This is a genomic window from Mesorhizobium sp. M1396, assembly GCF_040317725.1.
Classification (GTDB): Bacteria; Pseudomonadota; Alphaproteobacteria; order Rhizobiales; family Rhizobiaceae; genus Mesorhizobium.
This window is the reverse complement of record NZ_JAMYLA010000043.1, coordinates 1-56230: the sequence shown is the minus strand read 5'-3', so window position 1 is coordinate 56230 and position 56230 is coordinate 1. Positions and strand designations below refer to the sequence as shown.

Annotated in this window: 55 protein-coding genes (1 of these 55 cut by a window edge); 22 read left to right on the top strand and 33 right to left on the bottom strand. The window is 63.7% G+C overall.

Annotated elements, in window-relative coordinates:
* From NKH02_RS24785 to hutI, 6 genes are all read right to left on the bottom strand, one after another.
* Positions 1-6418, bottom strand: the 5' portion of a protein-coding gene (locus NKH02_RS24785; RefSeq protein ID WP_352882253.1) for a glycoside hydrolase family 94 protein. Its footprint begins 2186 nt before the window's first position; 6418 of the gene's 8604 nt are visible here — the first part of the coding sequence; it begins with the start codon at positions 6416-6418; its stop codon lies beyond the left edge, outside the window.
* A 267-nt stretch (positions 6419-6685) separates the two neighbouring features.
* On the bottom strand, positions 6686-7273 hold the full coding sequence (locus NKH02_RS24780; RefSeq protein WP_352882263.1) for a HutD/Ves family protein: 588 nt from the start codon (positions 7271-7273) through the stop codon (positions 6686-6688).
* Between the two features lie 12 nt (positions 7274-7285).
* Positions 7286-8956 (bottom strand): urocanate hydratase, encoded by a 1671-nt coding sequence (gene hutU / locus NKH02_RS24775; protein WP_352882251.1) that lies wholly within the window; start codon positions 8954-8956, stop codon positions 7286-7288.
* Positions 8957-8982: 26 nt separating this feature from the next.
* Complete coding sequence (gene hutG / locus NKH02_RS24770; protein WP_352882249.1) at positions 8983-9801, bottom strand: N-formylglutamate deformylase; 819 nt, start codon at positions 9799-9801, stop codon at positions 8983-8985.
* A gap of 64 nt (positions 9802-9865) precedes the next feature.
* Positions 9866-11401, bottom strand: a complete 1536-nt coding sequence (gene hutH, locus NKH02_RS24765) for a histidine ammonia-lyase (RefSeq protein WP_352882247.1) — start codon at positions 11399-11401, stop codon at positions 9866-9868.
* Complete coding sequence (gene hutI / locus NKH02_RS24760; protein WP_352882245.1) at positions 11398-12633, bottom strand: imidazolonepropionase; 1236 nt, start codon at positions 12631-12633, stop codon at positions 11398-11400. The genes hutH and hutI overlap by 4 nt, the downstream gene beginning before the upstream one ends.
* A gap of 96 nt (positions 12634-12729) precedes the next feature.
* Between hutI and NKH02_RS24755 the strand changes: the two genes are divergently transcribed.
* A complete protein-coding gene (locus NKH02_RS24755) occupies positions 12730-14082 on the top strand; it encodes a formimidoylglutamate deiminase (RefSeq protein WP_352882242.1) in 1353 nt (450 codons plus the stop codon).
* A complete protein-coding gene (gene hutC, locus NKH02_RS24750) occupies positions 14079-14819 on the top strand; it encodes a histidine utilization transcriptional repressor HutC (protein WP_352882240.1) in 741 nt (246 codons plus the stop codon). The genes NKH02_RS24755 and hutC overlap by 4 nt, the downstream gene beginning before the upstream one ends.
* 46 nt (positions 14820-14865) lie before the next feature.
* On the opposite strand, the gene NKH02_RS24745 is transcribed toward hutC, so the two are convergent.
* On the bottom strand, positions 14866-15210 hold the full coding sequence (locus tag NKH02_RS24745; RefSeq protein WP_352882237.1) for a RidA family protein: 345 nt from the start codon (positions 15208-15210) through the stop codon (positions 14866-14868).
* Positions 15211-15437: 227 nt separating this feature from the next.
* Between NKH02_RS24745 and aztA the strand changes: the two genes are divergently transcribed.
* From aztA to NKH02_RS24715, 6 genes are all read left to right on the top strand, one after another.
* Entirely contained in the window at positions 15438-16244 is an 807-nt protein-coding gene (gene aztA / locus NKH02_RS24740; protein WP_352882235.1) for a zinc ABC transporter ATP-binding protein AztA, read from the top strand.
* Positions 16244-17119, top strand: a complete 876-nt coding sequence (gene aztB / locus NKH02_RS24735; protein ID WP_352882232.1) for a zinc ABC transporter permease AztB — start codon at positions 16244-16246, stop codon at positions 17117-17119. Before aztA ends, aztB begins: the two co-directional genes overlap by 1 nt.
* Before the next feature lie 28 nt (positions 17120-17147).
* Positions 17148-18089, top strand: coding sequence for a zinc ABC transporter substrate-binding protein AztC (aztC, locus tag NKH02_RS24730; protein WP_352882230.1), 942 nt, complete (start codon positions 17148-17150; stop codon positions 18087-18089).
* A 119-nt stretch (positions 18090-18208) separates the two neighbouring features.
* Complete coding sequence (locus tag NKH02_RS24725) at positions 18209-18625, top strand: YeeE/YedE family protein (protein ID WP_352882228.1); 417 nt, start codon at positions 18209-18211, stop codon at positions 18623-18625.
* A 10-nt stretch (positions 18626-18635) separates the two neighbouring features.
* Entirely contained in the window at positions 18636-19073 is a 438-nt protein-coding gene (locus tag NKH02_RS24720; protein WP_352882225.1) for a DUF6691 family protein, read from the top strand.
* Positions 19074-19141: 68 nt separating this feature from the next.
* Complete coding sequence (locus NKH02_RS24715) at positions 19142-19480, top strand: protein tyrosine phosphatase family protein (RefSeq protein ID WP_352882223.1); 339 nt, start codon at positions 19142-19144, stop codon at positions 19478-19480.
* A gap of 13 nt (positions 19481-19493) precedes the next feature.
* Here the strand turns inward: NKH02_RS24715 and NKH02_RS24710 are convergent, their stop codons facing one another.
* Entirely contained in the window at positions 19494-19961 is a 468-nt protein-coding gene (locus NKH02_RS24710; RefSeq protein WP_127270128.1) for an Lrp/AsnC family transcriptional regulator, read from the bottom strand.
* Positions 19962-20098: 137 nt separating this feature from the next.
* Here NKH02_RS24710 and hppD point away from each other — a divergent pair, with 137 nt between their 5' ends.
* The 3 genes from hppD (at position 20099) to NKH02_RS24695 (ending at position 21880) form a co-directional block, all read left to right on the top strand.
* Positions 20099-21211, top strand: coding sequence for a 4-hydroxyphenylpyruvate dioxygenase (hppD, locus tag NKH02_RS24705; protein WP_352882220.1), 1113 nt, complete (start codon positions 20099-20101; stop codon positions 21209-21211).
* 70 nt (positions 21212-21281) lie between these two features.
* On the top strand, positions 21282-21506 hold the full coding sequence (locus NKH02_RS24700) for a type II toxin-antitoxin system Phd/YefM family antitoxin (protein WP_023780515.1): 225 nt from the start codon (positions 21282-21284) through the stop codon (positions 21504-21506).
* Positions 21503-21880, top strand: a complete 378-nt coding sequence (locus NKH02_RS24695; RefSeq protein ID WP_352882218.1) for a type II toxin-antitoxin system VapC family toxin — start codon at positions 21503-21505, stop codon at positions 21878-21880. Before NKH02_RS24700 ends, NKH02_RS24695 begins: the two co-directional genes overlap by 4 nt.
* 13 nt (positions 21881-21893) lie before the next feature.
* Here NKH02_RS24695 and NKH02_RS24690 read toward each other — a convergent pair whose 3' ends face one another.
* The 5 genes from NKH02_RS24690 to hmgA are packed head-to-tail and all read right to left on the bottom strand — an operon-like array spanning position 21894 to position 25953.
* Complete coding sequence (locus NKH02_RS24690; RefSeq protein WP_352882216.1) at positions 21894-22430, bottom strand: DinB family protein; 537 nt, start codon at positions 22428-22430, stop codon at positions 21894-21896.
* Positions 22427-22726 (bottom strand): hypothetical protein, encoded by a 300-nt coding sequence (locus tag NKH02_RS24685; protein WP_352882214.1) that lies wholly within the window; start codon positions 22724-22726, stop codon positions 22427-22429. Before NKH02_RS24685 ends, NKH02_RS24690 begins: the two co-directional genes overlap by 4 nt.
* Positions 22727-22730: 4 nt before the next feature.
* Positions 22731-23744, bottom strand: coding sequence for a fumarylacetoacetate hydrolase family protein (locus tag NKH02_RS24680; protein WP_352882212.1), 1014 nt, complete (start codon positions 23742-23744; stop codon positions 22731-22733).
* Positions 23741-24628, bottom strand: coding sequence for an MBL fold metallo-hydrolase (locus NKH02_RS24675; protein WP_352882261.1), 888 nt, complete (start codon positions 24626-24628; stop codon positions 23741-23743). Before NKH02_RS24675 ends, NKH02_RS24680 begins: the two co-directional genes overlap by 4 nt.
* 11 nt (positions 24629-24639) lie before the next feature.
* Positions 24640-25953: a homogentisate 1,2-dioxygenase gene (gene hmgA / locus NKH02_RS24670; protein ID WP_352882210.1), complete on the bottom strand. Its 1314-nt coding sequence runs from the start codon at positions 25951-25953 to the stop codon at positions 24640-24642.
* Positions 25954-26040: 87 nt separating this feature from the next.
* On the opposite strand from hmgA, the gene NKH02_RS24665 reads away from it, so the two are divergent.
* Complete coding sequence (locus NKH02_RS24665; RefSeq protein ID WP_352882209.1) at positions 26041-26508, top strand: MarR family winged helix-turn-helix transcriptional regulator; 468 nt, start codon at positions 26041-26043, stop codon at positions 26506-26508.
* A 74-nt stretch (positions 26509-26582) separates the two neighbouring features.
* Here the strand turns inward: NKH02_RS24665 and tdh are convergent, their stop codons facing one another.
* Complete coding sequence (tdh, locus tag NKH02_RS24660; protein WP_352869498.1) at positions 26583-27617, bottom strand: L-threonine 3-dehydrogenase; 1035 nt, start codon at positions 27615-27617, stop codon at positions 26583-26585.
* A gap of 52 nt (positions 27618-27669) precedes the next feature.
* Positions 27670-28857: a glycine C-acetyltransferase gene (locus NKH02_RS24655; RefSeq protein ID WP_352882207.1), complete on the bottom strand. Its 1188-nt coding sequence runs from the start codon at positions 28855-28857 to the stop codon at positions 27670-27672.
* Between the two features lie 303 nt (positions 28858-29160).
* Here NKH02_RS24655 and NKH02_RS24650 point away from each other — a divergent pair, with 303 nt between their 5' ends.
* Both NKH02_RS24650 and NKH02_RS24645 read left to right on the top strand, forming a co-directional pair.
* Positions 29161-31227 carry a putative bifunctional diguanylate cyclase/phosphodiesterase gene (locus NKH02_RS24650; protein WP_352882205.1) on the top strand — a complete coding sequence of 689 codons (2067 nt, stop codon included), beginning with the start codon at positions 29161-29163 and terminating at the stop codon, positions 31225-31227.
* Between the two features lie 66 nt (positions 31228-31293).
* A complete protein-coding gene (locus tag NKH02_RS24645; protein WP_352882203.1) occupies positions 31294-31437 on the top strand; it encodes a hypothetical protein in 144 nt (47 codons plus the stop codon).
* A gap of 13 nt (positions 31438-31450) precedes the next feature.
* On the opposite strand, the gene NKH02_RS24640 is transcribed toward NKH02_RS24645, so the two are convergent.
* A complete protein-coding gene (locus NKH02_RS24640) occupies positions 31451-31879 on the bottom strand; it encodes a MarR family winged helix-turn-helix transcriptional regulator (protein ID WP_352869492.1) in 429 nt (142 codons plus the stop codon).
* 119 nt (positions 31880-31998) lie between these two features.
* Between NKH02_RS24640 and NKH02_RS24635 the strand changes: the two genes are divergently transcribed.
* Complete coding sequence (locus tag NKH02_RS24635) at positions 31999-32406, top strand: hypothetical protein (protein ID WP_352882201.1); 408 nt, start codon at positions 31999-32001, stop codon at positions 32404-32406.
* Positions 32407-32542: 136 nt separating this feature from the next.
* On the opposite strand, the gene NKH02_RS24630 is transcribed toward NKH02_RS24635, so the two are convergent.
* Complete coding sequence (locus tag NKH02_RS24630; protein WP_352882199.1) at positions 32543-34588, bottom strand: oxidoreductase; 2046 nt, start codon at positions 34586-34588, stop codon at positions 32543-32545.
* A gap of 100 nt (positions 34589-34688) precedes the next feature.
* On the opposite strand from NKH02_RS24630, the gene queF reads away from it, so the two are divergent.
* Entirely contained in the window at positions 34689-35150 is a 462-nt protein-coding gene (queF, locus tag NKH02_RS24625) for a preQ(1) synthase (RefSeq protein ID WP_352869487.1), read from the top strand.
* 8 nt (positions 35151-35158) lie between these two features.
* Here the strand turns inward: queF and NKH02_RS24620 are convergent, their stop codons facing one another.
* The 4 genes from NKH02_RS24620 to NKH02_RS24605 all read right to left on the bottom strand — a co-directional run bounded on the left by NKH02_RS24620 (position 35159) and on the right by NKH02_RS24605 (position 39595).
* Complete coding sequence (locus NKH02_RS24620; protein ID WP_352869485.1) at positions 35159-35773, bottom strand: hypothetical protein; 615 nt, start codon at positions 35771-35773, stop codon at positions 35159-35161.
* Positions 35774-35777: 4 nt separating this feature from the next.
* Complete coding sequence (locus NKH02_RS24615) at positions 35778-36257, bottom strand: DUF3828 domain-containing protein (RefSeq protein ID WP_352869484.1); 480 nt, start codon at positions 36255-36257, stop codon at positions 35778-35780.
* A 95-nt stretch (positions 36258-36352) separates the two neighbouring features.
* Positions 36353-38002, bottom strand: a complete 1650-nt coding sequence (locus tag NKH02_RS24610) for an ABC transporter substrate-binding protein (RefSeq protein WP_352882197.1) — start codon at positions 38000-38002, stop codon at positions 36353-36355.
* 42 nt (positions 38003-38044) lie between these two features.
* Complete coding sequence (locus NKH02_RS24605; protein ID WP_352882195.1) at positions 38045-39595, bottom strand: trimethylamine methyltransferase family protein; 1551 nt, start codon at positions 39593-39595, stop codon at positions 38045-38047.
* A 92-nt stretch (positions 39596-39687) separates the two neighbouring features.
* Here NKH02_RS24605 and NKH02_RS24600 point away from each other — a divergent pair, with 92 nt between their 5' ends.
* A complete protein-coding gene (locus NKH02_RS24600; protein ID WP_352869481.1) occupies positions 39688-40590 on the top strand; it encodes a LysR substrate-binding domain-containing protein in 903 nt (300 codons plus the stop codon).
* A 276-nt stretch (positions 40591-40866) separates the two neighbouring features.
* Complete coding sequence (gene mutL, locus NKH02_RS24595) at positions 40867-42741, top strand: DNA mismatch repair endonuclease MutL (RefSeq protein ID WP_352882259.1); 1875 nt, start codon at positions 40867-40869, stop codon at positions 42739-42741.
* A 23-nt stretch (positions 42742-42764) separates the two neighbouring features.
* On the opposite strand, the gene NKH02_RS24590 is transcribed toward mutL, so the two are convergent.
* On the bottom strand, positions 42765-43490 hold the full coding sequence (locus NKH02_RS24590) for a hypothetical protein (protein WP_352882193.1): 726 nt from the start codon (positions 43488-43490) through the stop codon (positions 42765-42767).
* 150 nt (positions 43491-43640) lie between these two features.
* Positions 43641-44534: a DMT family transporter gene (locus tag NKH02_RS24585; RefSeq protein WP_352869478.1), complete on the bottom strand. Its 894-nt coding sequence runs from the start codon at positions 44532-44534 to the stop codon at positions 43641-43643.
* 91 nt (positions 44535-44625) lie between these two features.
* Between NKH02_RS24585 and NKH02_RS24580 the strand changes: the two genes are divergently transcribed.
* Positions 44626-45570: a LysR family transcriptional regulator gene (locus NKH02_RS24580; protein ID WP_352882191.1), complete on the top strand. Its 945-nt coding sequence runs from the start codon at positions 44626-44628 to the stop codon at positions 45568-45570.
* On the opposite strand, the gene NKH02_RS24575 is transcribed toward NKH02_RS24580, so the two are convergent.
* Positions 45548-46099, bottom strand: coding sequence for a hypothetical protein (locus NKH02_RS24575; protein WP_352882190.1), 552 nt, complete (start codon positions 46097-46099; stop codon positions 45548-45550). The two genes, NKH02_RS24580 and NKH02_RS24575, sit on opposite strands and share 23 nt — an antisense overlap.
* Before the next feature lie 170 nt (positions 46100-46269).
* On the opposite strand from NKH02_RS24575, the gene NKH02_RS24570 reads away from it, so the two are divergent.
* Positions 46270-46506 (top strand): DUF2093 domain-containing protein, encoded by a 237-nt coding sequence (locus tag NKH02_RS24570; protein WP_031261032.1) that lies wholly within the window; start codon positions 46270-46272, stop codon positions 46504-46506.
* Here the strand turns inward: NKH02_RS24570 and lpxK are convergent.
* The 6 genes from lpxK to NKH02_RS24540 form a co-directional block, all read right to left on the bottom strand.
* Complete coding sequence (gene lpxK, locus NKH02_RS24565; RefSeq protein WP_352882188.1) at positions 46503-47528, bottom strand: tetraacyldisaccharide 4'-kinase; 1026 nt, start codon at positions 47526-47528, stop codon at positions 46503-46505. The genes NKH02_RS24570 and lpxK overlap by 4 nt on opposite strands.
* Before the next feature lies 1 nt (position 47529).
* Positions 47530-48846, bottom strand: coding sequence for a lipid IV(A) 3-deoxy-D-manno-octulosonic acid transferase (waaA, locus tag NKH02_RS24560; protein ID WP_352869471.1), 1317 nt, complete (start codon positions 48844-48846; stop codon positions 47530-47532).
* On the bottom strand, positions 48843-49634 hold the full coding sequence (locus NKH02_RS24555) for a lysophospholipid acyltransferase family protein (RefSeq protein WP_352882186.1): 792 nt from the start codon (positions 49632-49634) through the stop codon (positions 48843-48845). The genes waaA and NKH02_RS24555 overlap by 4 nt, the downstream gene beginning before the upstream one ends.
* Positions 49635-49639: 5 nt before the next feature.
* Positions 49640-49885, bottom strand: a complete 246-nt coding sequence (locus tag NKH02_RS24550; protein ID WP_352882184.1) for a DUF4170 domain-containing protein — start codon at positions 49883-49885, stop codon at positions 49640-49642.
* Between the two features lie 102 nt (positions 49886-49987).
* Positions 49988-50791, bottom strand: a complete 804-nt coding sequence (locus NKH02_RS24545) for a 3'(2'),5'-bisphosphate nucleotidase CysQ (RefSeq protein ID WP_352882181.1) — start codon at positions 50789-50791, stop codon at positions 49988-49990.
* Positions 50778-52121, bottom strand: coding sequence for a TldD/PmbA family protein (locus tag NKH02_RS24540; RefSeq protein WP_352882179.1), 1344 nt, complete (start codon positions 52119-52121; stop codon positions 50778-50780). Before NKH02_RS24540 ends, NKH02_RS24545 begins: the two co-directional genes overlap by 14 nt.
* Before the next feature lie 167 nt (positions 52122-52288).
* Here NKH02_RS24540 and NKH02_RS24535 point away from each other — a divergent pair, with 167 nt between their 5' ends.
* A complete protein-coding gene (locus NKH02_RS24535) occupies positions 52289-52705 on the top strand; it encodes a VOC family protein (RefSeq protein ID WP_352869463.1) in 417 nt (138 codons plus the stop codon).
* Between the two features lie 28 nt (positions 52706-52733).
* Here the strand turns inward: NKH02_RS24535 and epmA are convergent, their stop codons facing one another.
* Positions 52734-53780 carry an EF-P lysine aminoacylase EpmA gene (gene epmA / locus NKH02_RS24530; protein WP_352882177.1) on the bottom strand — a complete coding sequence of 349 codons (1047 nt, stop codon included), beginning with the start codon at positions 53778-53780 and terminating at the stop codon, positions 52734-52736.
* A gap of 117 nt (positions 53781-53897) precedes the next feature.
* Here epmA and efp point away from each other — a divergent pair, with 117 nt between their 5' ends.
* Positions 53898-54467: an elongation factor P gene (gene efp, locus NKH02_RS24525; RefSeq protein ID WP_013532351.1), complete on the top strand. Its 570-nt coding sequence runs from the start codon at positions 53898-53900 to the stop codon at positions 54465-54467.
* 131 nt (positions 54468-54598) lie between these two features.
* Here efp and NKH02_RS24520 read toward each other — a convergent pair whose 3' ends face one another.
* Together NKH02_RS24520 and NKH02_RS24515 are read right to left on the bottom strand one after the other, a co-directional pair.
* A complete protein-coding gene (locus NKH02_RS24520) occupies positions 54599-55693 on the bottom strand; it encodes an alkene reductase (protein ID WP_352882175.1) in 1095 nt (364 codons plus the stop codon).
* 61 nt (positions 55694-55754) lie between these two features.
* Positions 55755-56230 (bottom strand): SDR family NAD(P)-dependent oxidoreductase (locus NKH02_RS24515; RefSeq protein ID WP_352882173.1); only part of this gene is annotated, 476 nt, incomplete at its 5' end.

The following is a 56230-nucleotide window of genomic DNA, read 5'->3' as shown; positions in this document are numbered from 1 at the left end:
CCTCGCCCGGCCGGTTCGAGACCGGATCATTCGACCATGGCGTCAACTGGTAGTCGCGACTGTTGCGGCTCCAGGTGAAGGCAGCCCCCTCGGCGGAGGTATGGAAGCCGAACGAGGCGTTGGAGACGACGTTGATCCAGGGCTGCGGTGTGGTGCGCCGGCCAGCCAGGCGCACGACATAGTGCCGCCCGTCGCCGTCGAAACCGCCAAATCCATTCCACTGGCGGAGCCCGCTTCCATCGGCGCTGACATTAGCGACCGCCTGCGAGGTAAATGCTTGCATCGTGGGCGCCAGGGACGGCAGTTCACGCGGAACCGGCAATGCCGCCGGCAGCAGGGCGTCGCGGGCCTGCAGGGCCGCCGCCTCGGCCCGCTCGATCTGGTCGAAGATCGTGCCGTTGCGCGTGTGCAGGACGACGCGGGCGACAGCGAGCAGCGTCTTGTAGGTCGTCTCGTCCATGAGGTCGCGGCGCACCGCGAAAATGTGCTGGCGAGGTCCGAGCTCCTTGCCGCGCAAGCGGCTGTTTTCGCACAGCGTCTCGACCGCTCGCTGCAGGTCCTGGACATAGGAGGACGCCTGCTCGTTGACGACGACGAAATCGATCATCATGCCGCGGGTGCGCATGTATTCCTGGAAACGCAGCGCCTGGGCAACGATTTCGAGATCGGCGACATCGCCGATTCTGACCAGGAAGATCGGGAAATCTCCGGAAATGCTGGTCGGCCACAGGCTCGACTGCTTGCCCAGCCCCGTGGTGATGGATTCGGCCGGAAGACGCAGGAACGGATCCGGATAGATCAGATAGCGCGCCAGCTTCTGCACATTGGCGGCATCGGTCAGGCTGAGGCCCATATGACGCGTCTGGACCTGGCTGCGCGTCCAGGCGAGCATGGCCTGGCGGGCAAAACTTTCGGGATGATCGAGCCGGGCGATAGCCTCGTCCAGTTCGGCACGCCCGGCGCCGACCACGGTCCAGAAGGTCAACGATATCTTCTTGTTGGCCGGCACGCGCACTTGCCGGCGCAGCGAGGCGACGGGATCTAGCGTGAAGCCTGAATGGCCGCCGAGCCTGGCGCCCGGATCGAACGCGGCTGCGTCGACGATGGTACGGCCCCGGCCGATGAAGGCGCGCCTGTCGGTCTCGGCCTCGGCATCGCGCGCCGATCCGGACGGATCGGTGACGAAATGCACCATGGCGATATCCGGCTCGCTGGTCTCGCGCTTACGCCGTGTGGCGAAGATCGCCGCGTTATTCGTAGAGATTTCGGTTTCCACGAACATTTTCGAGAAGGCCGGATGCGCGTAATCAGATGCTTCCAGGCCGAGCACCAGTTCGGCAAAGGAGGTTACTTCAATGCGACGGTCGGATGGGCCGTCATTGTAGAGCGTGACCCGACGACCCTCGCCATTGCCTTCCGAAATGACGATACATTCGACCTCGGAGCGCAACGTGCCCACCGATTTGACGAAGCTCGCCTTGTCGTCGGAGAACAAGGTCTGCGCCGTTTCCTCGGCCGCGCGCTTCGGCTCCGATGTCGCCGACCACCAGTCGCCGGTATCGGCGTCTCGCAGGAAGATGTAGGAGCCAAGCCGGTCCTCGGTCGGGTCCGGCTGCCAGCGGGTGACGGCGAGATCGCCCCAGCGGCTGTAGCCCGAGCCGGTCGCCGTGACCATCACCGAATAACGGCCGTTCGACATGACGTTGGTCGAGCGCAGCGATTGCAGCGGGTTGAGCACGATGCGGGTGTCGGGGCTCTCGATCTCGGTCTCGTCCTTGGAGCGTTCGTCGGCCTCGGTCCTGACGGTCGCGGTTGGAATGTCGCGTGGCGCCCGCTCCTGCAGCAGCAATTCGGCCGATTCGATGACCGGATCGCTGTGGAAGCGGTCGCGCATGCGACCTTCGAAAATGGCGTCGGCGACCGCCACGATCGACATGCCCGAATGGTGCGCCATGTAGTTCTGCACGACGACATGGTCGGTGCCTTCCGGCACGCGCTGCGGCGTGAAGTCGACGGCGTCGTAGTAACCGTGGCGGCCTAGTGCGCCGACTTCCCTGAGGCGGGCGAGATTCTGCACGGCTTCGCGCGGGTTGAACTGTGCCGCGAGTATCGTGGCGTAAGGCGCGATCACCGTGTTCTGGCCAAGGCCGCGCTTCAGCCCGAGCCCAGGCACGCCGAAATTGGTGTACTGGTAGGTCAGTTCCCGGTCGCGGGCATTGTAGGCCGCTTCCGAAATGCCCCACGGCACGTTCTTCTGGCGGCCATACTGGATCTGGCGCTTGATGATCAGCTTGCTGGTTTGGTTGAGAATGCTGCCTTGCGGCTCCTTCATCACCAGCGGCGGCATCAAATATTCGAACATCGAGCCGGACCAGGACATCAGCGCGCCCTGGAAACCGATCTCGACGATCGGCCGGCCGAGCCGGAACCAGTGCTCGGTCGGCAGGTCACCCTTGGCGATGGCGAACAGGCTGGTCAGCCGCGCCTCGGAAGCCAGAAGGTCGTAGCAGCTTTCATCGAGCTGGTGTTCCTCGACCCGGTAGCCGATCGACAGCAGCTTGCGTTCCGGCCGCATCAGGAATGAGAAATCCATCTCGAAGGCGAAGCGGCGCGTGCGCTCGCGCAAGGTGAGCAGCTTGGCACGCAGCGCCTCGACGGCGTTGTCGTCGCTGTGCGCGTCAAGGACGTGGGCTTCGCAGGTGGCTTCCAGCCTTGCCGCCCAGTCGACGATGACGTCGCTCTGGGGCGATGCCGCCTCGGTGTGGATGGCGGTGGCAAGCTTGCGGATCTCGCCGGCCAGGACAGCGAGGTTGATGGTGCGGATCGACGCCATTTCCGGCTGCGCCTTGATGGTGTCGACCGCGCGCCGCATGCCGTCGAGACGGTCGGCGAGGCGCTGGCGCAGGGGGCGCAGCTGACGACGGTCGTCGGGCAGCTCATCGAGGCTTTCGCCGAGGATGGTGACGGTGTCGAGAATGCCTTCGAAATCGCCCTGAAGATGGACGGAGGGCGCTTCCGCCCATTCGGCGCAGGCTGCCGCCACCGCCACCAGATGGCCGGCAAGATTGCCGCTGTCGACAGCCGAGATGTAGAGCGGGTAGAGCGGCTTCAGCGTCGTCGTGTCATACCAGTTGAAGAGGTGGCCGCGGTCGCGCGGCATGCCCTCGATCGTTGACATGGTGGCGTCGATGCGGGTGATGGCGTCGGACAGGCTGATCCAGCCGAAATCGCGAGCGGAGACGACGGACAGCAGGTAGACGCCGATATTGGTCGGCGAGGTGCGCGGCGCCACCACCGGCGCCGGGCTTTCCTGGAAATTGTCCGGCGGCAGATGGTGATGCTCCGATGTCACGAAGCTTTCGAAATAGTGCCATGTGCGCCGCGCCACCGTGCGCAACGTATGGATGTCGGCCTGCGATATGCGCAGACGATCCTCGGTTTCAGCCGAACGGCTGATCCAGCTGGCGATGGCGGGCGAGCCAATCCAGAACAGGGCGAAGAAGAAGGCAACGAAGGCGCCGGTCGAATCGGCCAGCACCGGAATGGCAAGGCCGACGAAGCCGATGATCACGGCGCCATACATCATGCCGTAATACGATCCGACATCATTGTCGCCCGCCTTGTGCGCCTGCGAGGCGGTGCGCCATTCCAAAAGGTTCTGGCGGCTGACGAACAGCCGGTAGAGCGTGCGGACAATGGCGTCGCCCATCATCCAGGCGTTGTGCGCCATCAGCACGATCTTCAGCGCCACCATGGCGGTGCCGAAGGCCACGTCGCGTGCCAGGGCCGAGAAATGGCCGCGCGGCGTCTGGTCGCCACTCTTGGGCAGAATGGCGTTGACGATGTCGAATGTCGGCGCCATGAACAGGCTGAGGATCAGCAGGGCCTGCCATTGCGCGGCCTGCGTGAAGGGCAGCAGCGTCCAGCCGGCGATCGCCGCCATCACCCAGAAGATCGGCGTCAGCGAGCGGCGCAGATTGTCGATCATCTTCCAGCGCGACAGAGCCGGCACGCCGGAGCGCGGATCGAGCATGAAGCCGAGGAGCTGCCAGTCGCCGCGTGCCCAGCGATGGTGGCGCGAGGCATCGACAGAGTAGCGCGTCGGATAGTCTTCGACCAGTTCGACGTCGGTGACCAGCGCCGCGCGCGCCAGCGCGCCTTCCAGCAGATCGTGGCTGAGGATGGTGTTTTCATCGATGCGGCCCTGCAGCGCGGCCTCGAAGGCATCGACATGGTAGAGCCCCTTGCCGGTGAAGGAACCGTCGCCGAAGACGTCCTGATAGAGATCGGACACGGCAAAGACATAGGGGTCGAGGCCGCGATTGGCCGAGAAGACCCGCTGGAAAAACGACGCGTCGTCGCCGCTGGTCAGCGACGCGGTGATGCGCGGCTGCAGGATCGCGTAGCCGGCGGTGACGACGCGCTTGCTGGCGTCGAAATGCGGGCGATTGAGCGGGTGGCAAAGCTTGCCGACCAAGGTCGCGACCGCGTCGCGGGTGGTGCGCGTGTCGGCATCGAGCGTCATCACATGGACGACGCTCTCCGGCAGCGGCACGTCGAGCGGCAAGAACGTGGTGTCGCTGTCGCCGCGCAGCAGAAGGTCGAGCTCGTGCAGCTTGCCGCGCTTGCGCTCCCAGCCCATCCAGAACCCTTGAGCCGCATTGAACAGCCGGCGCCGGTGCAGGATGTAGAAACGCGGCGCGCCTTCGGAGGGATAGCGGTCGTTGAGACGGGCGATCTCGGCGCGGGCGAACTCGAGGATTTCAGTATCCGCCGCATCGACCTCGGTCTTGCTGTCGGGCCAGTCTGACAGCAGCGCGAAATGGATTTCATCGGCCGTGTTGGCGAGATGATGCACCTCGATATTGCGAATGTTCTCCTCGACGTCGTCGCGCGAGCCGATCAGCGACGGCACCACCACCAGCGTGCGCGCCTCGGGCGGTACGCCGTGCCTGTAATCGTAGCCGACGAGGCGCGTCGGTTTGAGGAACAGCGATACGACAGTATTGAAGAAGGCGAGCGCGCCCTCGCTGGCCGGCACGGCAAACAGCGCCAGCATCAGGACGATCGACGGCACCGACAGACCGAGATTGGTGAGTGCGTTGCCGGAGAGGACGAGAAGCAGGGCCGTCAGCGCAAACACCGGTACGACGATGCCAAGCCACCCGGTCTTGCGGAAGCTGCGTTTGACCGTCTGGCTGATGGTCGGCCGATAGCCGATCGCCTTCTCCAGCTCCAGCCGGCGCGGTCCGACGAGAAAGAACCCGACATCGGTATGGGCGGATGCGGCAGGGACGGCATTGGCTATATCATCGCCCGACATGGTCTCGCCGGCGGCGTGGCCGGCCAGCTCGATGGCCTTTTCGGCGACGCGATATTCCGAAAGGCCCGAACGGCGCGCCAGTTCCTCGATCGCGGTCCGGTATTGATCACGCGAGAAGAAGTCGAGCGCGGAGAAATCGGTGCGCTCGCGCAGCACGGTGTCGATGCGGCTGACGCCTTCGAACCACACGGTCCAGTCGATGTCGTTGATGAGGCGCAGACCGCGGATGATGTTGCCCGTCGTCACATTGCCGCTGGACAGCGTGTGATGTTCGGAAATGATGATTTCCTCGGCGTCGGAACCGGCCTTTTCGAGTTCGCTTTCCAGCCATTCCAGGGCCTTGCCGGCATTCTGCGATCCGTCGCGCAGACGGTAGAGCAGCTGGGTGGCGAAGGTGGTGTCCTGCGCATGGGCGCTGAAGTTGGACAGGATCGCCTGCCGGTCGGCACTGTCGTCGGTGGCCAGAACCTTGTCCGCCACATCATTGGCGATCTGGCGCATCTGACGGGTTCGGTTGACCCTGACCGCCAGCCGGCGGAGATTTTCGATCAGGACGAAGCGCAACAGGGAAGGCAGCGCCCAGAGTTCGCCGATCTTCAGCGGCTCGACCGATTGAAAACCCTGGACGATTGCCTTGAACATCGTCGCCGAGACGGAACTGTCCGAATGCGCCACATAGGTCCAGGCCAGCGCCAGCGCGCGCGGAACGCTATCGTTATCCGGCAGTTTCAGGGTCGGCAGCTGGCGATAGAAGCGGCGCGGCAGATCGCGCTTGACCTGGAAAATAGTCTCTTCGACCAGATAATTGTTGTCGAGCAGCCACTGAGCCGACGGCGTGATCGTCTCGCCCCTCGCCTGCGCCGCATTCGTCGACCGGTAGACTTCCAAAATCTTCTTGGCACTGTCACGGACACGGGCTTGAAAATCGAAAGGCGTCAGGCCGAACAAATCCGTGAGGTCGCCTTTTGCCAGCCTTTCACCGAGCAGCCGAAGGCGCTCTTCAGGCAGGTAATTGGAGCGGATCGGCTCTTCGGTGATGGCCGGGAAGCTCGCGCTTGTCTTCTCGATTTGGGCAGGGGTCGTCTGAATATTCATTGAAAATTCCGTAAGCGGGGCAGTCAGCGGCGTCACCGCCACGGCAATGGCCCTAAAACCGATTCAAATGCAATTGGTTGCATAAACCCCATTTGCCGAAAGTTTGTTTCCGCACCACGACAGGGCGTCATCTCAGCGAAAAACAACGACGAGCGCCCCTCTTCCCGTCGGGATCGATCGACGGAAAGGATTCGGGCTTTTTCGTGATGCCCGCCGTCAGCTTACGCTATAATTCGCCGGCATCGCGATCATGTTTGGAAACAGGCGTTAACCGTTGTCGGAAATGCCGCCGATCCGGATCATGAACAGCGTCGTGGCGTGGGCAGGCTGGACAAGCACGGCAGCGGTGCTCGGGTCTGTTACCAGCGTGTCCAAAGCTCCGAGGCGAACCGATCCGATGTCGCCCACGGTGATGTCCCCGTCCAGGCATAGGATCAGGGTCGTCCTCGCCTCGGTCCTGATTTCCACGGGTACCGAAACGACCAGTCGTTCGACCGAATGCTTCATCCGGCTTCTGCGGGTCATGACATTGAGATCGGTGATCGGCCCGCCGATCAGCGTGGCCGAGGTCCGCACGTCGGCCGGGAAGGAAAACAGGGCGGTCGCCCTGTTTATGGATGTCGGCGGATAACCGGCAATCTCGAGGACGATGCCCTCGCCTTCGAGCACGGCAAGGGTGCGATCGATACCGGCAAACTGCGAGAACGGGCCGCTCGATTCGACGCGCGCCATCGAGACGCGCCAGTCGAAGTCGTCGAGCCCGGCGCCAGTCGGCGAAACGGCGATCTCGGTCGTCACGCCGCCGCCGTTCTTCCACGGCATCGACCGGTATTCGGCTGCACGCAGGATGCGCATCGGTTCAGGCAATCAGCCGAGAATGCCGGGCAGGTTGAGCTGGTGCTCCTTGGCGCATTCGATGGCGATTTCGTAACCGGCATCGGCGTGGCGCATCACACCGGTCGCCGGGTCATTCCACAACACCCGTTCCAGGCGTTTGGCCGCTTCGCGCGTGCCGTCGGCAACGATGACCATGCCTGCGTGCTGGGAAAAGCCCATGCCGACGCCACCGCCATGGTGCAGCGACACCCAGGTGGCGCCCGATGCCGTGTTGAGCAGTGCGTTGAGCAGCGGCCAGTCGGACACAGCGTCCGAGCCGTCCTTCATGGATTCCGTCTCACGGTTCGGCGAGGCGACCGAGCCGGAATCGAGGTGATCGCGACCGATGACGACGGGCGCCTTCAACTCACCCTTGGCCACCATCTCATTGAAGGCGAGGCCGAGCCGATGCCGGTCGCCGAGCCCAACCCAGCAGATACGCGCCGGCAGGCCTTGAAAGGCGATGCGCTCACGCGCCATGTCGAGCCAGTTGTGGAGGTGGGTGTTGCCGGGCGTCAGTTCGCGCACCTTGGCGTCGGTCTTGTAGATATCCTCCGGATCGCCCGACAGGGCCACCCAGCGGAACGGGCCAATGCCGCGGCAAAACAGCGGACGGATATAGGCCGGCACGAAACCGGGGAAGGCGAAAGCGTTCTCGAACCCCTCTTCCTTGGCCACCTGGCGGATGTTGTTGCCATAGTCGAGCGTCGGCACGCCCGCGTTCCAGAACGCCACCATCGCCTCGACATGTTCGCGCATCGACGCGCGGGCGGCCTTCTCGACCGCCTTGGGGTCGCTGACGCGCTTCTCGCGCCATTCGGCCATCGTCCAGCCCTTCGGCAGATAGCCATTGATGGGGTCATGAGCCGAAGTCTGGTCGGTGACCATATCGGGGCGGATACCGCGCCTGAATATTTCGGGGACGATCTCAGCGGCATTGCCCAGCAGGCCGACCGACTTCGCCTCGCCGGCCTTGGTCCAGCGCTCGATCATCGCCATCGCTTCATCGAGTGTCTCGGCTTTCTCGTCGACATAGCGTGTGCGCAGGCGGAAATCGATCGAGTCGGGATTGCATTCGATCGCCAGGCAGCAGGCACCAGCCATGACGGCGGCGAGCGGCTGGGCGCCGCCCATGCCGCCAAGTCCACCGGTCAGTATCCATTTTCCCTTCAAATTGCCGCCATAATGCTGGCGGCCGGCCTCGACGAAGGTCTCGTAGGTGCCCTGGACGATGCCTTGCGTGCCGATGTAGATCCACGAGCCGGCCGTCATCTGGCCGTACATCATCAGGCCCTTCCTATCGAGCTCGTTGAATTTCTCCCAGGTCGCCCAATGCGGCACGAGGTTGGAGTTGGCGATCAGCACGCGTGGCGCGTCGGGATGGGTGCGGAAGACGCCGACCGGCTTGCCCGACTGGACCAGCAAAGTCTCGTCATCGGCCAGCGTCCTCAAGGAGGCGACGATACGGTCGAAATCGTTCCAGGTGCGTGCCGCCCGGCCGACGCCGCCATAGACAACGAGCTCGTTGGGATTTTCGGCGACGTCCGGGTCGAGATTGTTCATCAGCATGCGCAGCGGCGCTTCCGTCAACCAGGAGCGCGCGCTGATTTCGCTGCCACGCGGGCTGCGGACTTCACGGATGTTGTGGCGAGGATTGTTCATGGCGTCACTCCAAAAAGGACCTGATGTCAGACGCGCGCCCAGGATGTCGCGGCCTCAAGGATTTTCCGCAGCGTCGCGCGGATCGGTGCTGCGAACTCGGCATCGTAAGGCACCGGCCAATTGTCCGGCATACCCTTGCCGTCGGGCTCGCGCATGTAGCCGCGGTTGGAGAGCTCCATCTGCAGCGCATGCACGCCCTGTTGTGGCTGGCCGAAATGGCGTGTGATCCAGCCGCCCTTGAAGCGGCCGTTTACGACAGCGGATTCGCCGGTTTCGGCCATGATCTGACCGATCATCGCCTGCAGGGCCGGATCGGCGCTCTTGCCGTCATTGGTGCCTAGATTGAACACCGGCAGCATGCCGTCGAACAGGCGCGGCAGCACCGAGCGGATCGAGTGGCAGTCATAGACGACGATCTTTCCGTGCAGGCCTCGCAGCCGGTCGATCTCGGCCTGCAGAGCGGCATGATAGGGTGCGAAGAATTTTTCACGGCGCTCGTCGATCTCCGACGGCCCTGGTTCTTCGCCCTCCCGATACAGCGGATCGCCATCGAAAGTCTCGGTCGGACACAGGCCAGTCGTCGCCTGACCGGGATAGAGCGACGCGCCGGACGGATCACGGTTGACGTCGATGACGGTGCGCGAAATCGACGTATGCACGACAGTCGCCCCAAGGTCGGTGGCGAAATCGTAAAGTTTGTCGATCCACCAGTCGCAATCGCGGCGGCCGAGCCAGGGCGACACCAGCCGGTTCTCGAGGCCCGCGAGATCGATGCCGGTGTGCGGAATCGACACCAGCAACGGGGCCGTGCCGCGCGTGACGGTGAGCCAGGAGGGTGACATCATGAGAGATCCCCCTGCGTTGGAGCCCTACGGCGCGAAGGAACGCAGCCTATGATGGCGAGCATTCTCATGACGCAATCCCCGGCAGCGCTATCGCGCCGGCTGCCTTAATAGTCGCGCCGCTGCGCACCATGGCGATCGCCTTTTCCATATCTGGGTGGAAATGCCGGTCATTGTCGAGATGCGGCACCTCGGCCCGGACCAGCTTGCGCACGGCTTCAAGTGGCGCGCTCGATGCCAGCGGGGCGTGGAAGTCGCAGCCTTGTGCCGCGGCCAGCAATTCGATGCCGATGACCGCGGTGGCGTTCTCGACCATGCCGATCAGCCGGCGCGCGCCATGCGCGGCCATCGAAACGTGGTCCTCCTGGTTGGCCGAAGTCGGTATCGAATCGACGCTGGCCGGATAGGCTTTCTGCTTGTTCTCGGAAACGAGAGCCGCCGCCGTCACCTGCGGGATCATGAAGCCGGAGTTCAGGCCGGGCTTCGGCGTCAGGAAGGCTGGCATGCCCGACAATGCCGGGTCGACCAGCATGGCGATGCGGCGTTCCGACAATGAACCGATCTCGCAGACCGCGAGCGCGATCATGTCGGCGGCGAAGGCCACCGGCTCGGCGTGGAAATTGCCGCCCGAAAGGGCCGTGTCATCCTCGGCGAAGATCAGCGGATTGTCGGTGACGCCATTGGCCTCGGTGCCCAGCGTGTCGGCGGCCTGGCGCAGGACGGTGAGTGCCGCGCCCATGACCTGCGGCTGGCAGCGCAAGCAATACGGATCCTGCACGCGCTCGTCGCCAACCCGGTGCGATTCACGGATGGCGCTCCCGGCCATCAGATTGCGCAGCGCGTCCGCCGTCTCGATCTGGCCGCGATGTTTTCTCAACGCATGGATGCGCGGGTCGAAGGGGGCGTCCGAGCCTTTTGCGGCATCGGTCGACAGTGCGCCAGCGACCAGCGCCGACTGGTAGAGCACTTCGGCCTCGAACAGAGCAGCGAGCGCATAGGCCGTCGAGAATTGCGTGCCGTTGAGCAGCGCCAGACCTTCCTTGGCGCCCAATGTCACCGGCTCCAGCCCATGCGAGACAAAGGCGACCTTGGCCGGGAAACGGCCATGCGGGGTGAAGCATTCGCCGACGCCGATCATCACCGCCGTCATGTGCGACAGCGGGGCTAGGTCGCCGGAAGCGCCGACCGAGCCTTGCGCCGGCACCACCGGGATGACGTCGTTGGCCAGCATCGCTTCCAGCAACTCGATGGTCTGCGGCCGCACGCCGGAGGCGCCCTGCGCCAGACTGGCCAGCTTCAGCGCCATCATCAGCCGGCAAATGGCTGATGGCATCGGCTCGCCGACGCCGGCGGCGTGCGACAGCACGATGTTGCGCTGCAAGGTCTCAAGGTCTTCGGCGGGGATACGAACGCTGGCCAGTTTGCCGAAGCCGGTGTTGATGCCGTAGACCGGCTCGCCCTTGGCAACGATCCTGGCGACGGCTTCGGCGCTCGCCTTGATTTTCGGCCGGCAGGCATCGTCAAGCTTGGGCACGGCGCCGCGATAGATCGCGCGCCAGTCGGCCAGCGTCGCATTGCCGGGCTTCAGGGTCAGTTCGGTCATTGTCCTCTCCAGATGCGGGCATGCAGCGGGTTGAAGCCCATGCGATAGACGAGTTCAGCGGGGCGCTCGATGTTCCAGATCGCCAGGTCGGCGGATTTACCGACCTCCAGCGTGCCGGTTTGACCCAGCAAACCAAGCGCGCGGGCGGCCTCGCGGGTGACGCCGGCAAGGCATTCGTCGACTGTCAGGCCGAACAAGGTCGCCGCCATATTCATGGTCAGAAGCAGCGAGGTCAGCGGCGAGGTGCCGGGATTGTTGTCGGTGGCGACAGCCATCTTGACGCCGTTCTGGCGGAACAGGCCGATCGGCGGCTTCTTGGTTTCACGAATAAAATAGTAAGCGCCGGGCAGGATCGTCGCCACGGTTCCCGCCTTGGCCATCGCCGCCGCACCCGCTTCATCGGTGTATTCGAGATGATCGGCCGACAGTGCGCCATAGCGGGCGGCGAGTTCGGCGCCATGCAGGTTGGACAGTTGGTCGGCATGAAGCTTGACCGGCAGGCCGGCCGCCTTGGCGGCATCGAAGACGCGCGCCATCTGGTCCGGCGAAAAGGCGATGCCCTCGCAAAAGCCGTCGACCGCATCGGCCAGCCCCTCGGCGGCAACCGCCGGGAGAATTTCCTTGGCGACCAGATCGATGAAGGCGTCCTTGTCACCCTTGGCTTCCGGCGGCAGGGCATGGGCGCCGAGGAAGGTTGTGCGGATCGTCACCGGCCGCTCACCGCCCAGCCGGCGTGCGGCACGCAGCGATTTTTTCTCATTTTCCAGATCAAGCCCATAGCCCGACTTGATCTCAACGGTGGTCACACCCTCGGCGATCAGCGCATCGAGGCGGGGCAGCGATTGCGCGACCAGTTCGCTCTCGCTGGCGCCCCGCAAGGATTTGACCGAGGAGACAATGCCGCCGCCGGCCCTGGCGACCTCTTCATAGGTGGCGCCGGCCAGCCGCATCTCGAATTCGTTGGCGCGGTTGCCGGCATGGACCAGATGGGTATGGCAGTCGATCAGGCCAGGCGTGATCCAGCGGCTCTCGCAATCGATCGTCTCGGCACCCTTGGCAAATGCCGCGGGGATCTCCGATTCGGGACCGGCATAGACTATGCGGCCGTCACGCGCAGCGATCGCGCCATGTTCGACGATGCCTAGTCCGGCCGCGTTTTCGGCCAACGTCGCCAAGCGTGCATTGCGCCAGATGCGAACCGCCCCTGCCCGGCTTTTGCTCTCTGCAACCATCATCTTTTCCGTTTCAATCGGTGGCGATTATGTATATACATATTGAAACGCACTGCAAGCCATCATCGCACGAGAGACAGAGAACCGGAGAGAAAAGTGACTGATATCTTCGCGGAACAGGCACTCCTTCCCAATGGCTGGCACGACAATGTGCGGCTCACCTGCGCCAATGGACGCATCACGGCCGTCGAACCTGGAGCCACAGCGCTGGCCGGCGACGAACGTCACGCGATCCTGCTGCCCGGCATGCCCAACCTGCACAGCCACGCCTTCCAACGCGGCATGGCCGGCCTCGCCGAGCTTCGCGGTCCCTCCGCCGACAGTTTCTGGAGCTGGCGCGAGGTGATGTACCGCTTCGCCCTGTCTATGACGCCTGACCAAGTCGAGGCGGTTGCGGCACAACTCTATGTCGAGATGTTGGAGGCCGGTTTTTCGCGCGTCGGCGAATTTCACTATCTGCATCACGACAGCGACGGAAAACCCTATTCCAACCTCGCCGAGATGGCCGAACGCATTGCGGCGGCGGCCGGCGAAACGGGTATCGGCCTGACACTGCTGCCGGTGTTTTATGCGCACTCGTCTTTCGGCGGCGCCGCTCCGAACGAAGGCCAGCGGCGATTCGTCAACGATGTGAATCGGTTCTCCCGGCTTGTTGAGAAAAGCCGGGAATCCCTTCGCACTTTGAATCAAGCGGTTATCGGCGTAGCCCCGCACAGTTTGCGTGCTGCGACACCACAGGAATTAGCCGAGGTGGCTGCCATTGCGCCGGACGGACCGATCCACATCCACGTCGCCGAGCAAATGAAAGAGGTCGAGGACTGCCTTGCCTGGTCGGGCGCGCGGCCGGTCGAATTTCTGCTTGGCCATGCCGAGGTCGACCAACGCTGGTGCCTGATCCACGCCACGCATATGACCGATGCGGAAACGATCGGCATGGCCAAGAGCGGCGCGATTGCCGGTCTTTGCCCGATCACCGAGGCCAATCTCGGCGACGGCACTTTTGCCGCGCCGCTGTTCGTAGAGCATGGCGGCCGCTTCGGGGTCGGCTCCGATTCCAACGTTCTGATCGGGCTGCCCGACGAATTGCGCCAGCTCGAATATTCGCAGCGCCTCGCCCACCGCGCCCGCAACGTGCTCGCGGTCGCCGGCGGCTCGACCGGCCGCGCGCTGTTCGACGCCGCGCTTGACGGCGGCAGCGTCGCGCTTGGTGCCGGCGCCTCAGCGATCGCCGCCGGCGCATCCGCCGATCTCGTCTCGCTCGACGCCGGCAGTCCTTCGCTGGCCGGCAAGTCCGGTGACGTGATCCTCGACGCCTGGATCTTCGCCGACGGCAGCAAGGTCGATTGCGTTTGGGTGCATGGCCAAAAACAGGTCAGCGGCGGCCGGCATGCCAGACGCGAGGCCATCGCTGAGCGGTTTCGCAGCGTGATGACGGCGCTTACGGCATGAGCATGACCGGGACAATAGGGACGGAAGGCGGCGGCTCGCTGCACCAGCGCATCCTGTCCGACATCAGCGAACGCATCATGTCCGGCGCCTGGGCGCCTGGTCACCGCATTCCGTTCGAACACGAACTGAGCACGCAATACAATTGCTCGCGCATGACGGTGAACAAGGCGCTGTCGCAGCTTGCCAAGGCCGGACTGATCGAGCGCCGGCGTCGTTCGGGCAGTTTCGTCCGCCGGCCGCAGTCGCAGGCGGCGGTGCTGGAAATCCACGACATCCGGATCGAGGTCGAAGCGCTCGGCCTAGCCTATCGCTACGAGCGCGTGGCGCGACACAAGAGGCTGAGCAGCGCCGAGGATCGCGCACTGCTGGAGCTGAGCGCGGCCGGGCCGGTGCTGGCGATGGAGTGTCGGCATTTCGCCGGCGAGCGGCCATTCGCGCATGAACAGCGGGTGATCAACCTTGCCGCCGTGCCTGAAGCAGCCGACGAGGAATTTCTCGCCATCGCGCCAGGGCCATGGCTGATCGGCCGTGTGCCGTGGAGCGAAGCCGAGCACCGGATTCGCGCTGTCGCCGCCGACAGGCATATCGCGGCCGCGCTCGATATCGCAGCCGGCGGGCCGTGCCTGGTGGTCGAACGGCGGACATGGAGCGCCGAACATCCGGTCACTCATGTGCGCTTCACCTATGCGGCGGAGAGCCACACGCTGGTGGCGCGGTTCAAGCCGTCGCAGGGGTGAGGCCGATCTCCCCCTCGTGGGCGAGATCAGCAGCTTCACCGTCGCCTCAGATCGCGGCAGTGATAATAATCTCGACCAGATATTCCGGTCCGGCGAGCTTTGCTTCGCCGGTGGCGCGGGCCGGCGTGTTGCCTTGCGGCACCCACTTGTCCCACTCCGCGTTCATCTCGGCGAAGGTGTTCATATCGGCCAGCCAGATGATCGCCTGCAGGATCTTGGTCTTGTCCGAGCCGGCCTTGGCCAGCAGTTCGTCGACGGCCGCCAGGATGTCCCTGGTCTGCGAAGCGACGTTGCCGGTCGGCTGACCGACCTGACCGGCCAGATAGACGGTGTTGCCGTGGATGACGATCTGGCTCATGCGCGGGCCAACATCGATGCGACGAATGCTCATTGAATGGTTCCTTCCTGTGTCGGTTGCGTCTCTTTAAAGTTGCAGCCGACTTCGGGCAAGGTCGCCCGGTCAAATCCCCTTGGGCCAACGGCGCGTGACGTCCTTACACGGCAAGTTGACCCGGCAGCCGCAATTCCGCCGGACTGGCTTGTTGACTAATGTAATAACATCACATATCCAATCGGCCGCTAACAGCAGCCGGATTTCGCCGCCTCACGGATCGCAGAATGACAAACACCTGCCTGACATTCCGCGACCTGACGCTTGGCTACGGTAGCCATCCGGCGATCCATCATCTTGACGGCACCATCCGCAAGGGCTCGCTGACGGCTGTCGTCGGCGCCAACGGCTCCGGCAAATCGACGCTGATGAAAGGCATTGTCGGCGTCTTGAAGCCGATGGCCGGCGAGGTCATCCGCGCGCCTGGCGTTCGCGCCGCCTACCTGCCGCAACAATCGGAACTCGACCGCTCCTTTCCGGCACGGGTGGTGGATCTGGTCTCGCTTGGCCTGTGGCCACGGCGCGGCTTGCTTGGCCGCTACACCAGGCAAGATCGCGACGACGTCAGCAAGGCGCTAATGGCGGTCGGCCTCGGCGGCTTCGAGAAGCGTCCGATCGACACGCTTTCGGGAGGCCAGTTGCAGCGCACGCTGTTTGCGCGTGTCCTGCTGCAGGACGCCGACCTCATCCTGCTCGACGAACCGTTCAACGCCGTCGACGCCAAGACGGTTGGCGACCTCATTGCCCTGATCAAGCACTGGCATGGCGAGGAACGGACCATCATGGTGGTCGTCCACGACCTCGATCTGGTGCGGCAGAATTTCCCCGAAACGCTGCTTCTCGCCCGCCAGCCGATTGCCTGGGGCGAGACAAGGGAAACGCTGAAGCCCGAAAACCTGCTGCGCGCCCGCCGCTTCCACGAAGCCTGGGAAGAGAATGCGCCCTGGTGCGAGCCAGACGAGCACGCTCATGGGCACGATCACGACCATCATGGCCATGATCATCACCATGGCATCGGACCGAGGGCCGCCTGATGGACACGCTTTACGGTCTTTTCATCGCGCCCTTCGCCGATTTCGGCTTCATGCAGCGGGCCCTGATCGGTTCGCTGATGCTGTCGCTCGGTGCCTGCCCGGTCGGCGTCTTCCTGATGCTGCGGCGCATGAGCCTGTCGGGCGACGCCATGGCGCATGCCATCCTGCCGGGTGCCGCCGCCGGCTTCCTGCTCTATGGACTGGAGATCCTGCCGATGACCATCGGCGGCCTGATCGCCGGCATCATCGTCGCGCTCGGCGCAGGCGCCGTATCGCGCTTCACCATCCAGCGCGAAGACGCCTCGATGGCGGCGTTCTATCTGATTTCGCTGGCCATCGGCGTGCTGATGGTGTCGATCCGCGGCTCCAGCGTCGATCTCATGCATGTGCTGTTCGGCACCGTGCTGGCGCTCAACGATGAAGCACTGACACTGATCGGCGGCATCGTCGCGGTGACACTGGCCAGCCTCGCCATCTTCTGGCGGGCATTGGTCGCCGAATGCCTCGACCCGCTGTTCCTGCGTTCGGTCAGCCGGCTCGGCAGTCCGGTGCATTTCATCTTCCTTGGGCTCGTCGTGCTCAACCTCGTCGGTGGCTTCCAGGCGCTCGGTACGCTTCTGTCGGTGGGGCTGATGATGCTGCCGGCCGCCGCCGCCCGCTTCTGGACGGCGCGCGTCGAGCCGATGTGCGTGCTGGCGGTGCTGATCGGCTTTGTCTCCTGCATCGCCGGGCTGCTTTTGTCCTATCACGCGTCGCTGCCGTCCGGCCCGGCTATCATCCTGTCGGCTGGCGTCGTTTATTTCGCCTCGATCCTGTTTGGCACGCGCGGCATCCTGCGCGCCCGCATCATCCATCACCGTCACAGAACGGCCTGATCCCCCGCCCCTAAAAGGAGACCCGCCCATGCTGAAATCGATCCGCGCCGCCCTGGCGATGAGCGTTATAACATTAACCGCCTTTGGCGCATCGTCGGCCTTCGCGGCACCGCTGAAGGTGGTCGCCAGCTTCACCATCATCGCCGATTTCGCCAGAAATGTCGGCGGCGACCGCATCGATGTTACCACCATTGTCGGGCCGGATGGCGACGCCCATGTCTACGAGCCGAGCCCGGCCGACGCGGTGGCCATGGCCAAGGCCGATATCGTGCTGGTCAACGGCCTGCATTTCGAAGGTTTTTTGCAGCGGCTTGTCGATGCCAGCGCCACCAAGGCCTCGATCGTCACCTTGACCAAGGGCGTGACGCCGATCGATTTCAAGCCTGAATTCGCCGATGCCGACGCGGCCGAAGGTGCCGGCACCGGCGGCGGCAAAACGGTCACCGATCCGCACGCCTTCCAGTCGATCGCCAATGCCAAGATCTATGTGAACAACATCGCCGAGGCCTTCTGCGCGGCCGACTCCGACGGCTGCGTCAGCTACCAGACCAATGCCGCCGCCTACACCAAGAAGCTCGATGCGGTCGAAGGTGAAGTGAAAGCGGCGATCGCCTCGATCCCGGAAGCGAAGCGCGTGGTCATCACCTCGCATGACGCCTTCGGCTATTTCGAACACGCATACGGCCTGACCTTCCTGGCTCCGCAAGGCATCTCGACCGACTCCGAACCGTCCGCCGCCGATGTCGCCAAGCTGGTCACCCAGGTGAAGCAGGACAAGGCGACCGCGATCTTCGTCGAGAACATCACCAACCCGCGCCTGATCGAGCAGATCGCCAGCGAGACCGGCATCAAGGTCGGCGGCACGCTCTATTCGGATGCGCTGTCGCAGCCCGACGGCCCGGCCTCGACCTATATCGACATGATGCACAACAACATCCGCCAAATAAAAGGAGCGATCCTCGGCAGCTGATTGACCGACACCTTCGGTCCGGCCGGACGAGATAGCCCAGCGGGATTTTCCGCCGGAAAGGTATATCTGCGTTATAATCGTCTCACGCAGATATACCTCAGTTCGAAAGCTGGCGCTCCATGACAGACTTCACCCCGTTCCAGTCGCTGCTTGGCGGCGCTCTCATCGGCCTGTCGGCGGCGCTGCTGATGGCTTTTCATGGCCGGATTGCCGGGATGACCGGCATCCTCACCGGTATCATCCCGCCACTTTCCTCCGAATGGCGGTGGCGGGCCGCCTTTCTCGTCGGCGCCGTGGCGGCGCCGCTTGCCTACCAAGCTGTCGGCGGACACATCGCCTTCAGCGTGCCTGTGCCGACGCTCGCACTTGTCGTCGGCGGCTTGCTCGTCGGCATCGGCGTGCATTTCGGCGCCGGCTGCCCGAGCGGTCACGGCATTTGCGGCATTGCGCGCCTGTCGCCACGCTCGTTCGCTGCCGTCGCGACCTTCATGATCACCGCCTTCGCCACCGTCTTCATAGTCCGCCACGTGGTCTGAGGCTGAACCCATGAACAAGCTCGTCTCGGCATTCCTGATCGGCGGGGTTTTCGGCCTCGGCATCGCCGTTTCCGGAATGATCAATCCAGCAAAGGTACTGAATTTCTTCGACATTACCGGCACATGGGATCCAAGCCTGATCTTCGTCATGGGCGGCGGTCTGGTGGTCGCCTTCGCCGGTTACCGGCTGGTGTTCGGCCGCCGCAAGGCGCCGGTATTCGAAATCGCCTTCGCGCTGCCGACGAAGCGTGCCATCGACGCGGAGCTGATTGGCGGCGCCGCGGTCTTCGGCATCGGCTGGGGCATTGCCGGCTTCTGTCCCGGCGGTGCCATCCCTGCCCTTGGTCTTGGCTATTCAGCGACACCAATCTTTGTCGCGGCAGTGATTGCCGGTATCGTTGTGGCGCGTTTCGCCAGGGCAAGGCTCGCTCAGCCGGCCGCGGCATAGGATTCGAGTTGCCGGCCACGTCAGGGAATGGCAAGACTCCCGACAAATCAGATTGCGAGGACATCGTCATGGAATATCGTGAGATCAGCGAGGACTATTCGGTCTCGGGCCAGATCCAGCCCGAAGACGTCGCCGCCATCAAGGCCGCCGGCTTCAAGAGCGTCATCTGCAACCGACCCGACGACGAGCAGCCCAGCCAGCCTTCGGCCGACACGCTCAAGATGGCCGTCGAAGCCGCCGGTCTCGCCTTCCGCTATATCCCCGTCATCAGCGGCCAGATCACGGCCGAGAATGTCGAGGATCAGGCCGAGGCACTGGATGAGCTCGACGGCCCGGTCTTCGCCTATTGCCGTTCAGGCGCGCGCTGCACCAATCTCTACGGGCTGATCCAGCAGTCGAAGGGCTAGATCGGCTCAAGGGTCAAATCGGCAGCGCGCCGGTTTCCTTCAGTGTCTCCAGCACGATCGCCGTCTTCACATGCTGCACGGATTCGTGCGGCAGGAGCACGCCGTTGACGAATTCCGACAGCGACTTCAAATCGGGCGTCACCACTTTCAAGATGTAGTCCATCTCGCCGGTCAGCGCGTGCGCTTCCTGCACCTCGGGCAGCCGCGCCACCAGTTCTCCGAAGCGCCGCGCATTGTCGCGATTGTGAGTGGCCAATGTCACCGATATGACGTTGACCAAGGAAAAACCGAGCTTGTCGCGGTCGAGCACCGCCCGATACCCCTTGATAAAGCCGTCCTCCTCCAGCCGCTGGCGGCGGCGCGAGCATTGCGACGCCGACAGGTTCACGCGTTCCGAAAGATCATTGTTGGTCAGCCGCGCATCGCCCTGCAACAGCGCCATTATCTTGCGGTCAAACTGGTCAATGCGCGCCTCATCCATGGTTTTGCCCCACATCATGCATACTTCGCGCATGAGATGACCATTTCAAGCGTTTGAATGCAAGCACCGTGCACCGGCTCCGCGTTATGATGGCGCCAGATGGCCTTTTCAGGCCAAGCCAGATTTGGAGGAATATCATGGGCCCCTTCCCGCACGACGCCCCACCCGCCAAGATCAGCAAGGACAACCCCGCCGGCACGGATGGGTTCGAGTTCGTCGAATTCGCGCATCCGGAGCCGCGGAAGCTCGCCGAACTGTTCACCCGGATGGGGTATATCGCGGTGGCCAAGCACCGCAACAAGGACATCACAGTCTGGCGCCAGGGCGACATCAACTATGTCGTCAATGCCGAGCCCGGCTCGCATGCGGTGAAATTCGCCGACAAGCACGGCCCCTGCGCCGCCTCGATGGCCTGGCGCGTGGTCGATGCCAAGCATGCCTTCGACCATGCCGTTGCCAAGGGTGCCACGCCTTACGAAGGCGCCGACAAGGCGCTCGACATGCCGGCAATCGTCGGCATCGGCGGCTCGCTGCTCTATTTCATCGAGACCTACGGCAAGAAAGGTTCGGCCTATGATGCCGAGTTCGAATGGCTGGGCGAGCGTGACCCGCGGCCGGAAGGCGTCGGCTTCTACTACCTCGATCACCTGACCCACAATGTCTATCGCGGCCAGATGGACAAATGGTGGGATTTCTACCGCAATCTGTTCGGCTTCAAGCAGATCCATTTCTTCGACATCGACGGCAAGATCACCGGCCTTGTCAGCCGCGCCATCACCTCGCCCTGCGGCAAGATCCGTATTCCGCTGAACGAGTCCAAGGACGAGACCAGCCAGATCGCCGAATACCTGAAAAAGTATAATGGCGAGGGCATCCAGCACATCGCCGTCGGCACCGACGAGATCTACGCCGCCACCGACAGGCTGGCCGAAAACGGGCTGAAATTCATGCCCGGCCCGCCGGATACCTATTACGACATGTCCTATGCCAGGGTGAACGGCCATGATGAGCCGATCGAGCGGATGAAGAAGCACGGCATCCTGATCGACGGCGAAGGTGTCGTGGACGGCGGCACGACCAAGATCCTGCTGCAGATCTTTTCGAAAACCGTGATCGGACCGATCTTCTTCGAGTTCATCCAGCGCAAGGGCGACGAAGGCTTTGGCGAGGGTAATTTCCGCGCGCTGTTCGAATCGATCGAGCAGGACCAGATCAAGCGCGGGGTGATCAAGGTTCAGGCGGCGGAGTAAGGCCACCTGATGCAGATCTTGCGGCTCGGTCAATTATGACCTAAATTATGGTCATAAAGGATCGAGCCCAATGAATGTTTCCATCGCCGAAGCCAAGGCCAAATTGTCGGAACTCGTCAGCCGCGCGGAAGCCGGTGAGGAGATCGTGCTCACACGCCACGGCAAGGTGGCCGCGCGTATCGTACCGCCGGCAGTAGCCGAACCCCTGCCGCGTATCGGCGCCTTGAAAGGCAAGATCTGGATTGCGGACGACTTTGACGAACTCGGTCCCGAGTGGGACGAGTACGTGAAATGACTGTCGGCCCGTTTCTCGCCGACACCCATATCATCCTTTGGTCGATTTCGGACGATCTGCGTCTCAGCGAGCAGCACCGCGCTATCCTGGCTTCGGAGGCGGTGGTGTTCGCGAGCGCGGCAAGCATTTGGGAAATTGCCATTAAACGTTCGATCGGAAAACTCGCTGCGCCGGACGATCTGCCGACGCTGCTTCCAAGGATGCAATTTCAGCCGCTCGCCGTAACCCTCCAGCATGCGGATGCCGTCAGCGGCCTCCCTCACCACCATGGCGATCCGTTCGACAGGCTGCTGATTGCGCAAGCGCAACTGGAGAACCTGACCATCCTTACATCCGACCGACATTTCGCCCGTTACGATGTCGCTCTGGCATGATTGGTGACCTGGCTTACAAACGCAGCCGCTCGATTTCCGCTTTCCTGAGCTTCGCGTCATAATCGAGCAAGAACTCGTCGAGCTGCGGCGGCTTGACTGACGTGCCCGACAGCATTGCATGCACCTGACCGCGATGATGGATGTCGTGCAGGAAGACATGGGCGAGGATATCGCCGATGCGCTCAGGAATCATGCCGTCGCGGCGCCGGTCGGTGATGACGCGGCGGTCGAGATCAGCCTCCGACAGCCCGTCGCAAAAAGCGATCAGTCGCCGATCGGCCACGGTCTGCGCGGCAAACAGCGCCCGCGGCTCGTCGAAAGGCACGAAATCGTCATGGGCGGCCGCGCCGAGACCGCCCTCTTCGAGAAAATCGAGATAGAGAAGATCGACCGCCAGTATGTGGTTGAGCGTCGCCTTGATCGACGGAAAGAAGCTGGTGCGCACGGCCTCGAACTCGCCGGGCTGAAGGGATAACACCGCCCGGTAGAGCCGGTCGCTCGACCAAAGATTGTTGGCGGCCATGCGGCGCAGATGATCAAGCAGGTTCATGCCCTCACCCTGAGGAACGGATCAGATACAAGCCCACCCATGACCACGAATCCAGCGAGCACAATCAGCAGCAACCGGTACATCCGTCGCCGCACGGCTTGTGTTTCCTCGTCCCGCGCGACGTTCATGTTGGTGATGGTGTGGAACATCATCGCCTTGCGCGGAAAGCCGCCGAGATTGGTGAGAGCGGGCGAACGCACCTCGATGCGATAGCTCAGCCGGATGGCGAGGATGAAAACGGCCAGAATGGCGAGCGCCCAGATGCCCGCCAGCAGATAGAATGCATCCCCCGTCATTCCCTCACCTCTCGTATTTCTCGACCTTCTGCTCGATGGCGCCGAAGATCGAATGACCCGTCCTGTCCTTCATCTCGATGCGCACCGTGTCGCCGAAGCGCAGGAACGGCGTTCTGGGCTCGCCTGACACAATGGTCTCGATCATGCGCAGTTCGGCGATGCAGGAATAGCCGGCGCCGCCAGCCGAGACAGGTTTGCCCGGCCCGCCGTCGAGCTTGTTGGAGACAGTCCCCGAGCCGACGATCGTGCCGGCGGCCAATGGCCGTGTCCTTGCCGCGTGAACGATCAGCGCCGGAAAGTCGAAGGTCATGTCTATACCGGCATTGGCCCGGCCGAACGGCTCGCCGTTGAGATCGGCGAGCAGCGGCAGGCTGACCTTGCCGCCGTCCCATGCGTCGCCCAGTTCGTCCGGCGTCACCGCGACAGGCGAAAACGCCGAGGACGGCTTTGACTGGAAGAAGCCGAAACCCTTTGCCAACTCCGGTCCGGTGAGCGCGCGCAGCGTGACGTCGTTGACCAGCATGATCAGCCGGATCGCGGCGCGCGCTTCATCGAGGCTTGCACCCATCGGCACATCGTCGACGATGATCGCGACTTCGCCTTCCATGTCGATGCCGAAGGCTTCGTCGACTATCCGGATCGGATCGCGTGGCGGAGTGAAGGAGTCCGAGCCGCCCTGGTAGATCAGCGGGTCGGTCCAGAAGCTCGCCGGCATCTCGGCGCCGCGGGCTTTGCGCACCAGCTCGACGTGGTTCACATAGGCCGAGCCGTCGGCCCATTGATAGGCGCGCGGCAGCGGCGAGTGGGCGTCATGCTCGTGGAAGCGCTCCGCCGGCACCGCGTTGTTCTCCAGCGATTCCGCTATTGTCGTGAGGTGCGGTGCGATGCGCCGCCAGTCGTCGAGCGCCGCCTGCAGCGTGCGCACCAGGAACGAGGCGTCGATGAAGCGTGTCAGGTCGCGCGAGACGACGACGAGTTTTCCGTCGCGCGTTCCGTCCTTCAATGTGGCAAGCTTCATGCGGTTTCCTCTCCTTGTGCAGCTTTGGCGCTGCTTAACTCCACAACAAGGCCGTCCCGGGCGATCGTCAAGTCGCCGGCCCATGTTTTCCTGACAGCGGCGATCCATTCGGCTTCGCCGATCTCGGGATCGTCGGCCGGAATGAGGTGATTGAGCACCAGCCTCGTTACGCCGGCATCGCTGGCGATGCGCCCGGCCTCTTCGGCAAAGCTGTGGCTGGCGAGCAGATGGTCTTTCAGCCGCGCGCCATTGCCGGTCCTGGCCACCAGCCGCTCGATGCCTTGTTCCAGCATGGCCTCGTGGACCAGGATATCGGCGCCCCGGGCAAAATCGGCGAGCGGCGGATAAAAGGCCGTATCGGCGGAGAAGACCACGCTTCTCCCAGCGTGTTCGAAGCGCAGGGCAAAACAGTCGGTCACCGGCGGATGGTCGACGCGCAGCGCCGAAACCTCGAGACCGCCTCGCTCGACCACGTGGCCCTCGCCGAATTCGACGATCGAAACCAGATCGCGAATATCCGGCCGACCCTCGTCGACGATGCGGATCTCGATGTCGAACTCCATCGCCTGACAAAAGCGCCGCCAGTAGTGGCCTGTGCCGGGCGGGCCGAACAAGCCGACGGGCGTGGCCAGACCCGCCGTCCAGGCGGTGTGGAGCAACGGCCCTAGTTCCAGCAGGTGGTCGGAATGCAGATGCGTGATGAAGATCAGGTCAAGCCACTTCAGGCTGATGCCGGCGTCGACCAGGCCGCGCGTCACGCCAAGTCCGCAGTCTACAACGACCGTGCGGCCGCCGATCTGCAGCAGCGACGAACTCGGCCATGGACCACCCGGCCGCAGCGCCGGGCCACCCTTCGAGCCCAAAATCACCAGTTGGTCCGGCATTGGCTCGGTGCTCAAGACCAGTCGCCCTCTGGCGTGCCGTTGAAACGCTTCTTCAGGTCCGCCCAGCAGTCGATGTAATTGTCCTGCCGGGTTTCGAGTTCGGCGCCGTAGCGGGTCAACATCTGCGGAAATCGCGTCTCGAACATGAAGGCCATGGTGTTGTCGAGCTTGACCGGTTTCAGATTCGCGCGCGAGGCCTTTTCGAAGCCAGGCGCATCCGGTCCATGGGCCAGCATCAGATTGTGCAGGCTGATGCCGCCGGGCACAAAGCCCTCTTCCTTGGCGTCGTACTGGCCGTGGATCAGCCCCATGAACTCACTCATGATGTTGCGGTGATACCAGGGCGGCCGGAACGTATCTTCGGCCACCAGCCAGCGCGGCGGGAAGATGACGAAGTCGATGTTGGCGGTGCCCTCCTCGCCGCTCGGCGCGGTCAGCACGGTGAAGATCGACGGGTCGGGATGATCGAACAGCAGCGCGCCCACCGGCGAAAAGGTTGCCAGATCATATTTGTAGGGCGCGTAGTTGCCGTGCCAGGCGACGACATCCAGCGGCGAATGACCGATCTCGGTGACATGGAAATTGCCGCACCATTTGACCACCAGCCGACACGGCGCTTCCTTCTCCTCGAACCAGGCGCAAGGCGTCTTGAAATCGCGCGGATTGGCCAGGCAATTGGCGCCAATCGGGCCTCGGTCAGGCAGCGTAAGCTTGGCGCCGTAATTCTCGCAGACATAGCCGCGCACTTCGGCGTCGACCAGCTCGACCTTGAAGACCAGACCGCGTGGCAGCACGGCGATCTCGCCGGGCCTCAATTCGATCACGCCCATCTCGGTGACGAAGCGCAAGGCACCGACCTGCGGCACGATCAGCAACTCGCCGTCGGCGTTGAAGAAATGATCGTCCACCATCGAGCGGTTGGCGACGTAGACATGCGCTGCCATGCCGGTCTGCCCCAGCACATCGCCGGCAGTGGTGATACTGCGCATGCCGGCGATGAAATCGGTCGGCTCCTTCGGCATCGGCACCGGGTTCCAACGATATTGGCCGAGCGCCAGTTCGTGATCGCCGACATTGGGCGCGGTCTTCCACAAGGGATAGCTCGCCGGTTTGAAGCGGCCGGTGTGCTTGACGCTCGGCCGAATGCGATAGAGCCAGGAACGCTCGTTGGTGCCGCGCGGGGCGGTGAAGGGCGAGCCCGAAAGCTGCTCGGCATAGAGGCCGTAGGCCGGCCGCTGCGGCGAATTCCGCCCCTGCGGCAGCGAGCCAGGCAAGGTCTCGGTTTCAAAGTCGTTGCCGAAGCCCGCCATGTAGGAAAAGGCCATCGCTTCCTCCCGGAATGGATTTCAATTGACCAAACTGGTTTCGTTTGTAACCATCGAAAATGTAACCATCAATGGCGGCTTTGAAAAATGGCGATCAAGAGCGAAGTGTCCGACGCGCCTGAAATTCTCAATCTGGAAAATTTCCTGCCCTATCGGCTCTACCGGCTTGCCGACGCCGTCAGCCGCGAATTTTCGCGAATATACAAGGACAGCCATGGCCTTACACGGCCGGAATGGCGCACCCTTTCCGGGCTTGGGCAGCACGGCACAATGACGGCGTCCGCACTCGGTGAGCAGTCGGCCATGCACAAGACCAAGGTTTCGCGCGCGGTGGCTGAGCTTGAACGGCGGCGTTGGCTAACGCGCACGCCAGATGAGAAAGACCGCCGCCTCGAACATCTGACGCTGACCAGGGCAGGCCTCGCCGCCTATCGCGAGATGGTGCCGCTGGCGAAGGCGTTCGAGCGGCAGTTGTTGTCGAAATTGAGCGCCAAAGAGCGTGGGGCGATCATAGAAGGACTGGCAGCGCTAGAAACGGCATTGGGGAAAGACTAGATACCAGGAGAATTGTTGATATGTCGGCGGGACAGAGGGGAGGCGCGAAGGATCGCAACACCTCCTGTCAGGCGCTACCAATCCATCACCACCTTGCCCGAGCTGCCGCTGCGCATGGCATCGAAGCCGGCCTGAAAATCGTCGATGCCGATGCGGTGCGTGATCAAGCCGGAGACATCCAGCGGACCTTGCACCAACGCGATCATCTTGTACCAGGTCTCGAACATCTCGCGGCCGTAGATGCCTTTCAGATGCAGCATCTTGAAGATGACCTTGTTCCAGTCGATTTCGAAACCGGTGGGCGCAATCCCCAGGATAGCGATCTTGCCGCCATTGTTCATGGTGTCGATCATGTCGCGGAAGGCGGGTGCGGCGCCCGACATTTCGAGGCCGACATCAAAACCCTCGGTCATGCCGAGCGCAGGCATGACGTCGCGCAGCTTTTCCTGCGAGGCGTCGACGACATGCTGGACGCCGAGCTTTTTGGCCAGCGCCAGCCGCACCGGGTTGATGTCGGTGATGACCACCTTTCGCGCGCCGACGCATTGCGCGACGAGCGCGCCCATGATGCCGATCGGCCCGGCGCCGGTGACCAGCACATCCTCCCCGACCAGATCGAAGGACAGTGCGGTGTGGACGGCATTGCCTAGGGGATCGAAGATCGCCGCGATCTCGTCCGGCACATCGTCGGGGATCGGCACGACATTGTGCTGCGGGATTGCAAGATACTCGCCGAAGGCGCCGGGACGGTTGACGCCGACACCGAGCGTGTTGCGGCAGAGATGCCCTCGCCCGGCGCGGCAGTTGCGGCAATGGCCGCAGACGATATGACCTTCGCCCGACACGCGCTGGCCGATCTTGTATTCCGTGACCGCAGCGCCGAAATCGGCAACCGTGCCGACGAATTCATGACCGGTGACCATCGGCACCGGCACCGTCTTCTGCGCCCACTGGTCCCAATTGTAGATGTGGACGTCGGTGCCGCAGATCGCCGTTTTGCGGATCTTGATCAGCACGTCGTTGGGGCCGATCTCCGGCACCGGCACCTCTTCCATCCAGATGCCCGGCTCGGCCTTGGCCTTCACCAGCGCCTTCATCATGTTCGACATGCTTTTGTCCCTTGAATCTCTTGATCCGGAATCGCTTTTCGATTGCGGCCTTTCAGGAAATCACGCCCAATTCCTTGCCGACCGCTTCGAATGCCTCAACCGCGCGGTCGATGTCCGCGGCGGAATGCGCCGCCGACATCTGCGTGCGGATGCGCGCCTGACCCTTCGGCACCACCGGGAAGGAAAAACCGATGACATAGATGCCGCGCTTCAGCATGCGCGCCGCCATCTCCTGCGCCAGCGTCGCATCGCCCAGCATCACTGGAATGATCGGATGGTCGGCGCCGGCCAGCGTGAAACCGAGCTTGCCCATCCGCGACCGGAACCGCGCCGCATTGGCATAGAGGTGCTCGCGCAAGCCATCGCCATTGCGGATCAGGTCGAACGCCTTGATCGAAGCGCCGGCGATCGCCGGCATCAGCGTGTTGGAAAAAAGATAGGGCCGCGAGCGCTGGCGCAGCCAATCGACCACCTGCCTCTTGCCAGAGGTGTAGCCGCCGGATGCACCGCCAAGCGCTTTGCCGAGCGTCCCGGTGATGATGTCGACCCTGCCCTCGACGCCACAATGCTCGGCCGAGCCGCGGCCGTTCTGGCCGACGAAGCCGACCGCATGGCTGTCGTCAACCATCACCATGGCGTCGTATTTGTCGGCGAGGTCGCAGACACCCCTGAGATTGGCGATGATGCCATCCATCGAGAACACACCGTCGGTGGCGATCAGCCGGAAGCGGCAGTCCCCGGCTTCCTTCAGGCGCGCCTCGAGATCGGCCATGTCGTTGTTGGCGTAGCGGAAGCGTTTGGCCTTCGACAGCCGCACGCCGTCGATGATCGAAGCGTGGTTCAGCGCATCGGAAATGATCGCGTCCTCTTCACCGAGCAACGTCTCGAACAGGCCGCCATTGGCATCGAAGCAGGAGCCGTAAAGGATGGTGTCTTCCAGGCCGAGGAAGGATGAAATCGTCGCCTCGAGCTGCTTGTGCTCCTCCTGCGTGCCGCAGATGAAACGCACCGATGCCATGCCATAGCCATAGCGGTCGAGCGCCTGGCTGGCCGCCGCACGCAGGTCGGCGCTGTCGGCGAGGCCGAGATAGTTGTTGGCGCAGAAGTTGAGCACTTTCCGCCCACCGACCTCGATCTCAGCCGACTGGGTCGAGGAGATCACGCGCTCGGATTTATAGAGGCCGGCTGATTTGAGCCCCGCGAGCTCGCTGTCGATGTGAGAAAGGAATGCTGCGGTCATGGTCGGGCCTCATTTGATGTGGGCCGACTGTCGTCTCGTCCGAGGTAAAAATCCATCGCAAAAACGACCGGATCGGTGGCAAGCGGCCCGATGCGGCCTCGATGGTCGCAAAAGCGACGCTACTACAAATGGTTCTGGCGGATCGCTCAAATGCCGGCACGGCGCTAAACGGGCCGATAACCATTTCGCGATCTTTCCACGTCTCCCCCTTGCCGGACGGCTGTCGATTTCCAGACCTGTTAATGTTTGCAGGCCAATGGTCTTCGCAGCAGGAATCCGTTGGCGAGAGGACCGCCCCCGAAAATGTCGCAGCAGCCGGCGCAAACCGTTTCAGGCAAACTCATACTGCTGATCAAAGCTGGCTACTGGCTGGCCCTGCTGATCATTGCCGCCATGGTGATAGCCTCCTTCATCCTGCTGCAGCAGATGATGGCCACCCAACAGCACAACAACACGTTGCTCGACATCGTCAGCACGCAAAAGACGCTTTCGCAGCGCATCGTCTTCCTGGCCGGCGCAACGGGCGCTGCTTCGCGTGACAAACAGCCGGCGCTGGTCAGCGCGCTCAAGCAGGCGACGGCGGAGTTCGAGACGAATTACGATCTGCTGCTCGAGCAGACGGGAGCCGATCCGCAATCGCCGGCCAAGCTCGACCCAAAGTCGATCGAGAGCGTCCTTTTCGCCAAGCCTTTCCACCTCGACTATTTCTCGGTCGGGCTGATCGCCAATGGCGACCGCCTGATCTCGGCCTATGAATCCCAGTTCACCGGCAATGGTGGCTACAAGGGTGGCGACGAGCGCGTCAACCTCGACGCCTCCGTCGCCAATGCGAGCTTGTCGGGCTACGCCGCGCTTGGCCAGCGCATCAGCGCCGATGCCGACGAGCGTTCCGAGAAGCTGCTCGCTCTCCACCGCACGCTGTTCTACGCCACCCTGGGCGTCATCGTACTGGTGGCGCTTTTCATCTTCAGGCCGATGTCGAACGCTATCCTGCGCAAGACGCATGAGCTGATCGACGCGCGCAATTCCATGGCCTTCATCGCGGTGCATGACGGCCTCACCGGCCTGCACAACCGCACGTTTCTGACCGATCATTTCGATACGCTGATCAAGGGCACGCACAGGCGTCGCGAGCGACTTGCCGTCGTCCAGCTCGACCTCGACCGGTTCAAGCAGATCAACGATACGCTCGGCCACGCCGCCGGCGACTATGTACTGGTTGTCACGGCACAGCGCATGCGCGATTCCTGCCGGGCTTCGGATCTCTGCGTACGCCTGGGCGGCGACGAGTTCGTCATGATCCTCGGTGGCGCCGGCGGCACCGAAGACATCAACATGCTGGCGCGGCGCATCCTGGCGCATATCAACGAGCCGATCGTCTTCCAGGGCACGACCATTCTCCCGGGCGCCAGCGCCGGTATCGCCGTCTACCCGATCGACGCCGACAATGCTCAGGATCTGCTGGTTCATGCCGATCTGGCGCTCTATTCCGCCAAGAAGCTGGGCGGCGGCAACTTCTCCTTCTTCTCCGAAGAATTGCGCCGCGAGCTCGACTATCGCAAGCAGCTCGAGCACGACATCAAGGTCGCCATCGCGGAGCGGGCATTCCAGGTCTATTTCCAGCCGCAGGTTTCGCTGACCAACGGCACGATCAGCGGCATCGAGGCGCTGGTGCGCTGGAACCATGCCGAGCGCGGCATGATCCCACCGGGCGAATTTATCCCGGTCGCCGAAAAATGCGGCTTCATGCCCGAGATCGGCCGCATCGTCATCACCAAGGCGATCAAGGAAGCCGCCGAATGGAACCGCGCCGGCATTGCCTTCGGCCGCCTTGCGGTCAATGTTTCCGGCACCGAATTGCGCGAGCCCGATTTCGATGCGTTTCTGTTCGAGACACTGGAAAAGGCCGGGCTGCCGCCACAGAAACTGTCGCTGGAAATCGTCGAATCCGTCATCCTCGACGACGAGAAGACGGGTATCGCCGCCAAGCTGCGCCACATCCGGGCAGCCGGCGTCCATCTGGAACTCGATGATTTCGGTACCGGTTATGCCTCGCTAAGCCATGTCAATCCGAACGAGATCGACCGGCTGAAGATCGATCGCCGCTTCGTCCAGAACATTCATGAGAATGGCGACAACTCGAAGATCGTGCGCGCCATCACCGAGCTTGCCCGTGGCCTCGGCATCTCCATCGTCGCCGAAGGCGCCGAAACCGAAGCCGAACTCGAATCGCTGATGGCGATCGGCTGCGACCAGGTGCAGGGCTACTCCATCGCCTTCCCGATGCCGCACGACAAGGCGCTGGAATGGCTGACCGCCCGCATGCCGAAGAAGGCCAAGCTGACGGTGCTGCAGGGAAGCCTGGCATAGCCATTGCCCAAAGCGCGTCGCGCTTGAGCGGAGTCGAGCGACGCGCTTTGCGTCTTTGTTTTGTGCATGTCGTTATCTCAAAACCGCTGCGCACTTTTGGGCGGCATGTTCCAGGACGGCTTCGACGGCAAGACGAAGCTGACCAACTTGATCACCGCGCTGAAGCCGCGCCATTACACCTTTGGGACAATCCGGGGCTACGACGACTGAGCCCTATCCTGCCCTAGCTTTCCACATTCGCCCGCAATGCCGCCAGCACCTGCGCGAACTCCGCCAGCCGCTCGTCGGACAGTCCGACCCGCAGCCGCTTGTCAAAGGACAATGCGGCCTTGCGCAACGTCTCGAACATCGCTTCTCCGGCCGCGGTCAGTTCGACCAGATGAACCCGGCGGTTGACGGGATCGCGGCGGCGCACCAGCAGGCCCTGCGCCTCCATGGCGTTGAGATGGTGGGTCAGCGTCGCCCCCTGGATGCCGATCATGCCGGCAAGCTCGCGCTGATTGGCAAGCTTGCTCGACTTGACAGACAGCAGGGTGAGCCAGACCGGCAACGTACCGCCAGCCTCGACCAAGGCAGCGTCGAAGGCTTGGGCGACAAGTTTGGCGGTGCGGCCAAGATTCATGCCGACTGGTGGGCGGTCAAAGGGCGTCATCGTCAGACACTAGACGGTGTTTTCCGTAGAGGGAACCGAGCGGCAGGTTATACATTGACATCTAATCATTTGATATCTAATTATATGCGAACGGCGGGCAGAAAAGAGGAAATGCGGTCATGCAATATGTCTACATCGTCGTCCTCGGTCTTCATGTCATGGCGGGCGTGTTCTGGGCCGGCACCACCATCGCGGTCGGCCGCGATCCGGAGATCCGGGCGGAACGGTTCTTCCGGCCCCAAATGGGCGCGGCCGGTCTCGTTTTCCTCACCGGCATACTGCTTTGGTATTTCTTCCATGAAGGCCTTTTCGGCCCGATGGAGAAGGTGCTGGCGCTGGGCATCGCCACGGCTCTAATTGCCGCCGGCGTACAGGGCGCGCTGGTGGGTTCCGCCACCAGGAAGCTTGCCGGCGCCGACGCGCCGACGGAAGCCCGGTTGCGCGCGAAAATGACAAGAGGCGAGCGCATCGCCGGCGGTCTACTGGTCATCACCGTGCTGTGCATGGCCGTCGCGCGGATGGTTTGAGGCGCGGCACAACTTCACGGAATCGTACGTTGTCTGGCGACGAGCCAATGACGTGCGGGCGCGCGGTCGGACCGAAGTACACGGGCTCTCGTACGCAGGTCCGACCGCGCGCCACCAATTCTCGCGATAACGAATTTCAAATCCGCAAGCCGAACCTGATGCCGTCATAAATGGCGGCATGGATGTTGCGCGAGGCGACCGCGTCGCCGATCCGGAACATCACGAAGCGTGCTTCTGGGTTGCGCGCCGGAAAAATGTCGCCGCCGCTCACCAGCCGCTCGTAATCCACCGCGCCGCCGTTCTTCGACAGCGGCTTCAGCGAGAGATAGAGATCGTCGAGCGGCAGCGTGCCGTGCTCGACCACCACCTGGTCGACCCGCCGCTCGCCGCGCCAGCCATCGGCAAAGTCCGAGGCCAGTTCCGCGACCAACTGATTGCCCTCGCGCCGTACCGAGCGCAGCCGCGTGTTGATGGTGATGGTGACGCCCTTTTCCTGGAAGGCGCGCATATAGGGCACGTGGTTCATGCCTCCCATTTCCGGTGCGAAGAACCGCTCCGGCGAGACAAGCTCGAGTTTTGAGCCGGCATTGGCGATCAGTTCGGCCGCGCCCATGCCCTGATGGCCGCCATTGTCGTCATAGAGCAGCACATTTTCGGCCGGCTTGGCGCTGCCGGCCATGATGTCCCAACTCGAGGTGACAAGGTTGTCGCCAGCCGTCAGTGGCGGGTTTTGCGGCAGGCCGCCGGTGGCGACCACCACCACGTCGGGCGACAGGGCCAGAACGTCGTCCTTCTCCGCCCAGGTGTCGTAGCGAATCTCGACACCGAGCCGGTCGAGTTCGGCCAGCCGCCAGTCGATGATGCCGATCAATTCCTTGCGGCGCGGGTTCTGCGTCGCCAGCCGAACCTGGCCGCCGGCCTGGCTCGACGCTTCCAGGATCGTTACCTTGTGGCCTCTCTCGGCCGCGACCCGCGCCACCTCCAGCCCGCCGGCGCCGGCGCCGACGACGACGACTTTCTGCTTCGGCCCTTCGGTCTTGACGATGATGTGCGGGATGTCGGCCTCGCGGCCGGTCGCCGCATTGTGGACGCACAGCGCTTCACCGCCTTCGTAGATGCGATCCAGACAATAGGTGGCGCCGACACAAGGGCGGATCTCGTGCTCCCTGCCCTCCATCACTTTTTTGATGATGTGCGGATCGGCGATGTGGGCGCGGGTCATGCCGACCATGTCGAGTTTGCCGGTGGCGATGGCGTGCCGCGCGGTGGCTACGTCGGAAATGCGCGCCGCATGGAAGGTCGGGAATTTTGTCGCCGCCCTCACCTCGCCGGCGAAATCGAGATGCGGCGACGAGCGCATGCCGGTCACCGGGATAACCTTGGTCAGTGCCGCGTCACTCTCGATCGAGCCGCGGATGATGTTGAGGAAATCGACCTTGCCGGAGCCGGCCAGCCGCTTTGCAATCTCGACGCCTTCCGCCTTCGACAGGCCTTTTTCAAAATCTTCGTCGGCGACCATGCGGATGCCGACGACGAATTTGTCGCCGACCGCCGCACGCACGGCGTCGAGCACCATGTTGGTGAAGCGCAGGCGGTTGTCGAGCGAACCGCCGAACTCGTCGTCGCGGTGGTTGGTGGCCGGCGACCAGAAGCCGTCGATCAGATGGCCATAGGCTTCGAACTCGATGCCGTCGAGGCCGGCGGCCTGGCAGCGCTGCGCGGCTGAGGCATAATCGGCGACGATCCGCTCTATGTCCCAGTCCTCGATGGTCTTCGGGAAAGCGCGATGCGCCGGTTCGCGCACGGGCGAAGCCGAGAGCACCGGCAGCCAGTCGGCCTTGTTCCAGCCGGTGCGGCGGCCGAGATGGGTGATCTGGATCATCACCTTGCAGTCGTGCTCGTGGCAGGCATCGGCGAGTTCGGCCAGCCACGGCACGATCCTGTCCTCATAGACATGCAGGTTGCCGAAGGCCGCCGGACTGTCGCGCGAAACGATCGCCGAGCCGGCGGTCATGGTCAGCGCCATGCCGCCCTTGGCCTTTTCGGCATGGTAGAGCCGGTAGCGCTCTTTCGGCATGCCATCCTCGGAATAGGCCGGCTCGTGGCTGGTCGACATGACCCGGTTCTTCAGCGTCAGATGTTTGAGCTGATAGGGCTGGAGAAGCGGATCGCTGCTGGTCATCGTCTTCCTGCGGTTTTAAATTGTGCTAATGAGCGGCAAAATTCGTTTTCAAGCATGTCGTCCCCACACTTCCCGGCGACATGCGATAAGGAACCCGTTTATGATCGACACCAAGACCCTCACCCAGCTCGGCGCGCACGTCGAGACGCCACAGAGCCCAGAAGCAGCGGTCCTGGAGACCGTGCCGTTTGCGCGCGGCGACGGGCCGCCGGCGATCGTGCGCTTCACTTGCCCGGAATTCACCTCGCTGTGCCCGGTCACCGGCCAGCCGGATTTCGCCCATATCGTCATCGACTACGCGCCCGATGCGCTGCTGGTGGAATCCAAGTCGCTCAAGCTGTTCATGACCTCGTTTCGCAACCATGGCGCCTTCCATGAAGACTGCACCGTCATGATCGGCCGCCGCATTGTGGCGGCAACCAAGCCGCTGTGGTTGCGCATTGGCGGCTATTGGTATCCGCGCGGCGGCATTCCGATCGACGTGTTCTGGCAGACCGGCGCGCCGCCCGAAGGCGCCTGGCTGCCTGACACCGGCGTCGCGCCCTATCGCGGGCGCGGCTAGCTCGCTCGTCATTCGCACTGATATTGGCTGAGTGCCCATTCACCGGTCACCGACAACAGATCCGTGATCTTCCAGTCGCCATCGACCTTCTTGAACTTCCACTCCAGCCGGTGCGGGTTGCCAGCGATGACGAAGGCGACGATGACCTTGGCTTGGTCGCCATTGATCGCCTCGAGCGTCTTCAGGCTCTTGTCGATCTCGGCCTTGTCATAGTCCGCATTGTCCAGTGCCATGTTGGGGTCGAGACACTCGCCCTGCCCGGATTTGCGCAAGACGTCGCTCTTGTCGAGCACGGTTTTTGCCGGATCGATGAAATGGCTGCGCTGCGCCGGATCGATCTCCAGCCCGACCTTATCGTAAAATGGCCGCACCACCGCTGTTGGCGAGCCCGGCTGGACGGGTGCTGCCGGCGCTGCCTCGGCTGGCGACCATCCGACCGGCGGCGTTGTTGGTTCCACAGCCGCTCCGGGCGCATTTGCGGGCGGCGGCCCGCTGTCGCCCGGCGCGGTGTCAACCGGGGCGTTTGCCGGCGGCGCACCCAACAAGCCTTGCGCGGTGGCGCCACTCAGACCCACCGCCAGCAGGCACATGGTCGACAGTGCCAGGATCGGGCGATGGGCCATCGCATCACTCCGGTGTCTGGCCGGCCACGCATTCCAGCGCGCTGAGCTTCCAGTCGCTGGTCTTCGAGGCGATGTCCGATATCTTCCACTTGCCGTCGATCTTCTTGAGCGACCAGACCATTTCGCGTTTGGAATCCTCGCCCTCGGAGAAAAGGCGGAAGGACGCTGTAACCTCTGCGTTGTCGCCATCCAGCTTCTCAGACAGTTTCAGCGTTTTCGAGACGGTCTTCTGATCGAAATCCTGGGCGTCCAGGCCAGGATCGAAATCGATGCAGGCGACCTGGTCCGGGTTCTTTTTCGTTGCCTGGTCGTTCAGGTCGAACAGTTTCGTCACCGGCTCGGTGAACCGATCCCGGTATTGTTCGTCGGCCTCGAACTTGACTGCGGGAACATAGAAGAACTTCACGGCGTTGGACGCCGGTCCGGCGACGGCGGCCGCCGGCAAGGCTATCGAAAGGGCGGCAACGAGCACTGTCGGTCTCATGCAGAATCTCCGGCTTTTGATGGCTTGAGCCTATCAATACCACGCATCCTGCATATCGGCTTTTTTTCGGCTCATGAAGCCCCGTAACGCTTGTTTCAACCATCCAGCCAGACGTTTTGCAGGTCCATCTCGAAGGTCTGGTGGACACCGTAGTTCTTTACGTTCTTGTTCATGTGGCTGTAGAGCTTCTGCCAGAACGGCTGAACGATGACGCCCGAATCCTGCAGGATCTGCTCGACATCCTTCATCACCTCCTTGCGCTTCTCCACGTCGATGAGCGAAAGCGCCTGCTTGAGCTTGGCGTCGAAATCGGGATTTGAGTACGCCGTTTCATTCCAGGCCTCGCCGGTGCGATAGCCGAGCGCCAGCACCTGAACGCCGAGCGGGCGCATGTACCAGATCGTCATGGAATAGGGATATTTCGTCCAGTCGTTCCAGAAGGTCGAACCCGGCAGCACCGTGCGCTTGACCTTGATCCCGGCATCGCGCAGCTGGCCGGCGATCGCGTCGCCCGTGTTCTTCTGCCAATCGTCCTCGACGGTGATCAGTTCATGCTCGAAGTCGGCCTGCCCGGCTTCCGCCATCAGCTTCTTGGCGCCGGCGGCGTCGCGTGTCTTCTTGGGCAGCGGATAGTATTCCGGATGGATCGGGGCGACGTGGTGGTTTTCGCCAGGGGTGCCTCGCCCGGCATAGCCAAGTTCGAGAACCGCGTTGTTGTCGACGGCCATTTGCAGGGCGTTGCGGACCCGCTGGTCGTCATAGGGCTTGTGAGTGATGTTGGTGCGGGCAACGAGCGTCGTCGCCGTCGCAACCTCCGATTTCACCAGGCCCATCTTGTCGAGGATGTCGATGAAGTCGGCGGGCGTCTCGAAATTGAGGTCGATCTCGCCGGAATCGAATGCATTGATCGAAGCGTTGAAATCGGTGCCGTAATCGATGAATTCGACGCTGTCGAGCGGCGCTTCCCCACCCCACCACTTGCCGTTCTCACGGCGCTTGACGACCGCCTTCTGGCCGACATCGTAGGAGACCAGTTCGAACGGCCCGGTGCCGATCGGCTTCTTGATCGGATCGGCTCCGTCGGCATCGAAGTTGCGATGAACCACCAGCGCCGGATAGTCGGTGAAGTTCGGGATGAGCGAAATGTCGGGTTCGTTCAGTTTCAGCTTGACCGTGTTGTCATCGACCTTGGTGATCGCGCCATCCCTGGCCTTGCCGGTCTTTGTGTCGATCAGTGCGCCGACGCGTGCGGCCATGGAGTTTCCGGCGACGCTTTTCTCGCACCAGCGCGTCAGATTTTGAACGACATCATCGGCGCTGAAGGCATCGCCGTTGTTCCACGTAATGCCCTTGCGCACATGCAGCACATATTCGGTGGCGTCGTCGTTGATATCCCAGCTTTCCAGCAGAACCGGCTCGAATGTGAATTGCCTGGTGTAGCGGACAAGCGGCTCCAGCCAGCAGCGCGAAATGTTGGCCAGTTCCACCCAGTCGTAAGTGCGCGGATCCTTCTGCCCCTTCACCGACATCGAGACGCGCAGGGTTCCGCCTTTCTTCGGCTCTTCGGCCAAAGCACGATCGGGCACGGCAAGGCCGATCATGCCATAGGCAAGCGCCGTTGACGCGCCGAAGGCGCTTGCGAGCGCCAGGAATTCGCGCCGGTCGACACGACCCGCGCGTGCTTCGGCGGCCATTGCCTCGATAGTGCTCGGCACGCGATCGCCATTGCTTCTGAAGAATGTCATTTTTTCCTCCCGTCTGGTTCCCGTGTGATCTTCGTGGTCACCTCAACTGACGCTGTCCGGCAGCTTCTCCTCCCGCCGCGCTATGAAGTCTGTCAGGCCATCGGCGATGCCTTCGTCGAGCTTCGGCTCCTCGTAGTCCGCCAGCATGTTGCGCGCCTTCTCGCGGCCGCGCGTGTCGTGGTCCTTCGCCCCTTCGGCCTTCCACTGTTCGAACGAATTGAAGTCCATGATGCTGGGCATGAAGAAGGCGGACTCGAAATGTTCGAGCGTGTGCTGGGTGCCGAGGAAATGGCCCTGGGGCCCCACCTCGCGGATCGCCGCCATCGCTTCCTTGAAATCGTCGAACGGCAGCCCGCCAGCATATTTGTACCAGCCGATCAGCTGTTCGCAGTCGGTCGCGAATTTCGAATAGCCGCAGGTCAGCCCGGCCTCGAGCCATCCCGCCGAGTGCCAGATGTAATTGGCGCCAGAAAGGATGGCGGCATGCATCAGCATGTTCGCCTCGTAGCCCGCCTGGGCGTCGTTCAGCTTCGACCCGACATGAAAGCCGGAAGTGCGCCATGGCAGCCGGTATTTCCGCGCCAGGGCTCCCATCAGATACATCATCTGGGCCGCCTCCGGCGTGCCGCCCATCGGGGCGCCGGTCTTCATGTCCACCGTCACCATGAACTGTCCATAGATCTGCGGCGACCCCGGGCGCAGCAGTTGCGTGAACGCGATGCCCGCCAGCGCTTCCGCGTTGACCTGCGCCACCGCGCCCACTGCGGAGGCCGAGGTCGAGGCGCCGCACAGCGCGAAGGGCGCGAGGATCAGCGGCTGGTTGCTCCGCGCATAGACCTTCATCGCGTCCAGCATGGTGGCGTCCCACACAAGCGGCGAATTGCAGTTGGTGATCGACACCAGGACCGGGTTGTCGCGGACATAATCCTCGCCGAACACGATGCCCGCCATCGCCATCGTGTCTTCCGCCCGATCCTTGGACGTGACGATGCCCATGAACGGCTTGTCGGAGTGCTTCAACGCCGAGTGGATGATGTGGAGGTGACGCTTCGGCACCGCGATTTCCATCGGCTCGCAGATGATCGAGCTCGACGAGTGCAGCGCCGGCGCCATGTAGGCGAGCTTGTGGAAATTCTGCAGGTCGGCGAGCGTGCCGTAGCGTCTGTTGTTGTCGAGGTCGCGCACATAAGGTGCGCCGTACATCGGCGCGAAGATGGAGTTGTTGCCGCCCACGCGCACCGAACGCTGCGGATTTCGCGCATTGAGCGTGAACTCCGACGGGACCTTCGAGACGAGCTCCATCAGCAAGGCACGGTCGATGCGGACACGTGTCTCCGAAACGTCTGCCCCGGCCGCCTTCCAGAGCGCGATAGCCTCGTCGTCGCGGAACTCGCATCCCACCTCTTCGAGGATCGAGAGTGACTCCTGGTGGATCAGCTCGACCGCCTCATCCGGAACCATCTGATAGACGGGGATCTGGCGAACCAGGGTCGGAAACGACGTTACGGGAGCCCCGCGCAACGCCTTGCGCCCCAAGCGGCCGCCACTTCGACGATTGGCGTGTTCGGTCACTTCAGGGGCCGGTGCGTTCATGACAACTCCATTCCACTCATTGGCACCAGCCTAGCGGGACAAAATATGTATGTGACGCTGGAAAATCCTGATCTCTTGTATAAGCTGAGCTTATGCGAAGCCTGCGCCACCTCCTGCCTTCCGCCGGCAGCCTGATCGTCTTCGAGGCGGCCGGGCGTCTGTCGAGCTTCACCGCCGCCGGGCGCGAACTCGGCATGACGCAGGCCGCCGTCTCCTATGCGGTGCGCGGACTGGAAGAACAGCTCGGCGCCAAGCTGTTCCAGCGCCGCCACCGTCAGGTCATCCTGACCGAGGCCGGCGAGCGCTTCCACGCCGACGTCTCGCTCGGCCTCTCACATATCCGCAAATCGGCGGAGGATCTGCGCCTGCAGGCAACCGGCGGCCACGTGACGCTGGCCGCCTCGACGGCCTTCGGTTCCTTCTGGATGATGCCGCGCCTGCAGCAGTTCCGCGACGAACTGCCGGGCATCGACCTGCGCATCCAGACCGCCGACCGCGACCTCGACATCATCGCCGAAGGCATCCCGCTCGGCGTGCGCGGGGGCGAGCCGCGGGATTGGCCGGACTATCATTCGCTGCCGCTGGCGGATGAGGAGATATTTCCCGTTGCCGGCGCCAGCTACGCAGCGAAGTTCGGCCTGCCCAAATCCGTCGCGGAACTGGCCACGCACCGCCTCATCCATCTGGAAGAGCCGTATCGCGAGGCGGCAAGCTGGGACGAATGGTTCCTGTCGGCCGGCGCCAGTCTCAGCGATACCGCGCGCGGCCTGCGCATCAACGACTATGGCCTGGTGATCCAGGGCGTCATGGAAGGCCAAGGCATCGCTCTCGGCTGGCGGCATCTTGCCGAGCGCCTGCTGGCATCAGGACTGTTGGTGACGGTGACGGATCATGTTCTGAGGACCGGCAAGGCGTTCTATGTCGTCTGGCCGAAGAACCGCGAGCTCAGCGACAACGCCCGCAAGGTGCGCGACTGGCTGGCGGCGCAGGCGTGAGGGACAGTGCCTCCCAGTTCCTTGGAAGTCGGCGGGACAGCACCCCCCTCTGTCCTGCCGGACATCTCCCCCGCAAGTGGGGAGATTGGCAGTTCCAACCTCGCCGCCCTTCCTGCAGCGCTGCAGATTGGCGAAAGCCGTGACGACATCCGATCTCCCTCCTTGCGGGGGAGATGGCCGGCAGGCCAGAGGGGGGTGCTGTCCCGCCAGCATCACCGCTATTCCGCCGACATCGAATGCTTCCTCATCGGCGTCGAATCCGCCTATAGTGTCTCCATGCCCATCCGCCAGCTTTCCGAAACGATGATCAACCAGATCGCCGCCGGCGAAGTCATCGAGCGTCCGGCAAGCGTGGTCAAGGAACTGGTCGAGAATGCGCTCGATGCCGGTGCTGGCAAGGTGGAGATCGTCACTGCCGGCGGCGGACTGAACCTGATCCGCGTCACCGACGACGGCTCCGGCATTCCCGAACCGGAGCTGGCGCTGGCGATCGCGCGCCACTGCACCTCCAAGCTCACCGGGGATATCAACGACATCCGCTCGCTCGGCTTCCGCGGCGAAGCGCTGCCGTCGATCGGCTCGGTGTCGCGGCTGTCGATCCGCTCGCGCACTGCATCAAGTGACAGTGCCGCCGAGATCGGCATCGAGGGTGGCCGCGTCTTGCCCGTCAGGCCGGCGGCGGCCAATCGCGGCACCACGGTGGAGGTGCGCGACCTGTTCTTCGCAACGCCGGCCCGACTGAAATTCATGAAGGGCGAGCGCGCCGAGAGTTCGGCGACCAGCGACGTGATCAAGCGCATCGCCATCGCCTTCCCCACCGTGCGCTTCACGCTGGCCGGCTCGGATCGCTCGACGCTGGAATTGCCCGCGACCGACGACAGCCAGGAAGGCAGCCTGCGTCGCATCGCCCAGGTAATGGGTGCCGACTTTCCCGACAATTCGATTGCCATCGAGGCGATGCGCGAAGGCGTGCACCTGACCGGGTACGTGTCGATCCCGTCCTTCACCCGCGCCAACGCGCTGCAGCAATATGCCTATGTCAACGGCCGCCCGGTGCGCGACAAGCTGATCGCCGGCGCCATTCGCGGTGCCTTCGCCGACGTCTTGCCGCGCGACCGCCATGCGGTGACGGTGCTGTTCCTGTCGCTCGATCCGGCCATCGTCGACGTCAATGTCCACCCGGCCAAGGCCGATGTGCGCTTCCGCGACCCAGGACTGGTGCGCGGGCTGATCGTCGGTTCCATCCGCCAGGCACTCGCCGATTCAGGCATCCGCGCGGCCACCACGGGTGCTGCCGGCATGATGGCGGCTTTCCGGCCCGGCGCCGCATCCTACGGTCACGGCGGCCCGGCAAACGGCCACCGCAGCTACGACGCGGCCCATCACGCGTCGGGCTCGTCCGGCTTCGATGCTGCCCGTTCATCCCAGCGCCCTCTCGACATGGGTTTCGAGGGAGCGCGCTTCGAACATCGCGGTTTGCGCGAAAACGAGCAGGCGGCGTTCGATGCCGGTCCGCTTGCCAGCGCCGATGCGCGCGCCGGGCAGGATGAGGCGGCCGAGACGCTGCTTGGCGCGGTGCTGGGAGCGGCGCGCGCCCAGGTGCATGAGAACTACATCGTTGCGCAGACCAGGGATTCGCTCGTCATCGTCGACCAGCATGCAGCACATGAACGGCTGGTCTACGAGGCGCTGAAGAATGCGCTGCATTCGCGCCCCGTGCCCTCGCAGATGCTGCTTCTGCCTGAAATCATCGACCTGCCCGAAGAGGATGCCGAGCGGCTTGCGCTCCATTCAGAAACGCTGGCACGTTTCGGGCTCGGTATCGAGCGCTTCGGCCCCGGCGCCGTCGCGGTGCGGGAGACGCCGTCGATGCTCGGTGAAACCAATGTCCAGCAATTGGTGCGCGACCTTGCCGATGAGATCGCCGACAACGACACGGTCGAGACGCTGAAGGAGCGGCTGGACAAGATCGCCGCGACCATGGCCTGCCACGGCTCGGTACGCTCCGGCCGTCTGCTCAAGGCGGAGGAGATGAACGCGCTGCTGCGGCAGATGGAGGCGACGCCGGGCTCCGGCACCTGCAACCACGGCCGCCCGACCTATATCGAGCTCAAGCTGGCGGATATCGAAAGGCTGTTCGGGCGGCGTTGAGGTCTTGCTATCGGCGTCCCGCTTCATTTCCTTTGGCGGTACTTTTTGGTCTTGCGGTCAAAGGCATAGTCCATCGCATATCCGGCGCCGCCACCTCGAAAATTCACCGAAATGATGTCCTTGCCTCGCTCGGCCCACTTCTGGACGTTCGCATAGATGGACGTCATCAACATGCCGGCGTTGCAGCCATCATCATCGAAGGCGATCTCCTGAACGACCTTCCTGCTGCTCTTTTTGATGACCTGCATTTTCGCCATGCAAGTGCCTGACTCGGTGTTCGTATAAAGACCGGCAAACCTGTGGGCGGCTGTTTCGGCCCAGAAGGGAATCTCGACGGTCCCGTCGAGCTTTGGGTCGCCAGTATCGTCCAGGCTCGCGACTTTCTTGAGCGAGACGGGATACGTGTCTGCCCCCTTGCTCCAGGTGCCTGTGGCGCCGCTTTCAGCCATGTCGAGGGAAAACGGGCATCCGGTGGTGTCGACGGGGATCTTTGATCCAACCACCAATATCCGGTCGAACTCCTTGTCGTTCGAGATCTCGCAGAGCGCGAGCCTGCTGCCGTTGAGCTTGCCGAACACCGCTATCGGGCTTTGTTTCGTGTCGTAGAAGTAGCTTCCCTCGACGGTCATGCCGCTGCCGAAGCCGTCATATGTCTGAAGCGAGACATGAACGGGCTGGGAGCCGATCGACCCTTCGTAATTCTCCACGTGATACCAACCCGCGGCGGCCTTCCCGCTCAGCAGCAGCACACAAGAAATTACGGATATGAACCATCTTCCCATCCCGACCCCGCCGTGTTCCACAAAAGCGGCCCACCATAGCCGCCCGCCTGGCGCATGTCTGCATCACGGCGGGTACGGCTCGGGATTTGAGTCCGGAAATGGCTCCAGCCTTTTGTGTCAACGCCTCAAATTCACGACAATGACGCCGCCGAGTGCCAGCGCGCCACCGAGGATGCCGAGCAGCGTCGGCACTTCGCCGAGCCAGAAGAAGCCGATCAACGCCGACATGGGTGAGACCAGATAGAGGAAATTCGAGGCACGTGCGGCGGGCAGACGCGACAGCGCGGTCGCCCAGGCGGCGTAGGCGATCAGGCTGGGCACGATGCCGAGGAAGATGACGGCGCCAAGGCCTGCGGTGTCGGCAACCGCCGCCTGCGAAAAGGCTGACGGCAGGAAGGGCGACAGGCAGAGTGCGCCGAGCACCATGTTCGAGGCCGAAATGGTCAATGGATGATGGCGGGCAAACAGCGGCTTCTGGACGATGGTGTTGACGGCCGAGCACAAGGCCGAGCCAAGCACCAGCAGGGCGCCGGTATTGAAATGCAGACCTTGCCCGTCGGCCATGGCGATGACGCCAATGCCGGCGAAGGAAATCACCGTTCCGATCCAGGCCATGCCAGAGAAGCGCTCGCCAAGCAGCGCCATCGCCATGATGGCGGTGAAGATCGGGCTGACGTTGATGATGAAGCCGGCGGCACCTGCCGAGACGGTCAGTTCGCCGAAATTGAGCATTACGGTGTAGAGCGCGACGAAGATGGCGCCGCCGAAGACGAGGCGCCACACTTCGTCCAGCCTGGGCAGCGCCGGACGCTTGACCGCGAGGAAGATCGCCGCCGGCACGGCGGCGATGGCAAAGCGCAGCGCGCCCAGTTCCAACGGCCCGAAGGCGGCAAGGCCGGCGCGGATCGCCGGAAAGGCCGATGCCCAGCCGACCACCGTGAGCGCCACGGCGATGGCTGCCGCGGTATCCATCCGCTGTGTCAAATTCAACGTGCCCGTCATCGCGCCCATCTCACCGTCCTCGTGTTCTTCGGTCCTGAAAGGCAGAAAACGCCTTTTGGGGCCGATTGACAAACGACCAAATCGAGGATCACCTGTGACTATGGATCACAGCTCAGACACAATGGTGCCGCTCGAAACGCTGCGCGCCTTCGACGCGGCGGCGCGAACAGGCAGCTTTTCGGCGGCGGCCGAAAAGCTCAACATCACCCACGGCGCCGTCAGCCGGCAGATCGCCAAGCTCGAAGACTGGCTGGGATTGAAAGTCTTCGATCGCGGTGCGCGCGGCGTCTCGCTGACAATCGAAGGCAACAGGCTGCATCTGCGCACCACGGAAGCTTTCGCGCTGATATCGACCCATTCCGACCGCTGGGTCGAACCGCGCGGCACCGCCGTGGTGCGGCTGTCCTCCATCCCCTCGGTCAGCGGGCTGTGGCTGATGCCGCGCATGGCGGCACTGGAGAATAATCCCTCCAAGCTGCGCATCGTGCTGGATGTCGACATCCGCCAGGCCGACCTCGCGGACGAAGGCATCGACCTGTCGATCCGCTGCGGCCGCGGCGGCATTCCTGGCCGCATCTCGGTGCAGCTTTTCGAGGAACATGTCTTCCCCGTCGCCTCACCGGAGCTTGCCCGCGAGATCGGGCGCGGCGACCCCGCCCGGCTGCTCAAATTTCCGCTGATCAACGATTCCGACGCTTCGGCCTGGCGCGCCTGGTTCGCCGCACAAGGCATTGACTACCGCCCGCGCCCGCAGGACCGCCGCTTCGAGGATTACAACCTGGTGCTCGACGCCGCCGCCTATGGGCTCGGCATCGCGCTGGCGCGTCCGCCGCTGACCGGACATCAATTGAAGTCGGGCCGCATCGCTCCCGTCGACGAGCGCACCGCCCTCAATCCGGTGTCCTACTGGCTCGACCGGCCGATGGGACGGCCACGGGCCGCCGCGGCGGAACTGGCGCGCCGTATCGCGGTGCAGGCAGGGCTGGCGCCGGAAAAGATGGAAGCCTTCATCGACGCCGAGGTTAGCGCAGCACCAAAAGAATGAACCCGACGATCGCCACGGCCAACAGCCCGGCAGCCAACGACGTCAGCCCCACGCTCATCTGCCTGCTTTCGGGCTGCGCCACGACGTTCGACCGGGAAGCCGCCTGCCCTCGTCCCGCAACCGCATTGGCGTCGGCTGCGCGGCGCAGGGCCGGAACCTCGGGTGAGAGAAGCGCAAGCCATGGCAGTGCCGTGGCCCTTGCCGCGGCTCCCTCATCGACCCTTGCCGGCGGCGGCGCCAGGCCACGTTGCGTGGTGTCGCCGTCGGCCGATGTCCTCGCCGCAGTCGCTGGGGCATCGCCGGTTGTTGCGCCGTCCGGTTCCGCGAGCGCCAGATAAGCCTGCAACATCTCCGCCGATGCTGTCTGCTGGGCTCTCACGGTTGTTGCCGGTGACAACATCATAGGCAGTGTCGGCGTCGCTGCCGGGCGCACGGGCGCGCCGGATGGCGCCGGCGGCGCCACCAGCGCCTTCACGAGAGCGGTTTTTACCGGATCGGCCTTCGCCGACGGCACGGCCCGCGGCGTCATCGCTTCCCGGAACAAGGCGGCAAGACGAGCAGAGGAAATATCCATAGTGCCCCGTCAACAGCGTTTTTCTTCCCAACATTAGGGGTTCGGCATTGTCTCAGGCTTGTCACATGCTTGACCTCGCCGGAAATTTATGGCGATGAAATCCCCATGAACCTCGGCGTCCCTGCATGATGAACCGTTTCGAAGGCCCCGGCGGCAGCAAGGAAGCCCGCATCCGCTATCTCGATGGCGATTTCCAGGTTACCAGCCCTGGCGCATTCGTGCGCTGCGCCGTGACCGGCGAAAGCATTCCGCTCGATGAGTTGAAATACTGGAGCGTCGCCAGGCAAGAGCCCTATGTCAGCGCAACCGCATCCCTGCGCCGCGAAATCGAGGTGCATCCGGAGCTGCGCAAGCGCGGCTAGCCCCTCATTTTACGCTGGCGCCAGGCATCCAGCGTTTCATCGATGATGCGCGCGGGCACGTGATCCAGTTCGAAAACGGTGTCGATCTCCAGCACTTCGAGCTGGTCGAGAAAGTCCCGTGAGGCGCCGTGCCGCAGCCGGGCGGCGTCCTTGGCGGTGGTGATGAGACCGAGCCTCTCGGCGCCAGCCGTCGCGGCCAGTTCGGCAAGTTCGTCCTCGGCATAGAAATGATGGTCCGGAAACGGCCGCGTCAACACCAGCTCGCCGCCGGCTTTGCGCACCGTGTCGAAGAATTTCTCGGGGTGGCCGATGCCGGCGAAGGCCAGGAGCCGCTTGCCGGCAAACCCCGCCTTGCCGCTTGGCTCGGTGCGAGCCTCGAAGATCGGCCGTCCGGCGCGCGCCGCCTGGCGGACCACGGCGTCGGCGGCGGTGCCCTCGCCCATTTTCAACAGCCCGCTGGTGAAGACCAGCTGGTCGACGACCTTGGCCCGAAGCGGGCCGCCCGGAATGACCCGGCCATTGCCGATCCCGTAGCGCGCATCGACGACGACCAGCGCGTAGTCGATATGGATGCGCGCGCTCTGGAAGCCATCGTCCATGATCAGGAAATCGCAGCCATGCTTTTCCAGCAGCAGCCGGGCGCCGGCGGCGCGGTTCGGCGTCACCGCCACCGGCGCGTGTTCGGCCAAGAGCAGCGGCTCGTCGCCGACATGCTTGGCGCTGTCGTGATTGATATCGACGACATGCGGCTCGGCGAAGGAGCCGCCATGGCCGCGCGACAGGAAGCCGGGTTTCAGATGCATGCGTTGGGCCTGTTCGGCGAGCGCGATGGCCACCGGTGTCTTGCCGGTACCTCCAACGGTGAAATTGCCGATGCACAGAACCGGTGCCTCGATCTTCTCGCGCTTGGCCCGCCGCATGCCCCGGCCGGCGGCGAGCGCATAGATGGCCGACAGCGGCGACAGTGCCAGGACCCGCCAGTCCGGCTCTTCCCACCAGAATGGTGGTGCCTCGGAAGTCACGCTAGCGCCCGTTCGCGCCCTTCAGGCGCGACTTGACGACCAGCGGCTGGATGTAGGGCTCAAGCGATTTCAGCGTACGGGCCAGCGCACCGCGCATCTCGTCGACGGTCGCAATGCCCGCCGCCATCATCTCGTGGCGCGCCACTTCGTTGGTCAGGAGGAAATTGACGGCGCCGGCCAGCATGTCGCGATCGCGCACCAGCTTGGCGCCGCCGCTGTCGAGCAGACGCCGGTAGGCCTCGCGAAAATTCTGCACATTGCGGCCGGCGAGAACCGCGGTGTCGAGCATGGCCGGCTCCAGCGGATTCTGGCCACCCTCCGAGGTCAGCGAGCGGCCGACGAATGCGATTTCCGTCAGCCTGAGATAAAGCCCCATCTCGCCGATCGTATCGCCAAGCAATATGTCGGTGTCGGCAGTGATCCTGTCGCCCTTGCTGCGCCGCGCGACCTTCAGGCCCATGCCGGAAATCTGCGCGGCAAGCGCCTCGGCGCGATCGGGATGACGTGGAACGACGATCGTCAGAAGACCAGGGTGACGCTTGTGCAGCGTCGCGTGGACTTCCGCCGCGACCACCTCCTCGCCGTCATGGGTCGAGATCGCCGCCCAGGTCGGGCGCGCGCCGATCTGCCGCCGCAGCGCCGCCAGCACCCGTTCGTCGACAGGCGGTGGCGACGTGTCGACCTTGAGGTTGCCCGATACGGTGACCGGCCGGGCGCCGAGCGCGAGGAAGCGCTCGCCATCGACATCCGACTGCGCCACCACATGAGCCAGATTCTCGAACAACGCCTCGGCGATGTTGGCCCGTTTCTTCCACGACCTGAACGAACGGTCGGACAGCCTGCCATTGACCAGCACCTGCGGCACGCGGCGCGCGCCAAGCTCGAGGATGGTCATCGGCCAGATCTCGGATTCGGCGATGATCGCCAGATCCGGCTGCCAGTGGTCGAGGAACCGGCTGACCGCCGGCTTGAGGTCGAGCGGCACATATTGATGGATGATGCGGTCACCGAGCCGCTCGTCGGCGACCTGCGCCGAAGTGACCGTGCCGGTCGTCAGCACGATGTTGACGCCGTAGTCGAGAATGCTTTCGACCAGCGGCACGACGGCTATGGTCTCACCGACGCTCGCGGCATGGATCCAGATCACCGGACCCTCGGGCCGCGGGCGGCCGGCGACGCCATAGCGCTCGCGGCGGCGGTAGCGGTCTTCCTTGCCGCGCGAGGTGCGCCAGGCGACGTAGGGCCCGACCAGCGGATAGGCGGCCGCACCCGCGAAGCGGTATGCCGACAGCATGGCTCTCGCCCAGCGACCGCTCATCGCGTGGCGTCCACGAGACGGTAGGCCTCGGCGGTCGCGGCATTGAGCGCGACTGTCACTTCCTGGCGCTTGCGCTCCATCTCGGCGGCATCGGCACCAGCCGCCACGAAGATCGGCGGGCCGATGACGATCGACGAGCGGCCGAACGGCAGGTTGATGGTGGTCCTGTCCCAGCTCTTCTCCAGCACCTTGCGGCGGCTGGTGGTGATGGCGACCGGCACAAGCGGCCGGCCCGAGAGGCGCGCCAGGAGAACGATGCCAAGCCCTGCGTCGCGCGGTTTGCCGTGCGGAATATCTGCGATCATGGCGACGTTCTTGCCGGTCGCGAGCGACTTTTTCAGGGCGATAAGCGCCTTTGCCCCGCCTTTATCGAGATGCCTGGCATTTTCTCGCCCGCCCGAACCGCGCACCGCCTCGATGCCGAATTTCTCCAGCATCAATGCGTTGAGCTCGGCATCGGCGCTGCGTGAGACCATGGCGACCAGGGGCTTGCGCTTGGGGTAGTAGGCTGGCGTCAGCAGATGCTGACCGTGCCACAGAGCGATGATGACGGGCTCGAACTCGGTATAGGCACCGCCCGAAAACCGCGCCGATCCCTGGACGACGCGATTGGTGAGGCGCACGAACCGGACGAACTGGGCGAACAGGCTGGCGATGGCGTTCTTGACGAAGCGCGACTCCGCTAGCGGTTGGCGAATCTTGCGCCAGAAGGCCTTGGTCGTGCGGCTGCGTCCCCTGCCCGTGGGTGCGGCCTCGCTCGCTGGCCCTTTCGCCAGATCATGCTCCATCGAAGTCAACCGGCAGCCTTGTTGTGGGGGTCCAGCAGCCGGTGCAGATGAACGACGAAATAACGCATGTGGGCATTGTCCACGCTGGCTTGCGCCTTGGCTTTCCAGGCGGTGTGCGCGGATTGATAGTCCGGAAAGATGCCGACGATGTCGAGCCCGTCGAGATCGCGGAATTCGCTGCCGCCAAGCTTCTTCAGTTCGCCACCGAACACCAGATGCAAAAGCTGTTTCTTTCCGTCTTCCACGGCCATGTCGGTCCTTCACATATCGTGAGTTTGTGACAGGTCTAGACCAAAGCCGCCGACTTTGGAACCTTAGAGCGAGATGAATTCATCTCGCTCTGGAAAGCGCGTTCACGCATCCAGCCCGGCGATGACGCCGGCGAGCACGGCCAGCAGTTCACCGCTGCCGGCGGCGAGCGCGCCGTGGCGGGTCACCTCGCCGGCATAGAGCGGGGCGCGGCCATGCCGGTCGAGCAACTGGCCGCCTGCCTCGCGCAAGATGAGATCGGCCGCGGCAATATCCCAGTCATGCGCGTTCGGCTTGACGAAAGTGGCATCCAGCACGCCATTGGCAATCATGGCCAGCCGATAGGCGAGCGAAGGGCTGTAAGGCGCCCGCTTCAGCCGCGCCTGCCACTTGGCCGGCATCAGGTCGGTCAACTGCTTCAGCCCGGAAATCTCGGCCGTATCCGCCAGTTTGCGCACCGCGATGCGCTTGCCGTTGCGGAAAGCGCCCTGACCGGGCAGCGCCCAATAGGTCTCCTCCATCGCCGGGCATTCCAGCACGCCGGCCAATGTGCGGCCATGCTCGACGACGGCAACGCTGACGCACCAGGTGCGCTGGCCCTCCAGGAATCCGCGCGTGCCGTCGATCGGGTCGACGACGAAGGTGCGGCGTGCCGATAGCCGAACCGGATCGTCGACTGTTTCTTCCGATAGCCAGCCATAATCCGGCCGCGCCGCCAGCAGCGTTTCGCGCAGATAGGCGTCGGCGGCGTGATCGGCCTCGCTGACCGGCGATGTGCCGCCCTTCATCCAGACCTGTGGGCTATTGCCGAAATAGCGCATGGCGATGACACCAGCCTCGCGGGCGGCATCACGCAGCAGCAGCAAATCCTCGGTGGCGCCGGCTGTGGTCAGGTCATGCTCCGGCAAGGGTCATCCCTTCGATCAGGAGCGTTGGGGCGGCGGTGCCGAAATTGCGGTCGAGATCATCAGCCGGCACCATGTTGAGGAACATGGTCTTCAGGTTCGAGGCGATGGTGACCTCGGCGACCGGGTAGGCTAGTTCACCATTCTCGATCCAGAAGCCCGAGGCGCCGCGGCTGTATTCGCCGGTGACCATGTCGACGCCCTGGCCAAACACCTCGGTGACGTAGAACCCGGTCTTGAGCGATTTGATCAGCTCTTCCGGCGAGCGCTCGCCAGGCTCGATGGCGAGATTGGTGGAGGATGGCGAAACGGAAGAGCCGCTGCGCGCGCCGCGCCCGTTGGTGACGAGGCCAAGCTCGCGCGCGGCCGATGTCGACAGGAACCAGTGGTTGAGCACGCCCTTTTCGACCATCAACAGCTTTTCGCCCTCAACGCCTTCGCCGTCGAACGGACGCGAGGCCTGGCCACGCCGCCTGAGCGGCTCGTCGGTGACGGTGATGGCCGACGCGGCCACCTGCTTGCCCATCATGTCGCGCAGGAACGATGTCTTGCGCGCGACCGAGGCGCCGTTGATGGCGCCGGCAAGATGGCCGGCGATGCCGCGCGCGACGCGCGGGTCGAACACCACGTCGACCGGCCCGGTCGCCGCCTTGCGCGCGCCGATGCGACGCACCGCGCGTTCGCCGGCCTTGCGGCCGATATCCTCGGGTGCATCCAGATCGGCAAAATGCTGGCGCGAGGAGAATTCATAATCGCGCTCCATGCCCGTGCCCTCGCCGGCAATGACGCTGGCCGAGCGCGAAAAACGCGAGCCGACATAGTGGCCGAGGAAGCCGTGCGAGGTGGCCAGAACCAGCCCGCCCAGGCCCGCACTGGCGCTGGCGCCGGCCGAATTGGTCACGCCCTTGACGGCAAGGGCTGCCGCTTCCGCAGCAAGGGCTGCTTCCTTCAACTGGTCGGCCGACACTTCGGTGGCATCGAACAGGTCGAGATCGCGCGTCTGTTTGGCGAGCAATGCCGGGTCGGCCAGCCCCTGATAGGGATCCCGCGGCGACACTTTCGCCATCGCGACGGCGCGCTCGGCCAGCATCTTGGGATCCGAGGCTGCGGTGGCCGACACACTAGCCACCCGGCCGCCGACGAAGACGCGCAGCGCGACATCCTCGCTCTCGGATGATTCGGTGCCCTCGACCTTGCCGAGACGCACCGACACGCCGGTCGAGCGGCCGCGCACGGCCACCGCGTCGGCGGCATCGGCACCAGCCTTCTTGGCAGCCTCGACCAGAGCCGCGACGCGGTCGGTCAATTTTGCTGCGTCTGATATATCGGTCATGCCTGAAATCCTGCTGGTGCGGCCGACGTCCGGTCGTTGCCCACCCATCTATTGTTCCGGTCCGGCTTGTGCAATGGCATGGGCTTCAATCAAAATGCAGCGTTGAGGGTTCAAACCGCGAACCCTGCGACGCATAATCAGTCCGCAGCCTGCTCGGAGCATTTTCGATGACGCCTTTCCATCTCGCCTTCCCGGTCCGTGATCTCGATGAAACCCGCGTTTTCTATGGCGAGGTGCTGGGCTGCGCCATCGGCCGCTCGTCGACGACCTGGGTAGACTTCGACCTGTTCGGCCACCAGATGTCGGCGCATCTGCGGCCGCGGGCAGCACAAGCCCCCAGCGACGGCAAGGTCGACGGCATCACCGTGCCAATCCCCCATTTCGGCGCCGTGCTGCTGATGGACGACTGGCAGCGTCTGGCGACGCGGCTGGAGGCACGCGACGACATCGATTGGCTGGAACGGCCGATGGTCCGCTTCAAGGGCGAGCCCGGCGAACAGGCGACATTGTTCATCCGTGACCCCTCGGGCAATGCCTTGGAATTCAAGGGCTTTCGCTCGCTGGAGCAGGTTTTCGCGCATTGAGCAGTTCAGCAACGGGCTGCAGAGTGATTCAGGACACCGCGACCGGCGTCCAGATCACATCCTCGATCTTCTGCGCGCCGGTGGCCAGCATCGCCAGCCGGTCGAAGCCGAGCGCCATGCCGCTGGCTTGCGGCATGATGGCGAGGGCTGCCAGAAAATCCTCGTCCAGCGGATAGCGCTCGCCATAGATGCGCTCTTTCTCGTCCATCTCGAGGATGAAACGCCGGCGCTGCTCGTCGGCATCGGTCAGCTCGCCAAAGCCGTTGGCGAGTTCGACGCCGCAGCAATAGAGTTCGAAGCGCTCGGCGACGCGCGGGTCGCTCGGGCTCGGCCGGGCCAGTGCCGCCTCGGCCACCGGATATTCGCACAGGATGGTCGCCCGCCCTTGCCCGAGAAACGGTTCGACTTTCTCCACCATCACCCGGCTGAACAGGTCGGCCCAGCTATCATCGGGCGCGGTACGCAGGCCGGCCCGGGTCAAGGCGGCGTAAAGCGCGTCGCGGTCGGTGGCGCCGTCGGCGGCGATCGTGGCCAGCAGATCGATGCCGGCATGGCGGGTGAAGGCATCCGCCACCGTCAGCCGCTCCGGTTCGGCGAACGGATCGCAGTCGCGGCCACGGAAGGAAAAGCGCGTCGCCCCTGCCCTTGTCGCGGCCAGCGCCAGAAAGGCGGCGCAATCCAGCATCAGGCTCTCATAGCCTTCGCCCACCCGGTACCATTCGAGCATGGTGAATTCAGGATGGTGCAAGGGACCACGCTCGCGGTTGCGGTAGACCGGACCGAAGCTGAAAATCCTGACTTCACCGGCGGCGAGCAGCTTCTTGCAGGCGAATTCCGGCGAGGTGTGGAGATAGAGCGGCGACCGCGCACCGTCCGGCCCTATCGCTTGCGTGGCGAAGGCCGCCAGATGCGCCTCGTTGCCGGGCGAGACCTGCAGGGCCGCCGTTTCCACCTCGACGAAATCATGGGCAGCGAACCAGTCGCGCAGGCTGGCGGCGATGGCGTTGCGCAGCATCAGCCGCGCGCGGCGGTCGGCGTGGACGTGCGGCGTCCACCAGGGCGAAGCTTCGGTCATGGGGCGCAGATCATGGTGGAATGGGGCTGGCGGCGGCGGCCAAGATGCGCTAGGCCCCCTTCCAGCGCCGCACAAGCCGGCAAACGCCAGTCAACTCTTCTTGCAGGATTTAAAACCGTGGTGAAAGTCATCGCCAGTTCGCTCCGCAAAGGCAATGTCGTCGACAAGGACGGCAAGCTTTATGTGATCCTCTTTGCCGAAAACATCCACCCAGGCAAGGGCACGCCGGTGACGCAGCTCGACATGCGCCGCATCGGCGACGGGGTAAAGGTTTCGGAGCGCTACCGCACCACCGAACAGGTTGAGCGCGCCTACGTTGAAGAGCGCGAGCACACCTTCCTCTATCGCGACGGCGAAGGTTTTCACTTCATGAACCCGGAAACCTACGACCAGGTGGCGGTGTCGGAAGCCGTGGTCGGCGACATGGCGCCTTACCTGCTGGAGGGCATGGCCGTGCAGGTGTCACAGTTCAACGGCATTGCCATTTCATTGGTGCTGCCGCAGCGCGCCACCTTCGAAGTGGTGGAAACCGAGCCGACAACCAAGGGACAGACGGCCTCGTCGTCCTACAAGCCGGCCGTGCTGTCCAACGGCGTGCGCACGCTGGTGCCCCCGCACATCGCGCCGGGCACCCGCGTGGTGGTGATGACGGCCGATGGCGCTTATGTGGAGCGGGCGAAAGACTGAGGGCCGGCGTCTTTTAGCTTCAGGGCGAAGGCGGTTATTCCTCGGCGAGCGATCCTCAGGGAAAAGTGAGATGCCCTGAGGCGCTGCTGTCACGTGGGATGGCTGCCTCGCAGGCGCCGCCCTCCGATAGCTCATGGGCTGCTTGAGGCGGCGATCGCGGGATAGTCGGTATAGCCAGCGGAGCCGCCGCCATAGAGCGTCGCCGAGTTGAACTCCGTCAGCGGCGTGCGCGTCTTCAGCCGTTCCACAAGGTCGGGATTGGCGATGAACGGGCGCCCGAAGGCGAAGAGGTCCGCCTTGCCGTCGGCGAGCCGCGACGCCGCGAGTTCGAGGTCATAGCCGTTGTTGGCGATATAGGTATTGTTGAAGCGCCGGCGGAGCGATCCGAAGTCGAACGGCGCGACATCGCGCGACCCGCCGGTGGCGCCCTCGACGACATGGATATAGACGATGCCCAAAGCGTCGAGTTGATCGGCGAGATAGTCGAACTGCGCCTGAGGGGAACTGCTCGAGACGCCGTTGGCGGGCGAGACGGGCGAAATCCGGATCCCGGTTCGCTCGGCACCGATCTCCTCGATCACCGCAGCGGTAACCTCCAGCATCAGGCGGGCGCGGTTCTCGACCGATCCGCCATAAGCATCCGTGCGGACATTGGCACCGTCCTTGGCGAACTGGTCCAGCAGATAGCCGTTGGCGCCATGAATCTCGACGCCATCGAAGCCGGCCTCAATGGCGTTCGCGGCTGCTTGCCGGAAATCGTTGACGATCCCCGCAAGCTCGTCGAGCGCCAGCGCACGGGGCTCCGAAACCTCGACAAAGCCGTTGTTCACGAACGTCTTGGTCGCGGCCCGGATTGCCGAGGGCGCCACGGGCGCGGCGCCGTTCTCCTGCAGATCGACGTGCGAGACGCGGCCGACGTGCCAGAGTTGTAGAAAGATTCGCCCGCCCTTTGCGTGCACGGCGTCGGTGACCTTGCGCCAGCCGTCGATCTGGTCCTGGGTGTAGATGCCGGGCGTGTCCTGGTAGCCCTGCCCCTGCTGCGAGATCTGCGTGGCCTCGGAAATCAGCAGGCCTGCCGATGCGCGCTGGCCGTAGTACTCCGCGGCGAGATCGCCTGGAACGAAGCCCGGGCCAGCGCGATTGCGCGTCAGGGGCGCCATGACGATACGATTGGAGAGGGTCAGCGAGCCGAGGGTATAGGGCTGGAACAGCGTTTTGTTGGTCATGGGTCACCTTTGTCTGTCCCCGCTGCGGCGGGGTCGTTTATCGAAGTGGTTTCGTTGGTGCTCAGGCGACCGTGCGGTACCGCTCGGCGGGGTGTTCGTTCCGATAGTTCGGAAGCATGGCCTGGCGCGCGGCTTGAAGCGCGTCCCACTGACCGGCATCGGGGAGTGGCGGGATGGTCACCGGTTCGCGGCGGTCGAAGCCGACCAGCGCCGCGTCAACCAGATCGTCCACCTCCATGACGTTGGACAGCGCGTTAACGTCGGCGCCGACATGGTCCCAGATCTCGGTTCGCGTCGTGGCAGGCAGCACGGCCTGGACGTAGACGCCCTTCGGCTCGAGCTCGAGGCTGAGCCCCTGCGACAGAAACAGCACGAAGGCCTTGGTCGCGCCGTAAACCGTCATGCCGAATTCGGGCGCCAGCCCGACCACAGAACCGATGTTGACGATCGCGCCTGCACCCGCCTTCGCAAGTCGCGGGGCGATGGCGCTGGCAAGCCGCAGAAGCGCGGTCGTGTTGAGCGCAACGAGCCGCGCCA

Bases quoted from the DNA above. Each gene is read 5' to 3' on its own strand.
- NKH02_RS24720 (WP_352882225.1), top strand. From the start codon at position 18,636: ATGAACAAGCTCGTCTCGGCATTCCTGATCGGCGGGGTTTTCGGCCTC.
- NKH02_RS24725 (WP_352882228.1), top strand. From the start codon at position 18,209: ATGACAGACTTCACCCCGTTCCAGTCGCTGCTTGGCGGCGCTCTCATC.
- hutC (WP_352882240.1), top strand. From the start codon at position 14,079: ATGAGCATGACCGGGACAATAGGGACGGAAGGCGGCGGCTCGCTGCAC.
- NKH02_RS24555 (WP_352882186.1), bottom strand. From the start codon at position 49,634: ATGGAGCATGATCTGGCGAAAGGGCCAGCGAGCGAGGCCGCACCCACG.
- tdh (WP_352869498.1), bottom strand. From the start codon at position 27,617: ATGTCGAACATGATGAAGGCGCTGGTGAAGGCCAAGGCCGAGCCGGGC.
- NKH02_RS24640 (WP_352869492.1), bottom strand. From the start codon at position 31,879: ATGACGCCCTTTGACCGCCCACCAGTCGGCATGAATCTTGGCCGCACC.
- queF (WP_352869487.1), top strand. From the start codon at position 34,689: ATGATCGACACCAAGACCCTCACCCAGCTCGGCGCGCACGTCGAGACG.
- aztA (WP_352882235.1), top strand. From the start codon at position 15,438: ATGACAAACACCTGCCTGACATTCCGCGACCTGACGCTTGGCTACGGT.
- NKH02_RS24710 (WP_127270128.1), bottom strand. From the start codon at position 19,961: ATGGATGAGGCGCGCATTGACCAGTTTGACCGCAAGATAATGGCGCTG.
- NKH02_RS24600 (WP_352869481.1), top strand. From the start codon at position 39,688: ATGCGAAGCCTGCGCCACCTCCTGCCTTCCGCCGGCAGCCTGATCGTC.
- hutG (WP_352882249.1), bottom strand. From the start codon at position 9,801: ATGATGTCACCCTCCTGGCTCACCGTCACGCGCGGCACGGCCCCGTTG.
- hutU (WP_352882251.1), bottom strand. From the start codon at position 8,956: ATGAACAATCCTCGCCACAACATCCGTGAAGTCCGCAGCCCGCGTGGC.
- aztB (WP_352882232.1), top strand. From the start codon at position 16,244: ATGGACACGCTTTACGGTCTTTTCATCGCGCCCTTCGCCGATTTCGGC.
- epmA (WP_352882177.1), bottom strand. From the start codon at position 53,780: ATGACCGAAGCTTCGCCCTGGTGGACGCCGCACGTCCACGCCGACCGC.
- hmgA (WP_352882210.1), bottom strand. From the start codon at position 25,953: ATGGCCTTTTCCTACATGGCGGGCTTCGGCAACGACTTTGAAACCGAG.
- NKH02_RS24655 (WP_352882207.1), bottom strand. From the start codon at position 28,857: ATGACCGCAGCATTCCTTTCTCACATCGACAGCGAGCTCGCGGGGCTC.
- NKH02_RS24685 (WP_352882214.1), bottom strand. From the start codon at position 22,726: ATGACGGGGGATGCATTCTATCTGCTGGCGGGCATCTGGGCGCTCGCC.
- waaA (WP_352869471.1), bottom strand. From the start codon at position 48,846: ATGAGCGGTCGCTGGGCGAGAGCCATGCTGTCGGCATACCGCTTCGCG.
- NKH02_RS24605 (WP_352882195.1), bottom strand. From the start codon at position 39,595: ATGAACGCACCGGCCCCTGAAGTGACCGAACACGCCAATCGTCGAAGT.
- NKH02_RS24520 (WP_352882175.1), bottom strand. From the start codon at position 55,693: ATGACCAACAAAACGCTGTTCCAGCCCTATACCCTCGGCTCGCTGACC.
- NKH02_RS24645 (WP_352882203.1), top strand. From the start codon at position 31,294: ATGTCGTTATCTCAAAACCGCTGCGCACTTTTGGGCGGCATGTTCCAG.
- NKH02_RS24695 (WP_352882218.1), top strand. From the start codon at position 21,503: ATGACTGTCGGCCCGTTTCTCGCCGACACCCATATCATCCTTTGGTCG.
- NKH02_RS24570 (WP_031261032.1), top strand. From the start codon at position 46,270: ATGATGAACCGTTTCGAAGGCCCCGGCGGCAGCAAGGAAGCCCGCATC.
- NKH02_RS24630 (WP_352882199.1), bottom strand. From the start codon at position 34,588: ATGACCAGCAGCGATCCGCTTCTCCAGCCCTATCAGCTCAAACATCTG.
- NKH02_RS24780 (WP_352882263.1), bottom strand. From the start codon at position 7,273: ATGCGCATCCTGCGTGCAGCCGAATACCGGTCGATGCCGTGGAAGAAC.
- NKH02_RS24675 (WP_352882261.1), bottom strand. From the start codon at position 24,628: ATGCCGGACCAACTGGTGATTTTGGGCTCGAAGGGTGGCCCGGCGCTG.
- NKH02_RS24575 (WP_352882190.1), bottom strand. From the start codon at position 46,099: ATGACGCCGCGGGCCGTGCCGTCGGCGAAGGCCGATCCGGTAAAAACC.
- NKH02_RS24635 (WP_352882201.1), top strand. From the start codon at position 31,999: ATGCAATATGTCTACATCGTCGTCCTCGGTCTTCATGTCATGGCGGGC.
- NKH02_RS24700 (WP_023780515.1), top strand. From the start codon at position 21,282: ATGAATGTTTCCATCGCCGAAGCCAAGGCCAAATTGTCGGAACTCGTC.
- hppD (WP_352882220.1), top strand. From the start codon at position 20,099: ATGGGCCCCTTCCCGCACGACGCCCCACCCGCCAAGATCAGCAAGGAC.
- hutH (WP_352882247.1), bottom strand. From the start codon at position 11,401: ATGACCGAACTGACCCTGAAGCCCGGCAATGCGACGCTGGCCGACTGG.
- NKH02_RS24580 (WP_352882191.1), top strand. From the start codon at position 44,626: ATGGATCACAGCTCAGACACAATGGTGCCGCTCGAAACGCTGCGCGCC.
- mutL (WP_352882259.1), top strand. From the start codon at position 40,867: ATGCCCATCCGCCAGCTTTCCGAAACGATGATCAACCAGATCGCCGCC.
- NKH02_RS24650 (WP_352882205.1), top strand. From the start codon at position 29,161: ATGTCGCAGCAGCCGGCGCAAACCGTTTCAGGCAAACTCATACTGCTG.
- NKH02_RS24585 (WP_352869478.1), bottom strand. From the start codon at position 44,534: ATGGGCGCGATGACGGGCACGTTGAATTTGACACAGCGGATGGATACC.
- NKH02_RS24615 (WP_352869484.1), bottom strand. From the start codon at position 36,257: ATGAGACCGACAGTGCTCGTTGCCGCCCTTTCGATAGCCTTGCCGGCG.
- NKH02_RS24610 (WP_352882197.1), bottom strand. From the start codon at position 38,002: ATGACATTCTTCAGAAGCAATGGCGATCGCGTGCCGAGCACTATCGAG.
- hutI (WP_352882245.1), bottom strand. From the start codon at position 12,633: ATGGTTGCAGAGAGCAAAAGCCGGGCAGGGGCGGTTCGCATCTGGCGC.
- NKH02_RS24715 (WP_352882223.1), top strand. From the start codon at position 19,142: ATGGAATATCGTGAGATCAGCGAGGACTATTCGGTCTCGGGCCAGATC.
- NKH02_RS24680 (WP_352882212.1), bottom strand. From the start codon at position 23,744: ATGAAGCTTGCCACATTGAAGGACGGAACGCGCGACGGAAAACTCGTC.
- NKH02_RS24540 (WP_352882179.1), bottom strand. From the start codon at position 52,121: ATGACCGATATATCAGACGCAGCAAAATTGACCGACCGCGTCGCGGCT.
- NKH02_RS24550 (WP_352882184.1), bottom strand. From the start codon at position 49,885: ATGGCCGTGGAAGACGGAAAGAAACAGCTTTTGCATCTGGTGTTCGGT.
- NKH02_RS24665 (WP_352882209.1), top strand. From the start codon at position 26,041: ATGGCGATCAAGAGCGAAGTGTCCGACGCGCCTGAAATTCTCAATCTG.
- aztC (WP_352882230.1), top strand. From the start codon at position 17,148: ATGCTGAAATCGATCCGCGCCGCCCTGGCGATGAGCGTTATAACATTA.
- NKH02_RS24745 (WP_352882237.1), bottom strand. From the start codon at position 15,210: ATGAGCATTCGTCGCATCGATGTTGGCCCGCGCATGAGCCAGATCGTC.
- NKH02_RS24620 (WP_352869485.1), bottom strand. From the start codon at position 35,773: ATGGCCCATCGCCCGATCCTGGCACTGTCGACCATGTGCCTGCTGGCG.
- NKH02_RS24535 (WP_352869463.1), top strand. From the start codon at position 52,289: ATGACGCCTTTCCATCTCGCCTTCCCGGTCCGTGATCTCGATGAAACC.
- NKH02_RS24690 (WP_352882216.1), bottom strand. From the start codon at position 22,430: ATGAACCTGCTTGATCATCTGCGCCGCATGGCCGCCAACAATCTTTGG.